This is a genomic window from Stenotrophomonas sp. STEN009, assembly GCF_056760395.1.
In genome coordinates this window covers 1-53,224 of sequence record NZ_JBRRES010000032.1, presented here as the reverse complement: position 1 = coordinate 53,224, position 53,224 = coordinate 1, and the positions used below count along the sequence as shown (strand labels likewise).

The 53,224-nt window shown below is 64.7% G+C and carries 49 protein-coding genes; 20 read left to right on the top strand and 29 right to left on the bottom strand.

Annotated elements, in window-relative coordinates:
• Positions 1-124 precede the first annotated feature (124 nt).
• Together ACVOMM_RS14725 and ACVOMM_RS14720 are read right to left on the bottom strand one after the other, a co-directional pair.
• Positions 125-559, bottom strand: coding sequence for a low molecular weight protein-tyrosine-phosphatase (locus tag ACVOMM_RS14725; RefSeq protein ID WP_053516763.1), 435 nt, complete (start codon positions 557-559; stop codon positions 125-127).
• Positions 560-708: 149 nt separating this feature from the next.
• The gene (locus ACVOMM_RS14720) at positions 709-2,058 is read right to left on the bottom strand and encodes an undecaprenyl-phosphate glucose phosphotransferase (RefSeq protein ID WP_481526443.1); all 1,350 of its coding nucleotides are present in this window, start codon (positions 2,056-2,058) and stop codon (positions 709-711) included.
• A 592-nt stretch (positions 2,059-2,650) separates the two neighbouring features.
• On the opposite strand from ACVOMM_RS14720, the gene amaB reads away from it, so the two are divergent.
• From amaB to ACVOMM_RS14685, 7 genes are all read left to right on the top strand, one after another.
• Positions 2,651-4,183 (top strand): L-piperidine-6-carboxylate dehydrogenase, encoded by a 1,533-nt coding sequence (gene amaB, locus ACVOMM_RS14715; RefSeq protein WP_065175566.1) that lies wholly within the window; start codon positions 2,651-2,653, stop codon positions 4,181-4,183.
• Complete coding sequence (locus ACVOMM_RS14710; RefSeq protein ID WP_481526442.1) at positions 4,183-4,986, top strand: SDR family NAD(P)-dependent oxidoreductase; 804 nt, start codon at positions 4,183-4,185, stop codon at positions 4,984-4,986. The genes amaB and ACVOMM_RS14710 overlap by 1 nt, the downstream gene beginning before the upstream one ends.
• A gap of 76 nt (positions 4,987-5,062) precedes the next feature.
• Complete coding sequence (locus ACVOMM_RS14705; protein WP_053517549.1) at positions 5,063-5,347, top strand: DUF4190 domain-containing protein; 285 nt, start codon at positions 5,063-5,065, stop codon at positions 5,345-5,347.
• A 5-nt stretch (positions 5,348-5,352) separates the two neighbouring features.
• Positions 5,353-6,120, top strand: a complete 768-nt coding sequence (locus ACVOMM_RS14700) for a class I SAM-dependent methyltransferase (protein ID WP_065181374.1) — start codon at positions 5,353-5,355, stop codon at positions 6,118-6,120.
• A gap of 8 nt (positions 6,121-6,128) precedes the next feature.
• Positions 6,129-7,184, top strand: a complete 1,056-nt coding sequence (locus ACVOMM_RS14695) for a quinone-dependent dihydroorotate dehydrogenase (RefSeq protein WP_065181373.1) — start codon at positions 6,129-6,131, stop codon at positions 7,182-7,184.
• Positions 7,185-7,192: 8 nt separating this feature from the next.
• Positions 7,193-8,254, top strand: a complete 1,062-nt coding sequence (murB, locus tag ACVOMM_RS14690) for a UDP-N-acetylmuramate dehydrogenase (RefSeq protein ID WP_065175628.1) — start codon at positions 7,193-7,195, stop codon at positions 8,252-8,254.
• Positions 8,255-8,286: 32 nt separating this feature from the next.
• Positions 8,287-9,174: a DMT family transporter gene (locus ACVOMM_RS14685; protein WP_065175629.1), complete on the top strand. Its 888-nt coding sequence runs from the start codon at positions 8,287-8,289 to the stop codon at positions 9,172-9,174.
• 7 nt (positions 9,175-9,181) lie between these two features.
• Here ACVOMM_RS14685 and ACVOMM_RS14680 read toward each other — a convergent pair whose 3' ends face one another.
• Together ACVOMM_RS14680 and ACVOMM_RS14675 are read right to left on the bottom strand one after the other, a co-directional pair.
• Entirely contained in the window at positions 9,182-10,210 is a 1,029-nt protein-coding gene (locus tag ACVOMM_RS14680) for an aminoglycoside phosphotransferase family protein (RefSeq protein WP_065181372.1), read from the bottom strand.
• Positions 10,211-10,334: 124 nt separating this feature from the next.
• Positions 10,335-10,946, bottom strand: coding sequence for a TetR/AcrR family transcriptional regulator (locus ACVOMM_RS14675; protein WP_065175563.1), 612 nt, complete (start codon positions 10,944-10,946; stop codon positions 10,335-10,337).
• Positions 10,947-11,049: 103 nt separating this feature from the next.
• On the opposite strand from ACVOMM_RS14675, the gene ACVOMM_RS14670 reads away from it, so the two are divergent.
• Positions 11,050-12,129, top strand: coding sequence for an MBL fold metallo-hydrolase (locus tag ACVOMM_RS14670; RefSeq protein WP_065181371.1), 1,080 nt, complete (start codon positions 11,050-11,052; stop codon positions 12,127-12,129).
• A gap of 197 nt (positions 12,130-12,326) precedes the next feature.
• Entirely contained in the window at positions 12,327-15,443 is a 3,117-nt protein-coding gene (locus ACVOMM_RS14665; protein WP_481526441.1) for a galactose-binding domain-containing protein, read from the top strand.
• 59 nt (positions 15,444-15,502) lie between these two features.
• On the opposite strand, the gene ACVOMM_RS14660 is transcribed toward ACVOMM_RS14665, so the two are convergent.
• The 9 genes from ACVOMM_RS14660 to ACVOMM_RS14620 all read right to left on the bottom strand — a co-directional run bounded on the left by ACVOMM_RS14660 (position 15,503) and on the right by ACVOMM_RS14620 (position 26,101).
• The gene (locus ACVOMM_RS14660) at positions 15,503-16,477 is read right to left on the bottom strand and encodes an ABC transporter substrate-binding protein (protein ID WP_481526440.1); all 975 of its coding nucleotides are present in this window, start codon (positions 16,475-16,477) and stop codon (positions 15,503-15,505) included.
• 16 nt (positions 16,478-16,493) lie between these two features.
• On the bottom strand, positions 16,494-18,224 hold the full coding sequence (locus ACVOMM_RS14655) for an amino acid ABC transporter permease/ATP-binding protein (protein ID WP_481526439.1): 1,731 nt from the start codon (positions 18,222-18,224) through the stop codon (positions 16,494-16,496).
• Entirely contained in the window at positions 18,221-18,781 is a 561-nt protein-coding gene (locus ACVOMM_RS14650) for a GNAT family N-acetyltransferase (RefSeq protein WP_065181368.1), read from the bottom strand. Before ACVOMM_RS14650 ends, ACVOMM_RS14655 begins: the two co-directional genes overlap by 4 nt.
• A complete protein-coding gene (locus ACVOMM_RS14645; RefSeq protein WP_180875932.1) occupies positions 18,778-19,992 on the bottom strand; it encodes a M20 aminoacylase family protein in 1,215 nt (404 codons plus the stop codon). Before ACVOMM_RS14645 ends, ACVOMM_RS14650 begins: the two co-directional genes overlap by 4 nt.
• A gap of 4 nt (positions 19,993-19,996) precedes the next feature.
• Complete coding sequence (locus ACVOMM_RS14640; protein ID WP_481526438.1) at positions 19,997-21,340, bottom strand: LLM class flavin-dependent oxidoreductase; 1,344 nt, start codon at positions 21,338-21,340, stop codon at positions 19,997-19,999.
• 18 nt (positions 21,341-21,358) lie between these two features.
• Positions 21,359-22,354 (bottom strand): LLM class flavin-dependent oxidoreductase, encoded by a 996-nt coding sequence (locus ACVOMM_RS14635; protein ID WP_053517564.1) that lies wholly within the window; start codon positions 22,352-22,354, stop codon positions 21,359-21,361.
• A 14-nt stretch (positions 22,355-22,368) separates the two neighbouring features.
• Complete coding sequence (locus ACVOMM_RS14630) at positions 22,369-22,731, bottom strand: DUF3088 family protein (protein WP_053517565.1); 363 nt, start codon at positions 22,729-22,731, stop codon at positions 22,369-22,371.
• 159 nt (positions 22,732-22,890) lie between these two features.
• On the bottom strand, positions 22,891-23,472 hold the full coding sequence (msuE, locus tag ACVOMM_RS14625) for an FMN reductase (RefSeq protein ID WP_481526437.1): 582 nt from the start codon (positions 23,470-23,472) through the stop codon (positions 22,891-22,893).
• A gap of 52 nt (positions 23,473-23,524) precedes the next feature.
• Positions 23,525-26,101, bottom strand: coding sequence for a TonB-dependent receptor plug domain-containing protein (locus tag ACVOMM_RS14620; protein ID WP_180875931.1), 2,577 nt, complete (start codon positions 26,099-26,101; stop codon positions 23,525-23,527).
• Between the two features lie 260 nt (positions 26,102-26,361).
• Here ACVOMM_RS14620 and ACVOMM_RS14615 point away from each other — a divergent pair, with 260 nt between their 5' ends.
• Complete coding sequence (locus ACVOMM_RS14615) at positions 26,362-27,363, top strand: helix-turn-helix domain-containing protein (protein WP_193396294.1); 1,002 nt, start codon at positions 26,362-26,364, stop codon at positions 27,361-27,363.
• 86 nt (positions 27,364-27,449) lie between these two features.
• The gene (locus tag ACVOMM_RS14610; protein WP_481526436.1) at positions 27,450-28,694 is read left to right on the top strand and encodes a hypothetical protein; all 1,245 of its coding nucleotides are present in this window, start codon (positions 27,450-27,452) and stop codon (positions 28,692-28,694) included.
• Positions 28,695-28,718: 24 nt separating this feature from the next.
• On the opposite strand, the gene ACVOMM_RS14605 is transcribed toward ACVOMM_RS14610, so the two are convergent.
• The 3 genes from ACVOMM_RS14605 to ACVOMM_RS14595 all read right to left on the bottom strand — a co-directional run bounded on the left by ACVOMM_RS14605 (position 28,719) and on the right by ACVOMM_RS14595 (position 30,893).
• Positions 28,719-29,204 carry a hypothetical protein gene (locus ACVOMM_RS14605; protein WP_193396292.1) on the bottom strand — a complete coding sequence of 162 codons (486 nt, stop codon included), beginning with the start codon at positions 29,202-29,204 and terminating at the stop codon, positions 28,719-28,721.
• A 96-nt stretch (positions 29,205-29,300) separates the two neighbouring features.
• Positions 29,301-29,885, bottom strand: a complete 585-nt coding sequence (locus ACVOMM_RS14600) for a TetR/AcrR family transcriptional regulator (protein ID WP_065175556.1) — start codon at positions 29,883-29,885, stop codon at positions 29,301-29,303.
• Between the two features lie 54 nt (positions 29,886-29,939).
• Positions 29,940-30,893 carry an AraC family transcriptional regulator gene (locus ACVOMM_RS14595; RefSeq protein ID WP_279942104.1) on the bottom strand — a complete coding sequence of 318 codons (954 nt, stop codon included), beginning with the start codon at positions 30,891-30,893 and terminating at the stop codon, positions 29,940-29,942.
• A 102-nt stretch (positions 30,894-30,995) separates the two neighbouring features.
• On the opposite strand from ACVOMM_RS14595, the gene ACVOMM_RS14590 reads away from it, so the two are divergent.
• From ACVOMM_RS14590 to ACVOMM_RS14565, 6 genes are all read left to right on the top strand, one after another.
• Positions 30,996-31,832, top strand: a complete 837-nt coding sequence (locus tag ACVOMM_RS14590) for an oxidoreductase (RefSeq protein WP_481526435.1) — start codon at positions 30,996-30,998, stop codon at positions 31,830-31,832.
• A 33-nt stretch (positions 31,833-31,865) separates the two neighbouring features.
• Complete coding sequence (locus ACVOMM_RS14585; protein ID WP_053517574.1) at positions 31,866-32,180, top strand: ArsR/SmtB family transcription factor; 315 nt, start codon at positions 31,866-31,868, stop codon at positions 32,178-32,180.
• A gap of 2 nt (positions 32,181-32,182) precedes the next feature.
• Entirely contained in the window at positions 32,183-32,641 is a 459-nt protein-coding gene (locus ACVOMM_RS14580) for an SRPBCC family protein (protein ID WP_111186664.1), read from the top strand.
• Positions 32,642-32,776: 135 nt separating this feature from the next.
• Entirely contained in the window at positions 32,777-33,196 is a 420-nt protein-coding gene (locus ACVOMM_RS14575) for a helix-turn-helix domain-containing protein (protein WP_481526434.1), read from the top strand.
• On the top strand, positions 33,193-34,059 hold the full coding sequence (locus ACVOMM_RS14570; protein ID WP_481526433.1) for an alpha/beta fold hydrolase: 867 nt from the start codon (positions 33,193-33,195) through the stop codon (positions 34,057-34,059). Before ACVOMM_RS14575 ends, ACVOMM_RS14570 begins: the two co-directional genes overlap by 4 nt.
• On the top strand, positions 34,052-34,423 hold the full coding sequence (locus ACVOMM_RS14565) for a DUF4180 domain-containing protein (RefSeq protein WP_322523446.1): 372 nt from the start codon (positions 34,052-34,054) through the stop codon (positions 34,421-34,423). The genes ACVOMM_RS14570 and ACVOMM_RS14565 overlap by 8 nt, the downstream gene beginning before the upstream one ends.
• Here the strand turns inward: ACVOMM_RS14565 and ACVOMM_RS14560 are convergent.
• From ACVOMM_RS14560 to ACVOMM_RS14545, 4 genes are all read right to left on the bottom strand, one after another.
• A complete protein-coding gene (locus ACVOMM_RS14560; protein ID WP_481526432.1) occupies positions 34,420-35,202 on the bottom strand; it encodes a 3-hydroxybutyrate dehydrogenase in 783 nt (260 codons plus the stop codon). The two genes, ACVOMM_RS14565 and ACVOMM_RS14560, sit on opposite strands and share 4 nt — an antisense overlap.
• A gap of 83 nt (positions 35,203-35,285) precedes the next feature.
• Positions 35,286-35,765, bottom strand: coding sequence for a hypothetical protein (locus ACVOMM_RS14555; RefSeq protein ID WP_481526431.1), 480 nt, complete (start codon positions 35,763-35,765; stop codon positions 35,286-35,288).
• Positions 35,766-35,843: 78 nt separating this feature from the next.
• Positions 35,844-36,575 (bottom strand): hypothetical protein, encoded by a 732-nt coding sequence (locus ACVOMM_RS14550; RefSeq protein WP_481526430.1) that lies wholly within the window; start codon positions 36,573-36,575, stop codon positions 35,844-35,846.
• Between the two features lie 98 nt (positions 36,576-36,673).
• Positions 36,674-37,513 (bottom strand): type 1 glutamine amidotransferase domain-containing protein, encoded by an 840-nt coding sequence (locus tag ACVOMM_RS14545; protein WP_481526429.1) that lies wholly within the window; start codon positions 37,511-37,513, stop codon positions 36,674-36,676.
• Positions 37,514-37,610: 97 nt separating this feature from the next.
• Here ACVOMM_RS14545 and ACVOMM_RS14540 point away from each other — a divergent pair, with 97 nt between their 5' ends.
• The 3 genes from ACVOMM_RS14540 (at position 37,611) to ACVOMM_RS14530 (ending at position 39,844) form a co-directional block, all read left to right on the top strand.
• Positions 37,611-38,534 carry a LysR family transcriptional regulator gene (locus ACVOMM_RS14540; protein WP_481526428.1) on the top strand — a complete coding sequence of 308 codons (924 nt, stop codon included), beginning with the start codon at positions 37,611-37,613 and terminating at the stop codon, positions 38,532-38,534.
• 551 nt (positions 38,535-39,085) lie between these two features.
• Positions 39,086-39,442 carry a hypothetical protein gene (locus tag ACVOMM_RS14535; RefSeq protein ID WP_478462530.1) on the top strand — a complete coding sequence of 119 codons (357 nt, stop codon included), beginning with the start codon at positions 39,086-39,088 and terminating at the stop codon, positions 39,440-39,442.
• A gap of 285 nt (positions 39,443-39,727) precedes the next feature.
• The gene (locus ACVOMM_RS14530; protein ID WP_481526427.1) at positions 39,728-39,844 is read left to right on the top strand and encodes a helix-turn-helix domain-containing protein; all 117 of its coding nucleotides are present in this window, start codon (positions 39,728-39,730) and stop codon (positions 39,842-39,844) included.
• Between the two features lie 11 nt (positions 39,845-39,855).
• Here the strand turns inward: ACVOMM_RS14530 and ACVOMM_RS14525 are convergent, their stop codons facing one another.
• From ACVOMM_RS14525 to guaB, 9 genes are all read right to left on the bottom strand, one after another.
• Positions 39,856-42,009 (bottom strand): DEAD/DEAH box helicase, encoded by a 2,154-nt coding sequence (locus tag ACVOMM_RS14525; RefSeq protein WP_481526426.1) that lies wholly within the window; start codon positions 42,007-42,009, stop codon positions 39,856-39,858.
• Positions 42,009-42,863: a HamA C-terminal domain-containing protein gene (locus tag ACVOMM_RS14520; protein ID WP_481526425.1), complete on the bottom strand. Its 855-nt coding sequence runs from the start codon at positions 42,861-42,863 to the stop codon at positions 42,009-42,011. The genes ACVOMM_RS14525 and ACVOMM_RS14520 overlap by 1 nt, the downstream gene beginning before the upstream one ends.
• 13 nt (positions 42,864-42,876) lie before the next feature.
• Positions 42,877-43,236 (bottom strand): M48 metallopeptidase family protein, encoded by a 360-nt coding sequence (locus ACVOMM_RS14515; protein WP_481526424.1) that lies wholly within the window; start codon positions 43,234-43,236, stop codon positions 42,877-42,879.
• On the bottom strand, positions 43,233-46,181 hold the full coding sequence (locus tag ACVOMM_RS14510) for a type I restriction endonuclease subunit R (protein ID WP_481526423.1): 2,949 nt from the start codon (positions 46,179-46,181) through the stop codon (positions 43,233-43,235). Before ACVOMM_RS14510 ends, ACVOMM_RS14515 begins: the two co-directional genes overlap by 4 nt.
• A complete protein-coding gene (locus ACVOMM_RS14505) occupies positions 46,178-47,416 on the bottom strand; it encodes a restriction endonuclease subunit S (RefSeq protein ID WP_481526422.1) in 1,239 nt (412 codons plus the stop codon). The genes ACVOMM_RS14510 and ACVOMM_RS14505 overlap by 4 nt, the downstream gene beginning before the upstream one ends.
• Positions 47,413-49,251: an N-6 DNA methylase gene (locus tag ACVOMM_RS14500; protein ID WP_481526421.1), complete on the bottom strand. Its 1,839-nt coding sequence runs from the start codon at positions 49,249-49,251 to the stop codon at positions 47,413-47,415. Before ACVOMM_RS14500 ends, ACVOMM_RS14505 begins: the two co-directional genes overlap by 4 nt.
• A 145-nt stretch (positions 49,252-49,396) precedes the next feature.
• Positions 49,397-50,962: a glutamine-hydrolyzing GMP synthase gene (guaA, locus tag ACVOMM_RS14495; RefSeq protein WP_049483147.1), complete on the bottom strand. Its 1,566-nt coding sequence runs from the start codon at positions 50,960-50,962 to the stop codon at positions 49,397-49,399.
• Complete coding sequence (locus ACVOMM_RS14490) at positions 50,959-51,438, bottom strand: hypothetical protein (RefSeq protein WP_065181343.1); 480 nt, start codon at positions 51,436-51,438, stop codon at positions 50,959-50,961. Before ACVOMM_RS14490 ends, guaA begins: the two co-directional genes overlap by 4 nt.
• A 107-nt stretch (positions 51,439-51,545) precedes the next feature.
• Entirely contained in the window at positions 51,546-53,003 is a 1,458-nt protein-coding gene (guaB, locus tag ACVOMM_RS14485) for an IMP dehydrogenase (RefSeq protein ID WP_014036909.1), read from the bottom strand.
• Positions 53,004-53,224: the final 221 nt, after the last annotated feature.

The window sequence follows — 53,224 nt, the reverse complement described above, 5'->3', positions numbered from 1 at the left end:
AAACCACCGGGCTATCCGGACGCTCTTTGCTGCTCCCCAAACACCCGCGCCTCCCCCTTTTGCCCTGCGGGGCCCCCGCGGGGCGCCAAAAGGCCGCCCTGCTGCACGTTCACCCGGGGAGGACCTACAGGTATCGGACCCAGCTTTCGATGCCTTCGGCCATCAATCTGTAGACATGCTCGAAAGCAGGACGCTGCTGGCGATAGGGATCAGGGATTTCCCGATCCTGCTGCCACTTGCCCAGCAGGAAGGTCTTGCCCGACGCCTGCGGCGCAATCTCGGTGATGCGGTGAATGTGCTTGCGCTCCATGGCCAGCACCAGATCGGCCGCTCCGAGGATGGCATCATCGATCTGGCGTGCGCGGTGAGCCAGCCCATCCATGCCCTGCTCCACCAGCAGCGCCTGGGCAGTGGCGTCGATGCCATGCCCGACGAGCGCCCCCAGACCTGCGGAAGACACCTGGATGCCTCTGCCCTGGACCGCCCGTCGAAGCATCACTTCAGCCGAGGGACTGCGGCAGATATTGCCGACGCAAACAAAAAGTACGTTATTGAACACTGACCTGGATCCTGTGGCATTCCATGCAGGCCCCGCCGCGAAACGGGCGGAGCGCTGACAGCTGCACAGATTACCTTACAGCGCCGCTGCTGGCGAGAAAATAGCCATGCAACTCATGGAATTACGTCGCAGTTCGCAGTTCTGCAGGCTCAATAAGCCGACTTCTGCCCGAGAACCTTCAGCGCCGTCAACGCAATGATCCGAACATCCAGGGTCGGGCTCCAGCGACGGATGTAGTCGATGTCGTACTGCACGCGCTTCTTCATCGACCGCAGTTCCGGCGTCTCGCCCCGCAGCCCGTGCACCTGCGCCCAGCCGGTGATGCCCGGCTTGACGTAATGGCGGTGCATGTAGCGTTCGATCACCCGTTCATAGTGATTGTTGTGCTGGATCGCATGCGGACGGGGGCCCACCACCGACATGCTGCCGCCCAGCACGTTGAAGAACTGGGGCAGCTCATCCAGGCTGCTGCGCCGCAGGAAGGCACCGAACCGGGTCACCCGCGGGTCGCCCCGGGTCGCCTGCGTAATCTGCCCCGTCCCTTCCTCATGCACGCGCATGGAGCGGAACTTCAGCATCCAGAACTCCTTCCCGCCCAGGCCGTGGCGGCGCTGGCGGAACAGGATCGGGCCAGGTGAACTGAGCTTCACGCCGATCGCCAGCACCACGAACAGCGGCGCCAGCAGGACGACCGCCACGCCGGCCACGAGGATGTCCTCGATGCGCTTGAACAGGCGGAAATTGTGGTCCACCAGGCCCTGGCGCACGCCGATCATCGGCACATCGCCCACCTGGTGCACGCCCGGGTTCAGTGCTCCCAGGCCCGTGGTATCGGGAATCAGGCGAATCGGCACCGGGAACCGCTCGATCTGCTTGAGCATGTCACGGATGGGCGCGGTATCTCCCAGCGGCAGGGACACCCAGACCTGGTCGAACTCCCCCCGGTGCGCATCCAGGTAGCGCGGCACATCATCCAGTGCGCCCAGGCGCTGCGGGGCATCGCCGCCACGCCGGGTGGCAATGTCGCCCTTGCTGGTGAAGTAGCCGATCACTTCCTTGCCCATCTCCGGCTTGCCGCGCAGCAGGCGATGCAGCCTGAGCGCCGGCGCCCGGAGGCCGACCAGCAGGATCCGCTCGTGATCCAGTCCCCGCGAACGCAACCGGTGCAGCTGGACACGCAGCAGTACGCGCAGGCCGACCATCGAGGCCAGACCGCCGATGTACCAGCCCACCAGCCAGCGCGACGGAACGGCATCGGCCAGCCCCACCAGCACGGCATACAGGGAGAACAGGGCGAAGCTTCCGGACCAGGCCAGCAGCAGCAGCCAGAGGTCGGCCAGCAGGCCACGCAGGCGCCAGTTGCGGTAGACCGGCGCGATGGAGAAGCAGACGATGGCGCTGAGAATCACCGCACCGAAGACGATGCGCTGGGACTGGTTGGGCGCCGGCGTGCCGTAGCACACGACGTGGGCCAATGCAGCCATGCCGGGCAGGAGCAACAGGTCTCCGAGGCGAAGCCCCAGTTCCAGGGCCGCCCGGGCTTCGACCCGGCGTCGGCCGGCATCGGCACGCTCTGCGGGGAGGTCATCTACCGATCCATGTAGCACTGCACTTCTCCAAGCTGTTTTCCGATCCAGCACTACAATTGTGATGGCTGTCGCATACCAGGCCTCCCCAAGCCGGTGCGAACAGACGGAATTGCGTCAATAAGTCGAACGTGATTGTGGATGATGTGAAAGGCAATTGGTAGGAAGCGGCAGCCCGTCGCGCGCCCATTCACCCGCCCGACCCACCCTAAGTCATTAGAACTATTCCTATTTTTTAATATTTCAAAATGCGTCAAAATGATTCGCACTACGTCCGACAGCGTCCAGAAATTGACGTTTGATGCACGGAATCATCCCATCACGCCCCGAAGGATCAACCCGATTGGCGCCCCCGGGACGTCCCGTCCCAGCACGTCCGCCAGGCCTGGCACCCTGCACTGCACCAAGGCCGCTCATCGCCCTCTGCTACCATCGGCGGTTCTGTTCATCGCCCCCCACCCGCCCGCGATGACGCCAAACAACGTAACGAAACACAGGAGTCTGCATGTCTTCCGAGCTGCTCAAGTCCCTTGGCCTGGACGCGATCAACGCTGGCACGTACCTGGGCAACGGGGAGTGGTCGAGCGCTGCCAGCGGTGAGCTGATCACCCCGGTCAACCCGACCACGGGCGAGCCGATCGCACAGGTGCGTGCGACCACCGAGACTGAATACGAAACGGTGATCGCCCGCGCCCAGGAAGCGTTCAAGCAGTGGCGCACCACCCCTGCCCCGCGCCGTGGCGAAGCCGTGCGCCTGTGCGGCGAGGCGCTGCGCAGGCACAAGGACGCGCTGGGCTCGCTGGTTGCCCTGGAGATGGGCAAGAGCAAGCCGGAAGGCGATGGCGAGGTGCAGGAGATGATCGACATCGCCGACTTCGCCGTCGGCCAGAGCCGCATGCTGTATGGCTACACGATGCACTCGGAGCGCCCCGGCCACCGCATGTACGAGCAGTACCACCCGCTGGGCCTGGTCGGCATCATTTCAGCCTTCAACTTCCCGGTCGCGGTGTGGAGCTGGAATGCATTCCTGGCGGCGATCTGCGGCGACGTGTGCATCTGGAAGCCGTCCAACAAGACGCCGCTGACCGCCATCGCCTCGATGAAGATCTGCAACGACGCGCTGCGCGAAGCCGGCTTCCCGGACATCTTCTACCTGGTCAACGATGCCGGCACCGCACTGTCGGAAAAGCTGGTTGATGATCGTCGCGTGCCGCTGATCAGCTTCACCGGCTCCACCCAGGTCGGCCGCACCGTCAATGAAAAGGTGGCGCGCCGCCTGGGCCGCTGCCTGCTGGAACTGGGTGGCAACAATGCCATCATCCTCGACGAGACCGCCGACCTGAAGCTGGCTGTGCCGGGGATCGTGTTCGGCGCCGTCGGTACGGCCGGCCAGCGCTGCACCACCACCCGCCGCCTGATCGTGCACCGCTCGATCTACGCCGACGTGCTGGCCACGCTGGTCAAGGCGTACAAGCAGGTGGAAGGCAAGATCGGCGACCCGACCGATGCCGCCAACCTGATGGGTCCGCTGAACAGCGAAGGTGCCGTGCAGCAGTTCCTCGACGCCATTGCCCAGGCCAAGGCCGCCGGCGGCACCATCGAGACCGGCGGCACCCGCATCGACCGCGCCGGCAACTTCGTGCTGCCGGCCATTGTCAGCGGCCTGAAGAACAGTGATGCCGTGGTCCAGCACGAGACCTTCGCGCCAATCCTGTACGTGATGCCCTACGACAGCATCGACGAAGCCATCGACATGCAGAACGGGGTACCGCAGGGCCTGTCCTCGTCGATCTTCACCCAGAATCTGAAGACCGCCGAACGCTTCCTGTCGGCTGCGGGCTCGGATTGCGGCATCGCCAACATCAACATCGGCACCTCCGGTGCGGAGATCGGTGGCGCGTTCGGTGGCGAGAAGGACACCGGTGGTGGCCGCGAGTCGGGCTCGGACGCATGGAAGGTCTACATGCGCCGGCAGACCAACACCATCAACTACTCCGATTCGCTGCCGCTGGCCCAGGGCATCAAGTTCGACCTGTGATGCATCCCGGCCCGGACGTCGCCGAGAGTGGGGCCCCGGCGGGGGCTCCAATCCTCGACTTCAGCGGCCGCCGGGTGCTGGTTGCCGGCGGCAGCAAAGGCATCGGCCGTGAGATGGCCCTGGCCTTCGCTGCGGCCGGCGCCCATGTCTCGGTCTGCGCACGAGGTCAGGCGGGGCTCGACACCCTGCTGGCCGACGCAGCGGCCCAGGGGGCATCACTGCACGCCTTTGCCGCCGACCTGGCCGACCCCGGCCAGATCGACGCCTGGCTGCATGCGGCCGCAGCGTCCCTGGGCGGCATCGACGTGCTGGTCAACAATGCCACCGGTTACGGCATGGCAGACGATGAAGACGGCTGGGCCGCCAGCCTGCAGGTCGACCTGATGGCCGCGGTGCGGGCCTCGCGGCTCGCCCTGCCCTGGCTGCGCGAATCGAGCGACGCCTGCATCCTCAATCTCTCCTCGATCGCCGCGCAGCAACCCCGGCCGGGGGGCGCTCCCTATGCGGCTGCCAAGGCCGCTCTTTCGCACTACACCACGTCGCAGGCGCTGGCACTGGCGCCGGACCGGATCCGGGTCAACGCGATCGCCCCGGGCTCCATCGAGTTTGCCGACGGTCTGTGGGACCGGCGCAAAACCAGCGACCCGGCGCTGTATCACGGCACCCTGGCAAGAATTCCGTTCGGCCGCTTCGGCCAGCCACGCGAGATTGCCGATGCCGCGCTGTTCCTGTGCTCGCCGCTGGCGCGCTGGATCACCGGTCACGTGCTGAACGTCGATGGTGGCCAGGTACTGATGGGCTGAACCGCTCGGGCCGGGCACTGCCCATGGGATTGCCCGGACGGAGGCACTATCATGTGCGTACTGCAAGGAGGACCCGATGAGCGTGGCACCCCGACAGACAAGCGCCCTGGCCGTGGTCAGCCTGGTCATGGGCATTGCCGCCTGGACTGTCCTGCCCTTCGTGGCCAGCATCGTCGCCATCGTCACCGGCCACATGGCCCGCGCCGAGATCCGCCGCCGCCCGCATGAACTCGAAGGCGATGGCCTGGCGGTCACCGGGCTGGTGCTGGGCTGGGTGATGGTGGCAGCCGCCCTGGCGGCAGTCCTGGCCTTCATCCTCTTCTTCGGTGGCCTGGCCTGGCTCGCCGCACTGTCGAACTGACCGCCATGACCTCCTCCGACAGCACCGAACGCTTCAGCAGCCGCGTCGCCGATTATGTCCGTTATCGGCCTGACTACCCGCCGGCGTTGATGGAATGGCTGCATGGACCGATGGGCGTCGGCCACGATGCACGGGTGGCCGACATCGGCGCCGGTACCGGCATTTCCAGCCGTCTGTTCCTCGACACCGGCCATCCTGTGGTCGCGGTCGAGCCCAACGCCGCCATGCGCGCTGCTGCCGAAGGCTGGCTGGCTGCATACCCGTTGTTCCAGGCCGTCGATGGGCGTGCCGAGGCCACCGGCCTGGCAGAGCACAGCGTCGATCTGGTCAGTGCCGCGCAGGCCTTCCACTGGTTCGACACCGACGCCGTCCGTGTTGAATGGCAGCGCATCCTGCGCCCCGGCGGACTGGCGCTGATCTACTGGAACTCACGCCTGCTCGATGCCAGCCCGTTCCTGGTTGGCTATGAGCAGCTGCTGCTCGATTACGGCACGGACTATTCCGCCGTGGCAGAACGCTACCAGGATGACGCCACGATGCAGGCATGGTTTGGTGCCGGGTTGCGCGGCCAGGTGGAACTGCCGAACGTGCAGCATCTGGATCTGGACGCCCTGCGCGGCCGCCTGCTGTCGTCCTCCTATGCGCCACAGCCCGGGCATCCGCGCCATGCGCCGATGCTGGCGGCACTGCAGGATCTGTTCGCGGCCCACGCGGTCAACGGCCAGGTCGCCTTTGAATATCGAACCCGAGCCTTCCTCGGCACGCTGGACTGAACCGACGCATGTATTCGCTTGCCCGCCCCTTCCTGTTCTCGCTCGACGCCGAGCGCGCCCACGGCCTCGGCCTGTCCGCATTGGACGTGGCCTACCGCACCGGCACCACGCCGCTGCTGGCCGCACGCATCGCGCCGCTGCCGAGCACCGTGTTCGGGCTGACATTCCCCAATCCGGTCGGCCTGGCGGCCGGCCTGGACAAGAATGGCGAGCACATCGATGCGCTGTTCGCGCTGGGTTTCGGCTTCGTCGAGATCGGCACGATCACGCCGCGGCCACAGGCGGGCAACCCGACGCCGCGGCTGTTCCGGCTGCCGGCGCACAACGCCATCATCAATCGCATGGGCTTCAACAACGCAGGCGTGGATGCACTGGTGCGCAATGTCGAGCGCGCGCGCAACCGTCGCGGCCTGCTCGGCATCAACATCGGCAAGAACAAGGACACCCCCAACGAGCAGGCCGTCGACGACTATGTGGCCTGCCTCGACAAGGTGTACCCGCTGGCTGACTACATCACCGTCAACATCTCCTCGCCCAACACCGCCGGCCTGCGCGAGCTGCAGGAGGAAACCGCACTGCGCCAGCTGGTCAGCCAGCTGCGTGATCGCCAGGAAGACCTGGCCGCGCGGCACGGCCGGCGCGTACCGATGCTGGTGAAGGTGGCGCCTGACCTCAGCGAGCGCGACATCGACGCTGCTGCGCGCGTGCTCGGCGAGCTGCAGGTGGACGGCGTGATCGCGACCAACACCACGATCGACCACAGCAAGGTGGCCGGCGATCCGCTGGCGAACGAAGCCGGCGGTCTGTCCGGTGCCCCGGTCCTGGAACAGTCCACCCTGGTCCTGCGGCGGCTGCGCTCGCGCCTGCCCGAGTCGGTGCCGCTGGTCGGTGTCGGCGGCATCCTGTCCGGCGCCGACGCAGTGGCCAAGATGGCGGCGGGCGCCTCGCTGGTGCAGTGCTACAGCGGCCTGATCTTCCGCGGGCCGGCGCTGGTATCGGAATGCGTGGAGGCGATCCGCCGCCGCCGCGAAGCGCCCAGCCGTGGCGCGGTGGCGCCGCTGTGAGCGCCCCCATGGATGGACTCGACACCGCCGCGCCGCTGCGCTGGACACTGACCCGGAACGCGCCGCTGCAGGCGCTGAACACCTTCCACGTGCGTGCCAATGCCGCGCAGCTGCTGGAGCTGCATGACGCATCGCTGCTGCCGGAAGTGCTGGCGCTACCGGAGGTTTCCGGCGGACCGCTGCTGGTACTGGGCAGCGGCAGCAATGTGCTGATCGCCGACGATCTGCCTGGCACCGTGCTGGTGTTCGGCAACCGCGACATCAGTTTCCTGGAGCATCGCGCCGATCATGCGGTGATCCGCGCCGGTGCCGGCGTGCCCTGGCACGGCCTGGTGATGTGGTCGCTGCAAGAAGGCCTGTCCGGGTTGGAGAACCTGGCCCTGATTCCAGGCACGGCCGGTGCAGCGCCGATCCAGAACATCGGCGCCTATGGCGCACAGGTCGGCGAGTTCATCCAGGCAGTGGAAGCCTGGGACTGCCACGAGCAGGCCTGGGTGCGGCTGGACAACGAACAGTGTGGCTTCGCCTACCGCGACAGCGTGTTCAAGCAGCAGGCAGACCGCTACCTGATCACCGCCATCGAGCTGAAGCTGCCCTTGCTGCACGACCTGCGCATGGACTATGCCGGCATCCGCGAAGAACTGCAGGCGCAGGGCGTGGAGCTGCCCAGTGCCGTGGACGTGGCCAACGCAGTCATCGCGATCCGCCGCCGCAAGCTGCCCGATCCGGAGGTGCTGGGCAATGCCGGCAGTTTCTTCAAGAATCCGGTCCTGCCCCTGGAGCAGGTCGACGTGCTGCTGCAGCATTTCCCGGACCTGCCGGTGTTCCCGGCCGATCGTGAGGACCGGCGCAAGGTCTCCGCAGCGTGGATGATCGAGGCCTGCGGCTGGAAGGGCTTCCGTGAGGGCGATGCAGGCGTTGCTGCCAGCCATGCGCTGGTCCTGGTCAACCATGGCAACGCCACCGGGGCCGAGTTGCTTGCGCTGGCGCGGCGCATTTCCGCGTCGGTGCTGGAGAAATTCGGCGTACCGATCGAACCGGAGCCCCGCCTGCTCGGCGCACAGTGGTGAACACCCCCGCCCTTTCCGCCGGCGCCACCCCGATGCGGGCGGCACTGCTGATGCTCGGCAGCACCCTGGCGTTCGGCATGATGGCGGTGGCGATCCGTTACGCCACCCGTTACGTACCGACCCAGGAGGTCGCCTTCTTCCGCAACGCGTTCGGCCTGCTGGCACTGCTGCCGATGCTGCTGCGGCCGGGCCATGCGCCGCTGAAGACCCAGCAGCTGCCACGCTATTTCGTGCGTAGCGCGATCGGCCTGGGTTCGATGCTGTGTGCGTTCTGGGCGTTGGGCCATCTGCCACTGGCGCAGGCGGTATCGCTCTCGTACTCCACACCGTTGTTCGTCACCATCGCCGCCGTGCTGTGGTTGGGCGAAACCGTGCGTGTGCGCCGCTGGGCCGCAGTGGTGGTCGGTTTCATCGGTGTGCTGGTGATCGTGCGGCCGGGCACCACCGGCTTCACCGCTGGCAGCCTGGTCGCCGTCGCCGCTGCGGTGCTGAGTTCACTGGTGGCCATCCAGATCAAGCAGCTCACCCGCGTGGACAGCGCCGATACCGTGGTGCTCTATACCTACGTCTTCTGGGTGCCGCTTTCGCTGGTTCCGGCAGTGTTTGTCTGGGTCTGGCCCAGTGGCGTGGCCTGGCTGTGGCTGCTGGTCACCGGCGTGATGGGCACGGTCGGCCAGCTGCTGTGGACGCGCGCGCTGCGCCTGGGAGAAGTGTCGGCGCTGACGCCGATCAGCTTCCTGCAGCTGCCGCTGGTGACCCTGTGCGGGTGGCTGCTGTTCAACGAGACCGTGGACCGCTGGACCATCGTCGGTGCGGGCATCATTCTGGCCGCCAACGCTTACATCGCCCACCGCGAGGCCGTGCTGTCGCGGCGGGCGGCGACGGCGGCGGCGTCAGCGGCGGCCAAGCCCGCCGAATGATCCACCGTCAACGCTGCAGCGGCGACGCATCCAGCGCGCGATACGCGCGTTCGGCTGCGTCGAACACATTGCCCGGCGCGAACTGTTCGCCCAGGTAGTGCAGCGACTGACGGCGCAGCTGCGGCGAGCGCTCCAGCGCGTCGCCCCCCAGCAGCACCTGTTCGAACTCGATCAGGTCCTGCAGGATCCGCCAGTGCCGGTACCAGGCGATCCAGCGTGGGTCCCCCAGGTCCGGGCCATACCCTTCCACGAAACCGAGCGGACGTTCGCGCCCCCAGCGTCCGCCCACCGCCGCGCCGGGAAACATCAGATCACGCTCGCGGGGCGCCAGGGACAGGCCATCCCAATCAATCAGGTGCAGGTTGCCCTCGTTACCCATCAGCAGGTTTCCCGCATGCAGGTCGGTATGGCACAACCGCAGCGGCGGCCGTTCGTCGCGCAGTTCATCGTGCAGTTCCGACGCGCGGCGGTGGACCTCGGCAATGCGTTCGCGGCGCAGCTCCCAGACGGCCAGGAACGCGCTGCCCAACCGATCCTGCGCGACCGGCAAGGCATCGCCCGGCTGCAACCAGCGCCCAACGGTGGTCAACGCATCCGCTTCAAGGCGCAGGGTCGGCAGCGCGCGTTGCAGCGATTCGGGCACCTCAGCGTCATGCAGCCGGCGCAGCACGTTGCCCAGGCGCAGCCACTGCGCATGGCTGAGCGGCGCCTCGAAACCGGACTGGCCCTCGATGTAGGGAAACAGCGTGAACTGCAGGCCCCAGCGCTGGACCGACGCGCCGCCGGTCAATGCCGGCCAGGGCGCCACGATCTCCTCGATGCCCAGGGTGCCCCGCAGCCAATGCAGCGTGTCCCAGACCGCCGGTTGCACCTGGTAGGTGCGGCATTTCAACCACCACTGACCGCGTCGCGCATCGATGCGGTAAACGCTGGCATTGGCGTCTGCGCCAACCGCGCGAGGCACCACGGCGGCGGTGGTGATGCCATAGGACTGTTGCAGGACTTCGCCGATATGGCGCGCCGAAGCGGATGACATGGAAGCAATCGTGCATTGATACCCGACGTCACTATCGCAGATGGCGCATCGACGGCACAGACATGTCCGTCACAGCACTGTGCTTGCGGGCCGGGCGAGCCATGCCGACGCGGTTGCCACGGCGTCAGCGCGCGTAGTGGCCCAGGAACATGGCGACCGCCGATGCCGCCACCCGCGCGCGCTCGTCGGCCCCCAGCGGCGCCTGCCCCATCGTTACCTGCGGCCAGAAGGCGAAACTCTTCACCAGTCCATGCAGCTGATGGGCGGCGAATTCGGGATCGACCGCACGCAGCCGGCCATCGGCGATCGCTGCACGGATCCAGGCGCTTTCCCCACTCTCCTTCTCGCCCATGCGACAGACGATTGCCTGCGCACGTTCGGGTGAATGGATGATCTCCGCCATGGCAACGCGGGCCAGGTCGATGAAATTGGCATCACCCAGCAGTTCCAGCTTCTGCTCCAGCAACGCGAGCAGCTGCGGCTCCAGTGGCTGCTCCGCACGGTAGGGCAGCTCGACGCCGGCCATGCTGCGTTCCCAGAGTTCCTCCAGAATCAGCGAGAACAATTCTTCCTTGCTGGGGAAGTGGTTGTAGACCGTGCGTTTGGATACACCGGCCGCTGCCGCGATCCGGTCCATGCTGGTGGCTTCATAGCCGGCCGTGCGGAATTCCTCCACCGCCGCGCGCACGATGGCCTCGCGTTTGCGGTCGGTCAGGCGCTGCGGCGGACGGGACATGGCGACACCAGATAACTGAACGGATACCCCCATTTTACACCGATGAGTATACTTTTCCGCAGCAGGAAACTACACTGTGCAGTGTACCCTGCGGACGTCACCCATGAAGCGCCTGCTCCTTGTCCTCCTGCTTGGAATCCTCGCCGTGACCGCCTACACCTTCTGCAAGTCCTGGTCCCTCCCCGACTTCCCCGACTCCCCGCAATACCGCGAGGGCAAGTTCCACAACGTACTGCCGCGGCCGGCGATGGGCCTGCGCAACGGGCTGGAGATCTGGTGGACCTTCCTGTTCAACAAGCCGAAGGGGACCGTACCCGCGGGCGCCATACCGGTGCAGGCGCTGGATCGTGCCGCGCTGGAAGCCGCGCCGGATCGCAGCCTGTTCCGGCTGGGGCACTCGACGATCCTGCTGAAGCTGCGCGGCCAGTACTGGTTGACCGACCCGGTCTTCTCCGAACGGGCGTCACCGGTGCAGTGGATGGGCCCTGCGCGCTTCCACGCCCCGCCGATCAGCATCGAACAGCTGCCGCCGATCGCCGGCGTGATCCTCTCGCACAACCATTACGACCACCTGGATCACGCTGCGGTGATGCAGCTGGCGGGCAAGACCACGCGCTTCATCGCGCCGCTGGGTGTGGGTGATCAGTTGATCGCCTGGGGCGTGGACGCGGACAAGGTCGAACAGCTGGACTGGTGGCAATCGACCGAAGCCGATGGCCTGCGCCTGACCGCCACACCCGGCCAGCACTTCTCCGGCCGCGGCCTGGGCGACAGCGACCGCAGCCTGTGGGCCTCGTGGGTCATCCAGGACGGCGACTTCCGCATCTTCTTCAGTGGTGACACCGGCTACTTCGATGGCTTCAAGGCCATCGGCGAGAAGTACGGCCCGTTCGATCTGACCATGATCGAAACCGGCGCATACGATCCGCGCTGGGCATTCGTGCACATGCAGCCGGAGCAGACGCTGCAGGCCCACCTGGACCTGCGCGGCAAGTGGCTGCTGCCGATCCACAACGGCACCTTTGACCTGGCCCTGCATGACTGGCAACAGCCCTTCGAGCGCATCACCGCGCTGGCAGCCGCGCACGATGTGCCGATCGCCACGCCGATGATGGGCGAGGCGCTGGACATGCAGGCGCCGCAGGCAGGCACGCGCTGGTGGGAACAGGTGGCGCTGCGCTGAGCTTGCCTGGGCGCTGCTGTCACGGGGCGCCGGTTCGTGCAGGCAGTGACGTTGCGGACGATGGCTGTCGCGACGCCTTGCAGGGCGTTGCGCCACGCGTCCGCACTCTCCCCTATTGCAGCGCGTCATGTAAACGATTACACCCCCTGCTAGCGTAGCGCCTGCCCGATCCTGGCCGAACCTCCAAGGCTGTCGACATGACGCTGCGTGCTGATCGCTTCCGCCCCTCCTGGGCATGCCTGCGCTACGTCGCGCGCGCTCTGCTGCCGCTGGCCGTGATGGCCTCCGCCGCGCAGGCGCAGACACTGCCACCGCGCAGCCAGTGGCAGGCCAGCAGCTCATCACAGCAGGTCCCGGCGATGGCCATCGGCCGTCTGATCGACAACGACCCGAAGACGGTCACCGGCGGCGCCTTCAGCCCCGGACACTGGTTCCAGATCGATCTGGGCGCACCGGCCCTGCTCGGCGGTGCACGCCTGACCTGGGACGTCTCCAATCCCGAGGGTTACACGCTGCAGACCTCGATGGACGGCCGGCAGTGGCAGCCCGCCTACACCATGGCCGACTCGCTGGGCGATGTGGAGACGCTGTACTTCGAACCGCGCCAGGCGCGCTATCTGAGGCTGGCCAGTCCCCAGCGCACGTCGGACTGGGGGGTCTCCATCTTCGAGATGGAACCCTTGGACGCCACGCTCAGTGCACGCGTGCACGGACTCGACAGCGCACAGGCAGCCGCGTTGTGGCAAGGCGGTAGCGGCGTCGCCCTCCCTACCGATGGCAAGGGCAGCCATGTGCTTGAAATCACCCTGCCGCGCGCTCAGCCGGGCACCGGCCTGGCGGTGGAGTGGGCGGGCCAGCGTGGCGCCGCACGCCTGCAGGCCCAGGATGCGCAGGGGCGCTGGCAGCCGCTGGCGCAGGACACGCAGGCCGCCAGCCATGCCCAGAGTTGGTTGGCCAGCGATACGGTGCACGATGTGCGTGCCCTGCGGCTCATCGTCGACGGGCCCTCGCCACAGGTCACGCGCCTGCGCCTGCTCGGCCCGAAGGCCGTGATGACGCCGATGAAGCAGTACCAGATCGCCGCCAGCGGCGCGCAGCGTGGCTTGTTCCCGGCGTCGTTGCAGATGCAGCAGACGTACTGGACGGCCGTGGGCGTGCATGCCGGACGGCAGAAGTCGATCTTCGACGAATACGGCAACATCGAGGCATTCAAGGGCGCACCGCTGGTGCAGCCGATCTGGCGCAATGCCGATGGGCGTGCCGCCGGTGCCGCGGAACAGGCCGTGCAGCATGCCCTGCGCGACGGCTGGAAGCCGATGCCCTCGGCCGCCTGGTCGCCGCAGCCCGGTCTGGAACTGCGCAGCGAAGCGTTCGCGATCGAGCGCGACGGCCAGCCCGTCACCTTCCTCCGGCATCGACTGCGCAATACCGGTACCACGCCGGTCGAGGGCACGCTGAGCCTGGTGGTGCGGCCGATGCAGATGAACCCGCCGTGGCAGAACGGTGGCCTGTCGCCGATCCGCGACGTGGCCATCGACGGCCAGAGCGTGCGCGTCAATGGTCGTACCCTGCTGCACTCGCTGTCGGCGGTCAGCGCCTCCGGCGCGGCACCGTTCGGCCCGAACGGCGAAACCGAGATCACCTCCGCCATCGCTTCGGGCCGGTTGCCCGGCGCACGCCAGGCTACCGATGCGCGTGGGCTGGCGGCGGCGGCGCTGGACTACCGGATCACACTGGCGCCCGGCGCCAGCCAATCCGTGGTCGTCGCCTTCCCGCTGGGTACGGCGGCGGCCGACGCCAAGGGTGTACTTCCGGAGCCACCGGCACTGGACCTCGCGCGCCTGCCAGGCGATGCCGATGCCGGCTTCGAGACGCTGGCCGCCGAAGCCTCTGCGGACTGGCAGGCACGATTGGGCCAGGTCGGCCTGCGCCTGCCCGATCCGTCGCTGGTCGACATGCTGCGTGCCCAGGCCGCGTACATGCTGATCAACCAGACCGGCCCGGCCATGCAACCCGGCCCACGCAACTACAACCGCTCCTTCATCCGCGACGGCATGGCCACCTCGGCGGTACTGCTGCGGATGGGCGAAGCCAAGGTCGCGCGCGACTACCTTGCGTGGTACAGCGAACACGGGGTACATGCCAACGGCCTGGTGTCGCCGATCCTCAATGACGATGGCAGCGTCAACACCGGCTTCGGATCGGACATCGAGTACGACAGCCAGGGCCAGTACGTCGCGTTGGTGGCCGATGTCGCGCGCCTCGACGGTGGCCCCGAGTCCGTGCGTGCATACCTGCCGAAAGTGAAGGCCGCGCTGCGCTTCCTGCAGGAACTGCGTGAGCGCACGCTGGTACCCGGTTACAAGGCCGATCAACCGGCGCCGGAACGCTTTGCCGGCATCCTGGCACCGTCGATCAGCCACGAGGGCTATCCCTCTCCCACCCACAGCTACTGGGACGACTACTGGGGCCTGAAGGGCTGGCATGACGGCGCATGGCTGGCTGAATCACTCGGCGACCACGCCACCGCCACCTGGGCACGCGGGCAGTACAAGGCGCTGTATGACGCACTGCACGCTTCGATCCGCGCGACGATGGCGTGGAAAGGCATCGATTTCATTCCCTCCTCCGCCGATCTTGGCGATGGCGACCCGACCGGCGTCTCCATCGCGCTGGATCCCACCGGTGCGCAGAGCGTGCTGCCGGCTGATGCGCTGCGCACCACCTTTGCCCGCTATCTTGACGACGTCCGCAAGCGCAACCAGCCCGGTGCGCTGTATGCGTACACCCCTTATGAAATCCGCAACGTCCTGAGCTATGTGCATCTGGGCCAGCCCGCAGCGGCCGACGAGCTGCTGCAGGGCCTGCTGCGCGACCGTCGCCCGCTGCAATGGCAGGTGCTGGCCGAAGTCGTGCACTCACGGCTGCGTTTTCCGCGCTACCTGGGCGACATGCCGCACACCTGGATCGGTGCCGAATACGGCCGCACCCTGTTCGGGATGCTGATGCGCGAGGACGACGATGCCCTGTCACTGCTGCCGGGCACGCCGCCCTCCTGGCTGGCCGGCGATGGCCTTGCGGTGGAGCGCCTGCCGACGGCGTACGGCACGCTGCGGATGCAGGCACAGCAACGCGACGGTACGCTGACCGTGACGCTCGGCGAAGGGCTGCGCAGCGCCACGGCCGTCAAGGTCTGGTGGCCCGCGCGCACGGCACCGAAGCAGGTGCGCGTGGACGGCCATAGCGTTTCCGACTTCGATGCCGAGGGTGTGCGGTTGGCGAAGCCGTTCAGGACGCTGGAGGCACGTTGGTAGAGCAGCCGAGCATGGCTCGGCTCTACAGAAGCAGCCTTGGTGCCGGGGCATGCCCGGCGTCAGAGATCCGGCAAGCCCGGCGGGTTGGTCTGCGACTGCGGCACGGCTTCCTCAGTCACGTTCCAGCGCGCCAGTGCCTGTGCGTAGGTGCCGCTGCCGATCTGGGTATTGAGCGCCTGGGTCACCGCATCGGCCAGGCCGCTGCCCTTCCGCGTGGTGACCGAGATCGCAGCAGCGTTCGGCCAACCGCCCGGAAACAGGCCAACGCGCCGCACCTTGCCATCGCGCGCGGAGTACGCGCCGGTGGCGTTGGGTTCGAACGATACATCGGCTCGGCCGGTGATCACGGCCAGGCGGCCGACCACCGAATCATCGAAGTACTGGTATTGCACCGGCTCCAGCCCGGCCGCGATGTTCTGTGCATCCCACTGCCGCAGGATCTGGTCCTGGTTGGTGCTGGCACCGACCACCACCTTCAGGCCAGCGACATCGGCCGGCTTCTCGATCTTCTGGATGGGCCCGTCGGTGCGCGTATAGATACCGAGCAGGTCATAACGGTAGCTGGAGAAGTCGAACTTCTTCTTGCGCTCTTCGGTCACGGTTACGTTGGACAGCACTGCGTCGTACTTGCCCGACTCCAGTCCCAGCGGCCAGTCGGCCCAGGCGACCGGCACCACCACCAGCTTCAGGCCCAGCGCATCGGCCACCAGCCGTGCGATATCCGGCTCGATGCCGATCACTTCCTTGCTGTCGGCGCCATAGTCGGCCAGCGGCAACTGACCGGGATGCGTCGCGACCGTCAACGTGCCCGGCGTCACGAAGCGGAAGTCCGCCGGAACCAGCGCCTGCGCTTTCGGATCCACGGTCCCCCGCAGCGCTGGCGCGCCGGCACCGGCCAGGCTGCTGGTCGCTGCGGGCACGGCCTCCGGGGCCTGCCGTGCACGGGAATAGACGATGCCGGCAATGCCGATGACCAGCACAGCGCTGACCAGCAGGGTGCTGCGCGACGGACGACGAGACGTTGCAGGACTCATGGGGGTCACATCCGGATCAGAGGGTCTTGGCGAGAAAATCGGCGGTGCGCTGCTGGCGCGGGTGTTCAAATATGGCCTCGGGCGTGCCCTGCTCGATCACCCGGCCCTGGTCCATCATCACCACGTGGTCGGCAACGCGGCGGGCGAAGCCAAGTTCGTGGGTGACGATCACCAGCGTGGTGCCGGAACGGGCGAGCTCTTCGATCACACTGAGCACTTCGGCCACCAGTTCCGGGTCCAGCGCCGACGTCGGCTCATCGAACAGCAGCACCTTCGGCTGCAGGGCCAGTGCACGGGCGATGGCGATGCGCTGCTGCTGGCCACCTGACAGGTGGCGCGGGAACGCATCGGCCCTGTCCGCCAGGCCGACGCGCTCCAGCAGCACGCGCGCCTGCTGTTCGGCCTGCGTACGCGGCACACCGCGCACCGCCATCGGCGCCTCGATGATGTTCTCCAGCGCGGTCAGGTGCGGGAACAGGTTGAAGCCCTGGAACACCATGCCCACCTCGGCACGACGGCGGCGGATCTCGCGCTCCGGCAGCTCGTACAGGGTGTCGCCGTCACGGCGATAGCCGATCAGCTGGCCACCGACGCTGACGAAGCCGGTGTCGGCGCGCTCCAGGTGGTTGATCAGCCGCAGCAGCGTCGACTTGCCGGCACCGGACGGGCCGATCAGCACCGTTACGCTGCCGCCGCGCAGTTCCAAGGTGATGTCCTCCAGTACCGGCTGCCCGTCGAACGCCTTGCCGACACCGTGCAGCGATATCGGCGCTCCCTGTCCGGCCTCGGCCGCGCTCGCGATGCGCGGCCGCACCGCAACCGGCGATGCCGCACGCGGCGCGGGCGAGGATACCCGCGACACGCTGCGCTCACGCTGCAGCTGGCCACGCGCGAAGCGCTGCTCCACGCGCCGCTGCAGCAGCGACAGCACGGTCAGGATCACCAGGTACCAGACCGTGGCCACCATCAGCAGTGGCACCACCTCCAGGTTGCGGCGGTAGATCACCTGCACGGTGTAGAACAGCTCCGGCAACGCCAGCACGTAGACCACCGACGTGCTCTTGGCCAGGCCGATCACATCGTTGAAGGCGGCCGGCAGGATCGAACGCATCGCCTGCGGCAGGATGATGCGCCGCACCTGGCGGCCGCGCGGCAGGCCCAGCGCGGCCGCTGCTTCATACTGGCCGTGATCGACCGAGAGGATGCCACCGCGGATCACCTCGGCCGAGAACGCCGCCTGGTTCAGTGTCAGGCCCAGCACCGCAGCCGTGAACACACCGATCAGCTGGGTGGTGGGATACGAGAACAGGCTGATGCCGGTGAACGGAATGCCCAGTTCGATCGTGCTGTACAGATAACCCAGATTGTTCAGCAGCAGCAACAGCACCAGCAGTGGAATCGAACGGAACAACCAGACGTAGCCCCACGATACCGCCGACAACAACGGCGAGCCGGATACCCGTGCCAGCGCCAGCAGCGTGCCCAGCGCGAAGCCCAGGCCGGTGCCGAGCGCGGTCAGCAACAGCGTGCGACCCAGCCCTTCCAGCACCGGGCGGGCGAAGAACCACTCGGCGAAGGTGCCCCAGCCCCAACGTGGATTGCCGAGTACCGACTGCAGCCCGATCAGGATCAACGCCAGCGCCAGCACCGTGCCGAACACCTGCAGCGGATGCCGCGCCGGCACGATCTTCAATGCCGGTGCCGGACGCGCGGCCAGACCCTCGATCGCGGTGGACGGCGTACTCATGCGTGGACTCCCTGCACGGCGGCAGTGCTTGATGCCGGCGGACGCGCCGGTGCCCGCAGCTGCTTCTCGAACGGCAGATGGGCGATCGATTCCGGGTCGGCAGACAGATCGAACAGTGCGGTGTAGCCATGGCTCAGGTACAGGCCGACCGCCTCAGGCTGGCGGAAGCCGGTGGTCAGGTATACGCGGCGATAGCCCTGGCGTGCGGCCTGGTCTTCAAGCTCCTGCAGCACGCGCCGGGCGATGCCCTGGCGGCGCAGGCCAGGCAGTGTCCAGATGCGCTTGAACTCGGCCGTATCCGGGTCGCGGTGAGGCATGAACGCGCCGCCGGAAATGGCCACGCCCTCACGCAGCAGCAGCACGAACGCTCCCACCGGCGCAGCGAATGCCTGCGCTGGATAGCGTTGCAGCTCCTCGCGCGCACTGCCACCGATGCGTCGCCGCACATCGGCGTAACGACTGTCGTACTCCTGTTCGAGCCCATCGAACAGTGGCCGCGCCAGTGGATCGTCCACCGAGGTGTAGAGGAAGCGCTCCTCGAACGGTGCCGTACTCATGCTGCGTCCTCCACCAGATAGTGTTCGGCCAGCCGCGCCCAGAGGCTGGCGGCGGGAGCGATGACCGCATCGTTGAACACGTAGCGCGGGCTGTGCAGCGATGCACTGTCACCGTTGCCGACGAACACGAAGCTTCCGGGCCGGGCCTGCAGCAGGAAGGCGAAGTCCTCGCTGGCGGTGCGCGGCGCGAAGGCATCCAGCACCTGCCCTGCGCCGAATCCCTGCAGCGCCACCTCACGGATATAGGCGGTCTGCTGCGGATGGTTGATCACGCTCGGGAAGCCACGCGGGAACTCGATCTCGGCGCGCGCCCCGAACGCGGCGGCGGTCTGCTCGGCAAGCTCGGTCACGCGACGGCGCAGCGTGTCGCGAACGTCGGGCAGATAGGCGCGTACGGTCAGGGTCAGCTCCACCACGTCGGGAATCACGTTGGCCGCCTGCCCACCGTGGATCGAACCGACCGTCACCACGCCCATCTGCCGCGGGTCCACATTGCGCGACACCACACTCTGCAGTGCGGTGACGATGTGCGCGGCGGCGAGGATCGGATCCACGCTTCCCTGTGGTTCCGCACCATGCCCGCCCTTGCCGATCACCCTCAACCGTGCCCAGTCCACCGATGCCATCGCCGGTCCGTCGACAAAGCCGAAGTGCCCCACCGGCACACCCGGCCAGTTGTGCAGTCCATAGATCGCATCCACCGGAAAACGCTCGAACAGGCCGTCGGCGAGCATCCTTGACGCACCGGAGCCGGTTTCTTCCGCCGGCTGGAACACCAGTTGCAGGGTGCCATCGATGCGCCCGTGCCGGGCCAGGTAATGCGCCGCCGACAGCAGAATCGCAGTGTGGCCATCATGACCGCAGGCGTGCATCCGTCCTTCGTTCTGGCTCGCATAAGGCAGCCCGGACGCCTCCTGGATCGGCAGCGCATCGATGTCGGCGCGCAGCCCAAGCCTTCGGCTGCCCTGACCCCGCTGCAGCGTTCCGACCACACCGGTTCCACCGACGCCCGTGGTCACCGTATAGCCCCACTGCTGCAGCAGTTCGGCTACGCGTGCGCTGGTGCGATGCTCCTCGAAGGCGAGCTCCGGGTGTCGATGCAGGTCGTGGCGGATGGCGATGGCCTCATCGGCGCGTGCGGCTATTTCAGGCAGCACGCCCGTCGGCCCGGTGGGCGCCACAGTCAAGGATGCCCGGCGCAGTACGTTCATCGCCTCACCCCACCTTCCGCGCCGGTTCGGCGGCCGTCGAATGACGGCTGGCCTTGTACGGCAGGCCCAGGTGGTCGCGCAGCGTCTTCCCTTCCAGCTCGCGCTGCTGATACCCGCGCGCCTGCAGGATCGGCAGTACCAGGGTCACGAAATCGTCCAGCCCCTCGCGCTGCGCCGCAAACCCGAGAATGAAGCCATCGCTGGCGCCCGCCTCGAACCAGCGGATCAACTCGTCGGCCACGTGCTCGGGTGTACCGATGAAGTTGGGCCGCGGGCTCACCGCCTGCAACGCGACCTGGCGCAGGCTCAAGCCCTGCTCGCGGGCATCCTGCTTGATCCGATCGGTGGTGGAGCGGAACGAATTGCTGCCGATCTCGCCCAGCTCGGGGAACGGCGCGTCGGGATCGTACTGGGTGAAATCGTGATGGTCGAAGAAGCGCCCGAGGTAGGCCAGCGCATCGTCCAGGCCCGCGAGTGCGGCAATCGCCTGGTACTTGGCTTCGGCCTCCTCGGCGGTGTGGCCGACAATCGGCCCGATGCCCGGAAAGATCTTAACGTCATTGCCGCTGCGCCCGTGGGCGATGGCCGAGTTCTTCACCTTCTGGGTGAAGGCACGGGTTTCTTCCAGCGAGGGCGAGTGGGTGAATACCGCATCGGCATACTTGCCGGCCAGCGCGATGCCGTCGTCGGACGAGCCCGCCTGGAAGATCACCGGCTGCCCCTGCGCGGAGCGCTGGATGTTCAGTGGGCCTTCGACCTGGAAGAAGCGGCCCTTGTGGTCGAGGCGGCGGAACTTGTCGGTGGCGAAGAAGGTGCCCTGTTCGCGGTCGCGGATGAAGGCATCGTCGTCCCATGAATCCCACAGGCCCTGCACCACCTCCAGGTATTCGTCGGCGATCTGGTAGCGCAGCGCATGTTCCGGATGCGGGCGGCCGTAATTGCGGCCCGATCCTTCCAGCGGCGAGGTCACCACGTTCCAGCCGGCGCGCCCACCGCTGATCAGGTCCAGCGAGGCGAACTGCCGGGCCACGGTGAACGGATCGCTGTAGGAGGTGGACAGCGTGCCGGCCAGGCCGATCTTCTTCGTCGCCGTGGCCAGCGCGGACAACAGCGAGATCGGCTCGAAGCGGTTGAGGAAGTGCGGGATCGATTTCTCGTTGATGTACAGCCCATCGGCAACGAAGCCGAAGGCGATGCCGTTGTCTTCGGCCGTGCGCGCGATGTCGATGTAGAAGTCCAGGTTCACGCTGGCATCGGCCGGGTTGGACGGATGCTTCCACGCATGCATGTGGCTGCCCGGTCCCTGCAGCATGATGCCGAACGGGATGGTGCGCGGTGTCTTGCTCATGGGTATCGCTCCTGCAGGTCAGGCCACCGCCGCGCGTGGCGCGGGCGACAGCAGTTCAAGGGATGCCAGGCGTGCGTCGAGGTCGGCCACCGGCGCATCGAGGATGAATTCGCCCACGCCGAAGCGGCGGTGCAGTGCGTCCAGTTCCCCGCGCACCTGCTGCGCGTCGCCCGACAGCACGCTGGGCCGCGTCTCTTCGATACGGAAGTCGGTCACGCCCACCTGGCGGGCATACTCGGCCGCGGCGTCCGGGCTGGGCAGGTTCACCGTCTGCCCCGGGCCGAGGTGCAGCTTGTAGACACGCAATGCGCCGACATGGCGCGCCGCCGCTTCGCTGGTGGGCGCCGCGAAAGCGACGGTGGCCAGCAACGGCGGCTGCGTGGATACGGCGCGATAGGCCTCGAACGCCGCCTCGATGTGCTTCGGGTCGCCGTCGAAATGGGCGGCATAGACGAAGCGCCAGCCCAGCTCCGCCGCCTGCCGTGCGCTCTGCGGGCTGGCGCCCAGCAGGAAACGCTCGGCCGCCACCTGCGGCACCGGCCGCGCCTGCGCATTGGCATGCGCATGATCTTCGGCCAGCGAGCCGGACAGGAATCCTTCCAGATCGCGCAGCTGCTGATCGAAATCGGCGAAGGCCGGTCGCCCCGCGGCCAGCGCTGCGGTGGACGCCGGCAGGCCACCGGGTGCCTTGCCCACCCCCAGGTCGACGCGTCCGGGCGCCAGCGCCGCCAGCAGGTTGAAGTTCTCGGCCACCTTGTACGGCGCATAGTGGCGCAGCATCACGCCACCGCTGCCGATGCGGATGCGCCGGGTCTGTGCCAGCACCCATGCTGCCAGCACCTCCGGCGCCGGACTGGCCAGGGTCGGTGCGGCGTGATGCTCGGCAAACCAGTAGCGGTGGTAGCCCAGCTGTTCGGCACGCTGGGCCAGCTGCAGGCTGTTGCGCAGCGCCTGCTCGGCGCCTGCGCCTTCGGCCACCGGGCTCTTGTCCAGCACGCTGATGAGGTAGCTCATGTCCGCGTCCTCGCTCAGGGGTGGGCCACAGGAATGCCAAGCAGGCCATTGAGTGCGGCCAGGATCGGCTCGGCACCGGTCACGTACTGCCGGTCCTGGTAGGCACCGTTGGCGTGTTCGCTGCGCACGCCCTGCGGCAACACCAGCTTCGGCAGCGACTGGTCCTGCTCGCCCACCGCCGCGATCACCTCGCGGCGTGGCCGCGCGAAGCCGATGCGGCGCACGTCCAGCTGTGCATCCAGGCCGTCGATGCTGGACAGCGCGCCTTCCAGCAGCAGGCTGTGCCGGCAGAAGAAGCGCTGGCCCGGCAACTGGCCGTCGACGAACTCGCGATCAAGCAGGAACAGGATGGGTTTGGGGGAGGCAGCTGCAGCCACGGGTTCGTCCTCGTCTGGGCCGGCAATGAAGTGCCGTTTCGCTATCGATGCTAGAGAAGCTGTGCGCCGCGCCCGTACCTGCTGGCGACAATCGCCGGTCGGATCCGGCCACGCAGATGCAGGTTGGCAATAAGCAGACTGCTGGCCGTTATGGGCAGCTCAGGCGATGCGGCGCAGGGGCGCCGGCCCGCTGGCGGCATGCGGCAGCAGATGCCCGGCAGCGCGCTCGGCAGCCAACTGGATGCGCGCCTGCAACGCCGCGCTGTTGATCTGCTCGCCATCGAAATCGGCTGGTGTGGCATACACGCCGATGGGCAACGTATGCGCCTGCAGGAAGCTGAACAACGGTCGCAGCTGATGGTCGATCACCAGCGCATGCCGCTCGCTGCCCCCGGTGGCCGCCAGCAGCACAGGGGTGTCCACCAGCGCCTCGAGGTCGATGAAGTCCACCAGGTGCTTGAACAACCCCGGGTACGAGCCACGATGGACCGGTGCGGCCACCACCAGCAGCTCGGCGTCCTCGAGGGTGGCCAGCGCCTGCTCCACCACGGGCTCGGCCTCGCTGCGCGACAGCGTCTGCCCCAGCGCGCGCGCTATCGGCGCCAGCTCCACCAGTGTCACGCTGGCATGCAGGCGCTGCTGCAGCGCCTCCAGCAGGTGCCGTACCAGCAACAGCGTGCGCGAATTCACCGATGCCGTTGGCGAACCGATCAACGCAACAATCTTCAACCCAGATGACATGCCACTCTCCTCGGTAACGCCGGACGCTGGCCGGCGACGCCATGCCTGAACCTCAGAACCGGTAATTGACCCGCCCGTACCAGAACGCGCCGATCCTGCTGAGCACGTCACCGCTGTCCCAGGTGGTCTCGATGCTGGCCACGTCGGTGGCGCTGCGCGCGTACTCCGGCACCTTGCGGGTGCGCTTGTCGAACACGTTGTTGATGCCCAGCGCCGCACTCCAGCCCGCGCCCAGCTCCACACCGCCGGACAGGTTGGTCACCAGCACCGGTGGCTGCCTGTACTCCACGCCGTTGTTGAGGCGCTTGATCGACCCGTAGTAGGTAACGTCCACATTCGAGCGCCAGCGTCCGTTCTGCCAGCCCAGTCCGGCCACCTGGGTGTAGCTGGGCGTACGGAAGCGCAATGCGTACTCGCCGGACTTCGTCAGCAGGTTGATGTTGGGCAGCCCCTGCAGCGCCGCAGGAATGGCGCTGACGCTGCGGATCGTGGTGCGTCCGACGTTGGCGGCATAGCTCCAGCGCAGCTTGCCCCACGATGTGTCCTGGTTCGCCTCCAGCGTCAGCTCCACGCCGCGCGTGCGGGTGTCGCCCACGTTGGTGAAGTAGCTGGCATAGAACGCGTCGCCCGGCAGGATGCTGATGCCGGCCGAACCCAGCAGCGCATCGATCGTGTTCTTCTGCGCGGAGGTCAATACGGTGCCGCTGTTGTCGGTGATGCGCGCCGGATCCTGCGCGTTGTAGCCGATCTGGCTGGACTGGCCGAGCTGGCCGCGGATGTCGATCTGGTAGGCATCCACGGCCAGGTGGAAGGCCGGGCTCGGGTCCCAGGTCACGCCGATGCTGTAGTTGGTGGCCTTCTCCGGTTTCAGCGGGGTGGCACCCAGTGCCACCGCAGCGGGCGAGGACACCTGCGCCACCAGCGTCGTACCGCACGGGCAGCTGCCCGTGGCCTGGTAGAACTGCGCGCCTAGGCTTGGCGCGTGGAAGCCGTTGCTGACCGTCGCACGCACGCCCAGTGCGTCGGTGATGTCGAAGCGGCTGGTCAAGCGTCCGGTCGAGACGCTGCCGAAGTCCGAATGGTCTTCCCAGCGCGCGGCCGCATCCAGGTACCAGCGCGAGGTGACGTTGGTCGCCGCCCCCACGTACACCGCCTTGCTGTTGCGCGTGGCTTTCACCGCGTCGGCGGTGGAGTAGCCGACAAACGCAGCGGCACCGAATCCGGTGTACGACTCCCACTGCCCTGCCCCGCGCTCGTAGCGCTCGTGCTGGTACTCGGCACCGGCACTCACTTCCAGGGGTGAGGCAAAGGCCGCCACCTCAAAGCCCCGGCGCAGGTCCAGGTTGGCAATGCCCTGCTGGTAATCCAGCTTGCCGTCATAGAAGTCGGTGGGCGAGCCCGGGTACGGCAGCGAGTAGTTCACCGAGTTGCGGGTATAGGTGCGCACCGTGCTGCGGTTGCCGGTCAGGCTGGCGTCGTAGTCCCAGCCGGCCAGCTGCCCCTTCACGCCGGCGGTGCCGGTGTACTGCTTCTCCTTGGTCTCCAGCACCGGCAGGAAGCCGTCGGGAAACACGCTCAGCACCCCCGGTGTCCGGTACGTGGTGAAGATCGTGGCCGGCAGGCGGAAGTTCTGGATCGCCTGCGCGGTGCGGTCACTGGCAGTGGCGTTGGCGTAGAACTGCGCGCTCTCACCCAGGCCATGGCCCACGTTCACCGCAAACGCCTTCAGCGCGTACGACGGTGAGCTGAGGATGGTGTTGGCTTCGGCATCGCGCGTGGCCTCGGCAGGGTCCGGCGTCGCACCGGCCGGCAGGCGGTTGTTCGGCCGCAGCGCGACCCGGTTGCCATTGGCATCGATCGCCGGATAGCTCAGATAGCCATCGATGTAGCGTCGCGTCCGGATCGCGTGGTGCTGGCGCGTGGTCTCGCCCGAGAGATTGACGAAGCCGTCCTCGCCCCAGGGCAGGCCGACGTTGGCGCGCACGCTGGTACGCGTACCGTCGCCATCGATGCTCTGCCCGCTCTCCACCGACACCTCACCGCCCTGTGCCTGCGATTTCAGGATGACGTTGACCACACCGGTGATCGCGTCCGAGCCGTAGATGGCGGAGGCACCGTCGCGCAGCACTTCCACGTGGTCGATGGCCGACACCGGAATCAGCGCCAGATCCGCCCAGGCGTGGCCAGGAAAGCCGCCGCCGTTGGCACCGCTCACATACGCACTGGCGTTGCGGCGCTTGCCGTTGACCAGCACCAGCGTGTAGCCCGGTGAAAGATTGCGCAGCTGATAGCCGCGGATCAGGCTCTCCTGGTCGCTCTGGTAGCCACCGATCTGGCTCAGCGACGGCAGGCTGCGCTGCAGCGCTTCGAGCAGGTTGGCCTGCCCGGTCGCAGCAAGATCCTCGGCGGAGATCACGTCGATGGGCGTGGAGCTGTTCTTGACCGTGCGCGTGCTGGTGCGCGAGCCGGTCACCACCACTGCGTCCAGGGTGGATGCAGCGACGTTGGCGGCAGCCGCTGTGGTTGCCGGCTGCGCATCGGCGTCTGCCGCATGCACGGGGGCCGCAACCAGGGCGGCGGCGATCAACACAGCAAGAGGACTCAGGACAGGGGCGTAGGCGGCAGGCATGGGGGCTCGTGGGGTGGGCCGGAAACACGCTTCCATTCAAGGGTCTGTTCACCCGCCACGACAGGCGTGATCGCGTCACCCAGCCGTAACATCCGGCCACCCACATGACCGCTGGTAATGACGTTAGGCAGCGCGCTTGCATGGGGACGGATCCCTTTCGAAGGAAACGGATCCGACCACAGCCGCCATATATCCCGCAGGCATCACCTCATGACCGCATGCCACGCGGCGGCATGCGCCATCACCGGTAGCATCAGGCCATGCCCATCCACGCTGCCGATCCCACCGCGCCGACCGTCGCCATCGTGGCCTGCCACGGCCAGGGCCTGTTCGAGTTCGGTTGTGCGGTGGGCCTGTTCGCACCGGTGCGTCCGGAACTGGGCGTGGCGTGGTACCGCACGCAGCTGTGCGCGGGCGAACCCGGTGCACTGCGCATGCTCGGCAATACGCAGGTGCAGTTGCCGCATGATCTCAACGCGGTGGACGATGCGGACATCATCGTCATTCCCGGTTGGCGCGAACCCAGTGAACGCCCGCCGCAGGCGTTGCTTGATGCGCTCGTCCGCGCCCACGCGCGCGGCGCCCGCATCGCCTCGATCTGCTCGGGCGCCTTCGTGCTGGCCTGGGCCGGCCTGCTCGATGGCCGCCAGGCCACCACCCACTGGCGGCTCACCGAAACGCTTGCGCAGCAGTTCCCCCGCATCGGCGTGCGCGACGACGTGCTCTACGTCGACGCCGGCAGCATCATCACCTCGGCCGGTTCGGCCACCGGCATGGACATGATGCTGCACATGGTGCGCAAGGATTACGGCGCGCGCGTGGCCAACCTCGTTGCCGAGCGCCTGGTGCTGGCGCCCTGGCGTGATGCCGGGCGCAGCCAGCGCGTCAGCCGCGCCATTCCCAGCGGCGAGCCGACACGCCTGGCCAAGCTGATGGAGTGGATGCGGCGCAACCTGCGCGAACCGCACTCGCTGGGCAGCCTCGCCGAACAGGCCGCGTTGAGCCAACGCACCCTGCAACGGCAGTTCCTCGACGCCACCGGCCTGTCACCCATCGACTGGCTGATCCGCGAGCGGGTGGCTTTCGCCCGCGAGCTGCTGGAAACCACCGACCGCCCCCTGCACTGGGTCGCCGACCAGGCCGGGTTCGGGTCGCAGGAATCGTTCCGCCGCCATTTCCGCGGGCTGGTCGATGCCAGCCCCACCGAGTACCGCAGCCTGCATCGGCAGGGCATCGAAGCCGATCGACTGGTCGGCTGCTGAGGGTAGGCCTGCGGCAACGTCCGCCTTTCCACGCCGCCATCGGACCGGCAAGATATCGCAATGTCCCGCAGGCCGATGGAACGGTGATGACTGACCGCCCTTACAGGAACTACCGCTTCGGGATAGGCGTGTCGCTGGTGCTGGCGGCGATCATCGCCACCCTTTCGCTCATCGCCGTGGTCACCCCCAATCTGGGTTGGGGCGTTGTGGCGCTGGCCACCCTGGCGATCTGGGTGGGCGTACCGTTGCTGCTGGTGCTTGTGCTGGCGTGGCTGCGCTACATGGTACGGGACCGTGGCCAGGTGCCCGGCCGCGTGCACGCCGTGATGTTCGTGCCCACCGCCGCAGCCATGCTCATCGTTCCGCTGTGGCAGTCCCTGCAGAACACCTGGGACAGCCTCGCCGGCGGCTCGCGTGCCGCCATCGCGGAACTGCACGTCAATCTCAGCGGGCAACCGCTGTGGCTGGACACCTCGCCGTATGCATCCACCGGCTCCGGCGCTGGCCCGGACCTGCCCATGCAGGGCGACACGCCCGAACGTTTCATCACCTTCCACCGCTACCCCAACGCGCAGTCCGATGCAGACAGGGCATTCCCGTATGAAGACGGGCGCCTGAAGCGCTCGGTGGACCACTACCGCTACGCCACGCCCTCCGGAGATCGTGCCGTCACCGACGTGCCCCTGCTGCGCCGCCCCTATCCGGACCTTGCGCCCTTCAACGCGTCATGGAGGCGCCCGGGCACGCCGGAACTGGTGCACCTCTATTACCACTACCGCGATCATGTGGAGGTCGCGCCCGCGCTCGCACGCCTCAGCGGCACTACCGCAGATGATCTGGAGCGCAGCCGCTTCGAAGGCCTGGTGCTGTTCAAGGTCCACAACTACGGCGGCGCGCCCATCGTGCGGATGGAGGTCAATGGCATCGCACTGGACATCGGAGACGGCGCCATCGCCAGCATCCGGACGCCGCCCGCGGACTGCACCGCGTACGGCTACCCGGACGGCGCCGCGCTGCTTCCGCTCGATCAGCCCCTGCAGGTCCGCTGGCAGACCAGCAGCGAGCCGATGCGCTGGCACAGCGCCCGCGTGCAGGTACCGGCGTTCCGCACGCCGCAGCCCATGGAGGGCCAGTCAACCCTGCAGCGCGTGCTGCTGTATGTGCTGCCTGATGACGCGCTGGCCGCCGAACGCTACGCGGAAATATTCGACCGCGATACGCGGCGCGGCATCCGCGCTACTGGCCTGCCCGCGGCGGCCGCTACGGTGGCCACCTGCGGCAGCGCCTACGCCACCTATGGCGAAGACGCGCCGCCGCCGCTGGCAGACTGAGCAGCGTCGCCGCGGCGCCTGTTCTCAGCGGCGGCCACGCATCCGCCAGCACTGTGCGATGAAACCGAGCACGAACACCACGAAACACCCCAGCAAGGTCTGCAGCACGACCGGAGCCATCGGCGCGGCCGCAATCGGATGTGCCACCGGGATGCGGGTCAGCGTTTCATTCACGCCCGGCACCAGCGACAGCAGGAAGCTGAACGACAGCGCGAAGGTGGACAGATACCGCGCCGCCCGCCCCAGGAAGCGCAGGCGCGCGGCTAGCACCCCGCCGAAAGCAACCAGCAGCACGATCACGCCAAAGGCGTGGCCGGGATTGAGTCCGCCCGTGCTGGACACGGTGAACGAGGTTGCCACCGACAACACCAGGCCCAGCAGGTAGAGCTTGCCGGCACGCGTGGCCGGATCGATGGCGCGGTGGCGGACCAAGCCATAGAGACCGGCCACGATGGGAAGCAGGCTGACGGCAGTGTGGATGACGCCGAGGGCGGACAGCGGGTGTGGCATGGGAGTGCTCCGTTGGGATTAAACAAACCTACTAGTAGGTAGGCATGGTGGACAAAAAGAAGACCCGCGTTGCCGCAGGCCTTCCGCATACAGTTCTCAGGAGGCGCTCACCCGCGCGATCGCCAGCCGCGCCAGGGCCGCGAAGGTGGCCGCATCGCCAAACCCCCGCGCCGCCAGCATCGCACCATGCACGGACGCCATGAACGCCTTGGCTTCGTCGTCCGCCGGGCCCTGCAGGCGCAGCTGCCCCTGCGCAGCGCCCTTCTGCAGGGTGCGGGTCAGCCACTCGGTCAGGTCCTCGAAGTGGCCGCGCACCTCCTCGGCAATCTCCACCGGGATCATCGGTGCTTCCGCGGCCAGCATCGCGCAGATGCAGAACGACGCCGTTCCGCCGGCAATGCAGCTGGACCAGTAATCGACATAGGCGTTGAGCTCCAGCAGCGGATCACCCAGCTGCCGGTCCAGCAGTGCCAGTCCCTCGCGCGCCTCGGCCCGGTACAGCACCACCACCGTGCGCACCAGATCGGCCTTGCTGGGGAAGTGGTGATGGATGCTGGCCTTGCTGATGTTCACCCGCGCGGACACGTCCGCGTAGCTGAAACCGTTGTAACCACCGGCTTCCAGCAGGGAACGGGCCTGCGCCAGAATCTCCAGCGCCTTCGGGGACAGCGACTCTTTCATGGCGCAAACCTACTAGTAGGTAGATAGGCCTGTCAACGGGCCGACCCGCGCCGTTCAGTGGGAAGACACATACAGCGCACCGGCTGGCGCGGGCGGCACCGCGAAGCTGCGCCGCATCCGCGCCACTTCCGCCGCCGGCGGCAGGCCGAACAGACGCTTGAACTCCCGGTTGAACTGCGACGGGCTGGCATACCCCACCGCCAGCGACGCCGCTTCGGCGGTCATCCCCTGGCGCAGCATCAGCAACCGCGCCTGGTGCAGGCGCGTGGACTTCACGTACTGCATGGGCGAAGTGCCGGTGACGTCACGGAAGTGATCGTGGAAGGTCGCCACGCTCATCCCCGCCTCCGCCGCCAGGTGTGCCACGTCCAGCGCCGTGGCATAGGCCGCATGGATCTGCCGCAACGCCCGGCCGATGCTGCCGAAACGGCCGCGCATGGCCAGCGCCTCGCGCATCGCAGCGCCCTGCGCGCCGGTCAGCACGCGGAAGTACACCTCGCGCACCAGCGCCGGGCCCAGCACTGCCGCTTCCCGCGTGTCGCCCAGCGCATGCAGCAGCCGTATCACCGTGGCCTGCATCGGCGGGTCCATCGGGCTGGCCATCATGCTGCGCGCGTGTGTCTGCCCCGGCGCCTCATGCGCGTCCAGCGCAAGCAACAGCTCCGCCGCCAGTTGCAGGTCCAGGTGCAGGTAGATCGCCAGCAACGGCGCCTCCGCCGACGCGTCGGTTTCCATGGTGAACGGCACCGGCACCGACACCGCCAGGTAGTGCTGCGCGTCGTACTGGTAGACCTGCCCGCCCAGGTAGCCGCGCTTGACGCCCTGGCAGACGATCACGATGCCCGGGTCGTACAGCACCGGCGTGCGCGCCAGCGGCCGGTTCGAGCGCAGCAGGCGTACGCCCGGCACGGCGGTGAGCGTGTAGCCCTCCTCCGGCGCCAACGCCTGCAGCAGCCCCACCATGCGCGCCTGCGCATCCTGCTGCACCGGATCATCGCCAGACCGCACCGCACACCTCAGAGGAATAGGCAAGATCGGCCGAAGCTTAGGCCTGTATGGCATCCCCCACAAGCACTACTGTGCAAGCCCGCTTTCCATGAGGCCATCACCATGTCCCCCTCCCGTCTGCTGCTCATCACCGGCGTCAGCAGCGGCTTCGGCCGCGCCCTCGCCGAACAGGCCCTGCAGGCCGGCCACCGCGTGGTCGGTACCGTGCGCAACGAACCGGCCCGCCAGGCGTTTGAATCCCTCGCCCCCGGCCGCGCGTTCGGCCGCCTGCTGGACGTCACCGACCACGCCTCCATCGACGCGCTGGTCGATGCCATCGAAAACGGCATCGGCGCCATCGACGTGCTGGTCAACAACGCCGGCTATGGCCACGAAGGCATCCTCGAGGAATCCACGCTGGACGAACTGCGCCACCAGTTCGAGGTCAACGTGTTCGGCCCCGCCGCGCTCATCAAGGCCGTGCTGCCGCATATGCGCGCGCGCCGCCGTGGCCACATCCTCAACATCACCTCGATGGGCGGCTTCATCACCCTGCCCGGCATCGCCTGGTACTGCGGCAGCAAGTTCGCACTGGAGGGCATCAGCGAGGTGCTGGGCCAGGAAGTGGCCGCGTTCGGCATCCACGTCACGGCCGTCGCGCCGGGATCGTTCCGCACCGACTGGGCCGGCCGTTCGATGGTGCGTGCACCGCGCAGCATTGAAGATTACGACGCCTTGTTCGACCCCATCCGCAGTACGCGCGAGGCCAAGAGCGGTCATCAGCTGGGCGATCCGGAAAAGGCGGCGCAGGCCATGCTGAAGATCATCAACAGCGACGCACCGCCCAGCCACCTGCTGCTGGGCAGCGACGCCGTGCAACGTGTGCGTGACAAGCTGCAGGCCATGTCCAGCCGCATCGACCAGTGGGAGGCCATAAGCCGATCCACCGACGGCGGTTGACATGCAGGTATTTACCTGCCTATTCTGTCCGCCATGGATGCAGACAAGGTGTTCAAGGCCCTGGCCGACCCCACGCGCAGGACGTTGCTGGACCTGCTCTGCGCCGACAACGGCCAGACGTTGGGCCAGCTGTGCGAACACCTGGACATGGCCCGGCAATCGGTCACCCAGCACCTGGGCCTGCTGGAAGACGCCAACCTCATCAGCACGGTGCGCCGTGGCCGCGAGAAGCTGCACTTCATCAACCCGGTGCCGCTGCATGACGTCTACGAGCGCTGGGTACGCAAGTTCGAGCAGCAGCGCCTGAGCCTGCTGCATGACCTGAAACGAGAACTGGAAGGAGAATGACGATGTCCGCAGCGTCCACCCGCTTCATCCACGTGATCTACATCGCCTCCACGCCACAGAAGGTGTTCGAGGCCATCACCCGGCCCGAGATCGCCCGCCGCTACTGGGGCCACGAGAACGTCTCGGACTGGAAACCCGGCTCGCGCTGGCAGCACGTGCGCGCCAACGACACGCGCTCGGTCGAGCTGGTCGGCGAAGTGGTGGAAAGCACCCCACCCTCGCGACTGGTCATCACCTGGGCCGCGGCCTCGCAGGCCGACAACCCGGACAGCTACAGCCGCGTCACCTTCGAGATCGTGCCCTACCAGGACATGGTGCGGCTGACCGTCACCCACGACGATCTGGAACCCGGCAGCGGCATGGATACCGGCATCCGCCAGGGCTGGCCGATCGTGCTGTCCAGCCTGAAATCGCTGCTGGAGACCGGCAAGGGCTTGGATGTGTTTGCGAAGCCAGCGTAGTCGTCGGGATGGCTGCCCGCGCAGGCGGCACCAGGAAGATGCCCCCCCCTGTCGCCGCCTCGGCAAAACTCCCAATCGATCCCAACAATTGCATTATATGGAACAATAGGGAGCACATGGTTCTCGAGTTCCGATATGTCCCCCGCGTTGCTAACCGTCGAACAGGCTGCCCAGGAGCTCAGCCTGCATCCCAAAACCGTCCTTCGGCATATCCGTAGCGGCCAACTGCGCGCGACCCGCATCGGCAAGTCCTATCGCATCACCGCTGAAGACCTCGACGTGTTCACCGGCACCGTGCGTGAGCCCTCCGCTGCGCGCCCACAGCTGACCACGGTGGTGGATATTCCCGGATGCGGTGCGGCACGTGCCGCCGACTTGGTCCGTGCCCTGCATGCACGCGTCACCGGCCGCGAGGCCGACGATGAGCCGCTGCGCATGGAGACGATCTATTCGCCCGAGCACGATGTGCTCAAGCTGATCGTGATCGGTGGCCTGGCAGGTTCCGCGGCGCTGCTGGTCAGCCTGCAGCGTCTGCTGCAGGACCACAGCGCATGAAGCGGCGCCGCCCCGGCATTCCCACGCAGCGCGTACTTGCCGCCTACCGCCAGGTGCTTTCGGACTGGCCGGTACCACACGAATCGCACCATCTCGCCACCCGCGCCGGTTCGACATTTGTGGTCAGCTGCGGCCCCGAACACGGCCCTGCCCTGGTGCTGCTGCATGGCACCCTCAGCAATGCCGCCAGCTGGATGTTCGATGCCGCACGTTGGAGCGAGTACTACCGCGTGCATGTCGTCGACATCATTGGCGAACCGGGTCTCAGCGAAGGCACGCAACCTGCGCTGGACAGCGATGCGCATGCGCAATGGCTGGATGATGTCCTCGACGCACTCGGCGTGGAAAGCGCTGCATTCGTGGGCCTGTCGTTCGGCGGATTCCTGGCAATGGATTACGCGTTGCGAAGGCCTGCCCGGGTTAACGCACTGGTTCTGGTCAGCCCCTCGGGTATCGGGCGCCAGCGTGCATTCCTGCTCAAGGCGCTCCCACTGTTGCTGCTTGGCCGATGGGGGCGCGAGCGCTTGCGCCGTGCGGTCATGGGCCCCGAGCCACTGCATGCACCTGCACGTGCGCAGCCGCTGCTCGACCTGTTGGCATTGATCCGTGCCGAGGTCCGGCCACGTCCGCTGCGCATTCCCCGCATCAGCGACGAGCGCTTGGCTACGTTGCATCCACCGGCAGCCCTTGTCATGGGCGCGCGTGATGCCCTCATCGACACCCCTGCCGCCGCCGAACGCATGAAACGGCTCGTCCCGACGGCGGACGTCACCCTGCTGGCAGACGCCTACCACTACATCCCCGGCCTGCGCGAAGACATCCTCGCCCGGCTGCGTCGACTGCAGAGCCTCCAGCATGAATGATTCCATTGAGTACATCGGCACCATCCGTCTCCTGCGCATCGAGCCGCAGGGCCCGACACTCGATGCCAACGGCCTGCGCGACCTGGTCGGCGACGCCCTTGGGCATCAGGCCGAGTGGATCGCCATTCCGGTGCAACGCCTCTCTCCGGATTTCTTCGAGCTGCGCTCCGGCATGGCCGGGCAGTGGCTGCAGATGCTGGTGAACTACCGCCTGCACTTCGCCGTACTGGGCGATGTCAGCACCTACCGCGCACAGAGCGAATCGCTGGACGCGTGGATCACCGAATGCAATCGCGGCCACGAGGGCTGTTTCGTGGCCGACTGGGACGCGCTGCGGGCGCGGCTTGCGGCGCCGGCCCGCTAGCGCGCGGTCCAGCCCCCGTCCACCGGCAGCGCCGTGCCGGTCATCTGCGCCGCGGCGTCCGAAGCCAGAAAGACCACGGTCTGCCCCAGCTGCTCGGGGGTGACGAACTGCAACGAGGGCTGCTTTTCGGCCAGCAGCGCACGCGCGGCGGACTCCTGATCGATGCCCTCGCGCTCGGCCAACGCGGTGATCTGCTGCTCGACCAGCGCCGTGCGCACCCACCCCGGGCAGATGGCATTGGCGGTGATGCCGGTGCCGGCATTCTCCAGCGCGGTCACCTTGGTGAACCCCACCACGCCGTGCTTGGCCGCCACATAGGCCGACTTGTTCACCGAGCCCACCAGCCCATGCGCCGAGGCGATGTTGATGATGCGACCGGCGCCCTGCTGCTTCATATGGGGCAAGGCCGCCGCCGTTGCATGGAACACCGCCGAGAGATTCAGCGCCAGGATCGCATCCCACTTGTCGATCGGGAATTCCTCGATCGACGCGGTGTGCTGGATGCCCGCGTTGTTCACCAGGATGTCGATGCGCCCCATCGTTGCAACGGCGCGGTCGATCATTCCTCGCACCGCCTCGCCCCGCGACAGGTCAGCACCGTCATACGCCACCCGTGCGCTGAACTCGGTTTCCAACCGGGAACGAATTCGTTCGATCTCCGCCGCATCGCCGAAGCCATTCAACACGATGTCCGCGCCCTGCCGCGCCAGTGCCGTGGCAATGCCAAGACCGATACCGCTGGTGGAGCCGGTGACCACCGCAACCTTTCCAGAGAACATGGGCGAGCTTCCATTGGGCACAGGCAACCAGTGTAGCTCCGCGGGCCGCCCCCGTTTAACTGGCGCCCCATGTCGGCCCACAGCTAGAAGCAGATGCCCGCCCGATCAACGGTCGCCAGCGGATTGGCCTTCCCCACGGCCTCAAGGAACAGCAGGAAATCCCGATTGAACAGGGTCAGGTTGTTGGTGAACGTCACGCACTTTCTGCCCGATGCTTTGCTGAAACAAACCTGCCAGACATAGCGCCCGTAGATCCTGTCGGACGTTCGTGTGACTGAGGTGATCTGCGAGAGCGGAACCACCGTAGGCACCGGCCCACGCCGCAGGTAAAAGGACTCCGCATCAAAGAAGTAGTGCTCCCGATCCTCTTTCCCATCCACCATCACCAAGGTCATGGACGTGCCGGAGATCCGGCGAGGGGCATGCAAACGCAGCCCCGACTTCACGGACGAGCGAGCAGTTGCTGACATTCGCCGAAGGGTGAACCAGAGGATCACCAACGGAAGTGCCGAAAGGACAATGAAGCCTACGGTCTTCAAAACAGTTTCCAGCGTGCTGGGCACACAGATCTCCAGGATGAATTTTCAGGCGATACCCAAGTAGATCCACGTCACGCGTGGATGCTCTCCCTCAGCGCCCCCTCACTTCCAGTGATCCGGCCCCAGAAACGGCAGGCTCAACACAAACACCGGAACCGCCACGGGAATCAAAGCGGCACCCAGCACCTTGCCCGCCGCTGACCCCGCGCCCGGCGTGTCCTCCCTCTCCGGCAGGATGCGCTCGGCGCGCGCATTGATCGGCTGTGCCAACTTCCCCTTCTCCGCCAGCGCCGCAGCGTGCGGCAACTGCACGCGTTCGCCATCGCCCTCGAACAAGGCGCTGTAATAGCTGCCACCCTTCTTTGAAAGGTCGCAGGCGCTATCAAAGGCCAGCGAGTAACGGCTCCGCTCCAGCGGCAGGTAGTAACGCGCGCGCTCATCGACCACTTTGGCTTCGCGCGGTGTGACGTCAATCCGTTCCAGCCTGAACTGCGCTGCGTGTTGCGGCGTCACCTGCTCCGGCCGCAGCAGCAGCGCGTAGCTGCCATGCACCTTGGCCTTGTTGGCCGGGTCGCGCCAATCCTCGTGGAAGTACATCTGCGCGCACACCACCGCCTCGCGCAGCGGGCTGTCCATCAGGGCGCGGTAGTCACGGAACGGCGCGGCATCGAAGCGCATCGGTTCGTCGTAGCGCGGCAGCAGATACAGCTGCCCATCGTCGGCCACGAAGGCGCCGGTGATTTCGCGGATCGAGGTGTGCTGCTCCGGGCCGCTGGCGCACCCGGACAACAGGCCCAGGCACAGGGCGGAGAGAATGAAGAAGGACGTTTGCATGTCGTGTCGAGGGCTTCCCTGGCAAAGGGCCTCGCCAGAACGCGCGAGGCCAATCCGCCATGGTGCCACGCCGGCCATCACACGCCCAATCAACCGGCTTACTTCAGCCGTTCAAGCAGCCGCTGCCCCACTTCCAGCGCCGAGGCCGGGTTCTGCCCGGTAATCAGCTCGCGGTCCACCACTACATGGCCGGTCCACGGCGTGATGTTGCTGCTGAACTTCGCACCCGCCCGCTGCAATGCGGTCTGCGGGTAGAACTTCATCTCACCGCCGCCCAGCAGCGGTTTGGCCTGTTCTTCTTCCTGGTTGCTGATCACCGTCATCTGGTAGCCGCTGTAGATCCACTTCGGCGTGGCCGGCATCGCGCCCGCGTCCAGCTTCGCGACGAAACCTTCTGCATCCGGCAGCGTGGACAGCAGCGCGATCGGCCCGTGGCAGACCAGCGCGGTGGTCTTGCTGCGCTGGTGGAAGTCGGCCAGCAGCCGGCCCAGCGCCGGGCTCTTCAGCAGGTCCTGCATCGGCGCGTGGCCACCGGGAATGTAGACCGCATCGAAGCGCGCGTAGCCCTGCTGCTCCACACGCGCCAGGCTGACCACCGGCGAGGCGGTCGGCGAGGTCAGCGCCAGTTTCTCCAGCAGGTCCTTGTGCAGCGTCAACTGCGCGGCATCGTTGCCGAAGTACGCCGCCGTCACCGAGGACGCATCCACCGTCGGCGCCCGCCCCTGCGGCGTGGCGAAGGTCACCTCGTGGCCGGCGTCCAGCAGCAGCTTGACCGGCTGCATCAGCTCGTTGAGATAGAAGCCGGTGGACAGCACCTTGCCGTCCTTCAGGTCCAGGTGGTTTTCGTCGGACAGCACCACCAGCACGTTGGCGGCCTGCGCGCCGCTGGCGGCCAGGGTCAGGGCCAGCGCTGCGGCCAGCCGGGTCATCAGGTTCATGGGGAGCTCCTGTTCGGGGAATGGCGGCCACTTTATTCATCGCCCCAGCGGCGATAAATTGGCCCCATCGCAAAACATCTGTTCCCCGGAGAGCCAAATGAGCCGCAAGTTCGACTATCTGGGCGATGTGGAGCTGTTCCTGGCGGTGGTGGAGCACGGCTCGTTCACGGCGGGCGCAGTGGCGCTGTCCACCACGCCGTCGGTACTGAGCCGCGCGGTCACGCGCCTGGAAGCGCGGCTGGGCCGCCAGCTGCTGCAGCGGACCACCCGCCGCGTGGGCCTGACCGACGCCGGGCGGCTCTATCGGGAACAGGTGCGCACGGCCTTTGGCCTGCTGGACGACGCCGAGCGCGACGTACTGGCCCAGGACGGTGCGCTGGCTGGTCGCGTGCGCCTGAGCGTGCCCACCACCTATGGCCACTACCGGCTGCCGCCCGTGCTGGCGCGCTTTGCGCAGCAGTACCCGCAGGTGCAGGTGGAACTGAACATCACCAACCGCAACGTGGACTTGGTGGCCGAAGGCTTCGACCTGGCCATCCGCCTGGGCCAGCTGCCGGACAGCGGGCTGGTGGCACGCAAGCTGGAAGACGCGCCGCTGCTGCTGGTGGCTGCTCCGGACTATCTGCAACGCCATGGCACGCCGCAGACGCTGGACGACCTGCAGCAGCACCTGTGCCTGCCCTTCGTGATGCCGCGTACCGGGCGGCTGGCGCCGTGGATCTTCCGAGACGACGGGCACGACGTGGACTGGCTGCCGCGTTCGTCCATCGAGACCTCCGACGATGTGCTGGGCGTGGTGTCGCTGGCCGAACAGGGCATTGGCATCTGCCAGAGCTATGAGTTCATCGTGCGCGAGCGGTTGCGGCGCGGGCAGCTGGTGGAAGTGCTGCCGCAGCTGCGCGGGAGATCGCGGCCGTTCTCGGTGATCTATGCGCCGCATCGGCGGCAGTCCGCGGCGGCGCGGGCGATGATTGAGTTGTTGGTGGGGAATGCGGCGGAAGCTGAGGACGGCGTTGGTTGACGGTGCGATGCCTGCTGGCGGTGTCGTGATTGAACCGCTTTTTGAGGTGGGCGGGTGATCGGGCAGCGTCGCCAGCGGATTTTGAGCCGAAAGGGGTGTTAAGAAGGCTGTCGCGCTATTCGCTTGTGGCGTGGGCGATTGCGCCAGTTTTATTCGCAATCAGCAGGGTGACTGCGCGAATGCGTCTGGCGATGTCGCGTGCTGCACGAATGGTGCGTGCCACAATAGTTCTTCGCTCTCGATTCCTGCGAATTCTTCGGGAATTTCTATTGGCATTCGGAGCGACGGCGTAAACACCATGGCGCGCCACCGACAACGGGTGGCCGGGTCTGCAAACCCGAAGAATGCGACGTCTGTTGTTTGCGCTTGCCCGTCGGCACCGGCCTTAGTCGGTGCCGGCGGGCAATCCGTCGGCCCTTATGGCGGGCGGTGCGTGGGGGTCTTCGGGCCCGCCGGTCTATGACGTCGCTTCATCCGGTTTGCAGCCACGCATCGTCCGCCACCCCGCCTACGCGGTGGCGCTGTCAAGCACAGCCAGGGAAACCGACGCCATGAACGATTCCGAGAACTTCTCCTCGTACACCACCGTTGAGCCCATCAACGACGACACCCCGCCGCCCGACCTCAACTCCCTCATTGGCATCCTCAAACGCATCCGCCGCTGCGAAGGCGCTGATGGGCTGCCTTGGCCGGAGAACGATGTGTCGCCTGGACGGCGAGTCAGCCTCGCCAGGAGTGAGCGCGCGATGGTGGGAGCGCTGACGGTGCTGGAGGTGCTGCATGCCGCGGATCGCTGCCGGGTGGCGGCGGACCCGGAGCGGCATTTGGATGAGGGGGTGGTGGATGGGTTGTTTCTGGCTTGCCGGGGGTTGCTTGAGTGGGCTTGTCGGGAGGTTAGGCCGGAGTGATCACGAAGCTCCCGCCCAACCCAGACACCGCTACCAGCTCACTTCTCACCTACCGCCCGCCCATAGGTGATAGTCCGCGCAATCTTTCACTTCGACCTAATGGACGTGAGCCCTCCAGCACTGCTTATCAATGAAATGCTTGAGAATATCCCAACGGCAAGCATGCACCATCAGAAATCACCGACCTACTGACAAGCATCGAGAAGGGTTTGAGAAAGTTGCAATCAGTGAACGCGATTTTTCTGGAATTGACGCCGCAACCTAGCCGGCACTGAGCGCTGGCACATGGGCAAGATCGAGCGTGGCGAGCATGCGCCAAGCCTAGCGATCATCTTCAAGATCGCCAAGGCCCTGGAATCCAGCGCAGCGGTACTGATAGCCGAAATGGAAAGTCAGTTATAGACTCAGCATAGTCAGATAGATTGCTGCACGTCTTCAATCAAGCTTTTCTCGAAAGAAGTTAACGGCAATTTGTTGACTTGCAGCCGCGACAAATTGCTCAATGCCTTGTCCAACAGCCCATCGGAGTTCAGAACAGTCTCCAGCTTTTTTGCTATTGGAAATGGAAGACCATACTCATCTAAGGCAATCAATGCAGCATCGGAAAAAAGACTTTCCACCTTCCCGCTAAAGAAGCTGTATTCGGACTTCAAAGTAGGTTTACCAAGACGCTCAACGAGGGAATTTTGAATTCTGCAGACGCCCATTGCCAACCTTGGAAACCGGTACTGTGGCCACTGCCTGATGAACTCCAAGGAAGCCTCAACCGCGTCATCTGGGTCTGTGCCCTTATCAATTTCTTGCGAAATAACAGACCTCAATGACGCATTCCGCATTTGGTTGATCTTAAACGCGAGCTGCTTTCCCGAGCTAATTCCCCCAACGCGCCCAGTTTCATTTATGAAAAATCCCCATATTCTCTCGCAGAGATTAAGCAATTGCTCCCAGTCAGGGTAGCCACTCCAGGATAGCTTTCGAAGCTCTGTTGGATTTTCCATTAAATAGCGAGCCAATGCGATCTGATCCCGCGGCTCAATACCGGTATTTTGACGAATTACGTCGATACCAAGAATCTGCTGTTGGTAATATGGCTCTAGCCGTTTTCGTGAATTTCCGCGCAGGTCTGATTCGTCGAGTTGAATAAGCAAGCTTTCGCTCGTATTTTGGGAGTCTTGGGAAAAAACAGGAACTTCCACTAATGGAAGCTCTTGCTGGGGCGGCTCATGGAAAACATAGACGTTACCAATAAAATGTTTAAACATTCTCCCGGAGCGGCCACGAATGTTATTGAAAGTGAAGAAGTCATATTTTTGTTTGGCAATTTTGTTGTCAAAAATAATTACATTTTTTGCTTTTGTATTTACACCTTCGATAAGGGTTGATGTGCAAACAAGAATTGGTAGCCTGCCCTCGTTGAACCCTTTGACACAAAGCTGTGCAAGTGCTCGAGGCATACGGCCATGATGCATGCCTACACCATTCCGAAGGCCTTTAACTAAAGTCCATTCGGGATGATAGTTTTCTCCCGCCCATTGGGCAGCATCTTCCATGCCTGCATTCGGCCTATCTAATTTTTCAGACAGCATTTCCACAATCTTACGTGCTTTGTTTGGAGATGCACAAAAAATTAGCGTAGGGCCATCCATTTCGTTGCAAAGGCTAAGTAGTTTCTCCATGTCCTGTCCCTTCTTAGGCCGGACCGGAATCAACTCTGTCACCACAGTGGCAAAGTCTGTTCTAATGAACTGACATTTAAATTTTTCAGGGAATCCGTCTGGGATGCTCTGTATATTTGGGCCAAGAAGATAAAACTGACGAGATCTTTTTGTGAGTTTATAGAAAGCATGGTTGAGTGTCATTGCCCGACTGGAATCCTCACGAGGATCAAGCTTATAAAACTCATCAAGCACAAAAAGATCAATCTCGGGCAGATTTGGAAAATCTACCGCACGCTCTTGCGTTAAAACGAAGACATTTTTTTCGGTAATCTCTTGTGATGCGTGAGTAATTACTTTGTGGTTTTCTTTAAGCCCAGAAAGGCGACGCCTTGTTTCGTCAATAAGTGCAATCGTGGGCACTACAATCACGACATTGTCAAATCGACCACTTTCTATCAATGCATCAACCAGCGCGCTTTTTCCAAAACTCGTTGGCGCGCTCAGCACAATACTCTCGCCGTCGATGATGCGCCTAAAAACCTCCGCCTGAACTCTATGAAACACCAGCCCTTCATTCTCGCCAAGCTTCTCTATATCCTGATCTACTGACGCAGTGATGAGACTTGGGCGATGAAACTCTCTCGCCAGTGCATCCTTGATTGACAGCGATTCGGCATGCAGATATGGATAAAGACCATAGTGGCGTATCAAGCCATTTAGGATTTCACTAAATTCTTCAAACTGCTCGCGCTTATCCAGTACGCGCAAAATCAATGACTGGACAACCCCATCGCTGTGACCTTGAGATCGACTAGCAAGCGAACAGATGGATTGAAGGATTTCAAACGCACTGGAGTTGCTAATCTGATTGCTCTTCAAGAGCTTTTCGATTTCATCAGGTTTTAGCATTATTGAAGCCCCTTCAAACTTCCGTCCAAACACTCAATGAGTGCCTTCTTTGCATTCAGTGGAATCAGGAATAAATGCACTTTTACCGGTAGAGATAGCCCAGAAAGCTTCTTTTCAAGACTATCCCTGACAGCCATAACTTCTTCTACAAGCGCCTGGCTGTACTGCGGCGTCACCTTGGTGTGCCTCTTCAAAGCATCGCTGTCGTAAGTAATCAGCACTGGAATGCAGGCTGCGTCAAAGACCTCGTCCAATGAAGTATTCGCATCAAGAAGCCTGGCAAGCTTGGAGTAATGGGGAGAGCTTCTATCTAACTTATTTGCGATCAGGGCCACTTCATTTTTCATGTAGTCGATTTGCGTGTGATCCTGAATCTCTTTCACAACATCTCGTATTGCTCGGCTTACGTCATCGTAAAATTTCACCTCCCCAAGCCACAGCTGCAATTTGTCGTCAACTTCGACCACATGTACGGCGTCATAACCTTTGACAGTGTTATTTATTGAATCCTTCCAGTAAATTTTGCTAATGGCCGGAATAGATCTGTGAACTTGGCGCAGCGCGATATGCAGGAATAGCTCGCCAAACTCCCCCCGCAGCTTGTATTTGTCGGTTTGATAGACCAATCTTGCTGCTTTCCTGAGAAGCTTCACGGCTGTCCCGGGCCTGAAATCCTCCAGTTCTTCTGCTGACAAGCAAAATTCAGGAAGCCATTCCATAGCATGCTCAGCCAATGCCTCTGCGCGCCACTTCCCCCCTTCGTAACCTGCACACAAGGCACAAACGGCAGGAGTTTGGGATATGTCATGTACCTTGACGGATAAGAATGGTGCTGGCGGATCGGGAAACGGCATTAACTGACCCCTTTTACGATTGGAGAGAAGAGAAATTCTTTGCCTTTCGCCTCAAGCCACCGCGAGTATTGCTAGGACTTGCCACATCGAATTGACGCCAATCCGGCACATGGGCACTCATCAATGCCTTAAAGACCTTCCCATGTGTTGAGTAGCGAAGATGCAACAGCTCATGGACAATGACGTAGTCTTGAAAGCACTCGTCTCGATCAAGCAGGTCGATGGCTAAAGTAATGGTTCCTGACGATGAGCATGATCCCCATTTCTTACGCATATCTTGGACACGTACAACACGAGGGTTCACCTTCAACTTGATCGCCCATGTCATCGCACGACGCTTCAGATCCTGCGCTGGATAGCCTGAGGGCGTCATTTATCACCCTCCATAAGCAGTATCTGGATGACGAGATCAACAACGCGCGCCCGTTCATTCGCAGCCAAAGCCAGAAACGGCTTATACATTGCCGCCCGCAGCCGCCGCTGCTCATCAGCATTAACCTGTGCATTCGGGAATCGGCCAAGTAAATCCTCAGCCTCCTTGGCCAGAAGCATAGGATCTAGGGCTTGCGCCTTGACGGAAGTGTCGTCACGCAGAACCCAGGCAACAGCAAAAGCTCGAGCTGACAAACCGCTGTCACGGGCTGCCTTCATGGCCGCTTCCTTTTCCGTGGCCAGTGCCGCCAACTGATCCATTGCTGCCAGACCGGTGGTTTTTCGCTCCTCCAAATCCTTTAAAATGCGTTCGGCTCGGTCTTTCAGCGGTTGAAGCACGGGCGCAGCGGCAGGGTCTACGTCAATTTCCTGCTGCAAGCCGCGCACGAGGTTGAACACTTTACCCTCATCGCTGCCCTTGTCGCCGCGTAAGGATTGCAGCGTGGCTACATCGAAGGTGACGCTCTTGGTGAGCCGCCCCAAGCCTTGCTGTTCGGCGCTTTCTTCGATCAGTCGGCGTGTTTTGTAGGCTAGGTCGGCGATGAAGCCGACCTTCTCTGCATAGGCATTGCGCACCGCTGCATACAGTTGGCTCAACTGCTTGTAGTTGGCGATGTGGTCGCGTAGCTCTGGCGAGGGCGAGAGGATTTCCCACAACGCCTCGATTTCCTTGTATTGGTCGAAGAAGGCCTTACGTGCTTCCGGTTCAAGGAAGCGCCCGAATACCAACTTTTCCAGTCGTTCGTCCGGCGCGCCCTCTACATTGGCATCGAGGTATTCCTGCTTGGCCTGCGCGATGCGCTGCAGAAAATCCTGTAAGAGCACATCCAGGTCCTCAATCACGCCGCCCACGTCGCTGGAATCAAATTTCAGCGCCTTCTTCAACTCACGTAGGACACCGACGAAATCCACCACCAGCCCCACGCGCTTCTGCACGCCATTGGCATCCACATAAGGCCGGTTCACGCGCGCGATGGATTGCAGCAGCACGTGGTCGCGCATAGGCTTGTCGAGATAGAGGCAGTACAGCGGCGGTGCGTCGTAGCCGGTGAGCAGCTTGTCGGTGACAATCAGAATCTTCGGGTTTTCGGCGGGCTTTTTGAATAGCAGGCGCGCCTGCTCTTCAGCCTCGTCAGAAAGCTGCAACTTCGCCACCAGCGGGCGGTCAATCGCATCTGCTGCGTTCTGGGTGTAGACCGGCGCACTCCATTCCGGCGGCAGCAGCTTATCCAGAGCTTGTTTGTACTTGGCGCAGGCTTCCCTGTTCACAGCCACCACGAACGCTTTGTAGCCCAGCGGCAGCACGTTTTCCTTGAAGTGCTCTGCAACGAAGGCCGCTACCTTTTCGATGCGGTCGTCAGCGGTCAGAAAGGTGCGCAGGCCCACGGCGCGGTCAAGCACCTTGTTTAGCTCCTCCACATCCGACACGCCTTCGCTTTCGGCCAGTGCAAAAAACTCCTTGTCCAGCCGTTCGGCGGGCACGGTCATTTCGCTGGGGGCCATTACATGCTTGATCGGCAGCGTGGTTTCGTCGGCGATGGATTCGGCAATCGAGTACTTGTCCAGATAGCCGGCTTCATCCTGGGTGCCGAAAATCTTGAACGTACCTTCACCCTGAGCACTGCGCGCAATCGGCGTGCCGGTGAAACCGATGATGGTAGACATCGGCAGAGCAGCCATTAGGTAAGTGCCCAAGTCCTTCGCCACCGAGCGGTGCGCCTCGTCGATGAAGACATAGACGTTGTCGCGGGCACAACTATCTTTCTTGATTTCATCGAATTTATGGATCATCGAGATGATGAGGCCACGAAAATCTGCATCCAGCAGTTGCTGCAACTTCGCCTTGGTGTTGGCACGCTCCACCGCGATGTCCTGTGCCTGCATCTCACCCAGTAGCCGTTCCACCCAGCCCTTCAACTGGCCTTCCAGTTCAGTGCGATCCACGACCAGTAGAACGGTAGCATTTTGGAAGCGCGCCTTGTCCTCCAGAATTTGCCGAGCTGCCGTCAGCAGCGTGAAGGTCTTGCCCGAACCTTGCGTGTGCCAGACCAGCCCGCGCGTTTTGGCCGGGTCTGCACAGCGCTCAAGGATGGCGTCAATAGCACGACGTTGGTGCTGGCGCAGTACGGATTTTCGGGTTTCGCCGTCCTGCACGTAGAACAGAATCCAGTGCTGCAAAGTGCGCAGGAACTCGCTAGGTTCGAAGAACGCGTGCACCGCGAAGCGGTAGCTTTCCTCCGGCGCCTGCTTCCATCGCGCCATGTCGCGGCGGTTGGCGTTCCACGTCACGCCATACCAGTAGTCGAGCAAGTGCGTCACATTGAACAACTGCGTGGTCGCCAGCAGTTCCGGTGTTTCCAGTTCGTAGCGGCGCAGCTGCTTGATGGCGCGCTCGATGGCACCGCCGTCCTTAGGGTTCTTGTGCTCGACGATGACCACCGGCACGCCGTTGACCACGAACATGACATCGGCGCGGTTGCCCTTGGGACGAGCAGGCGACTTGATCTTCCATTCCCACGTGACGTGAAAGACGTTTTCTGCGGTATGGTCAAAGTCGATCAACGTCACCGCTCGGTGCCGCTTTTCGGCTTCGTCGTACCAAGCGTGTTCGCCGCGCAACCACGACAGCAGCTCCCGATTGCCGTCGATGCTGGCAGGCAGCGCGTCCAGCGTTTCGACGATGGCACGCACGGCGTCCGCCGTCAGCCAAGGATTGAAGGTGGTGAGCTTGCTCTCCAACACGTCGCGGAAGAAAGTGCCCGCATCGCCGCCCCGCATGGCACGAGCATCATCAGGCGTGACGGTCGTCCAGCCAATTTCTGCTGCGTGACGAACCATCGGGAACTGCACGGTGCCCGCTTCGCTGATTTTCAGCGGCTTGTTCATGCCATGGCTTCCAGGGTTTGTGCCGGAGCCACAGGCAGCGCCGACAGGTCAAGGTCGGCGACGCGGATTTCGCCGGTCATGAGCTTGTGCAGCAGGGACTGGAACAGTTCTTCTAGCACGGCGCGTTTTTTGCGGTGCAAGTCGATCTTACGGTCGAGGGTGTCGAGGATGGCAACGATTTCGCGTTGCTCGTCGGTGTCAGCAGGAACCGGGATCAGTAACGGGTCGAGGTGTTTCTTGTTGAGTTGCGGCGTGGGGCCAGGCTCCGTGATGGTCTTGAGGTCGAAAGACTGAAACCAGTGAAACAAGAAGCCTGCATTGATTGATGCACCCGGAACTACGCCGATGACATTGGGATCGAACACACTCCAAGTAGTCGTAAGCCGCTTCTTGTTGGTTGCAATCGCTGCGCCTCGCTTAGGGAAAACAATCGTCCCCGTCGGCGCGCAGCGGTATTCGGCCAGCTTTGCGTCGAGCGCTTTTTCTAATCCCGCCCACGCAAGCACGGTTTCATTGCCCTCGCGGTTCATGTCCGAGACCTTGATGCCGATGACGCGAACGCCGTTCTCTTGGGCTGCTTCCGCAGCCTCAAGCTCCGAGTAGGCCATACGCGTGCTGACGACCTGCGCAATGCTGTCCAGCCGTTCCACACCCCACGTTTCCGGCACCAGCCCGATTTCGGTTTCCTTCAGCGCTTCGCCGCGCAGGCCACGCGTGAACAGACGGGTCATAGCGGCGCGCTTAATTTCTTGCAGCGTATCCAGTAGCGCCAACTGCTGCACCAGAGCCGATTCGGTTTGACGCAGCGCGGCGGCAATCGCCTTCTGCTCGTCATCGCCAGGCGGATAGGAAAGCTCCTTTTCTTTAAGGACGGTGAAGTGCCGGTTGTAGCCACGCGCAGGCAAGTCAATCGCGCGGCAGGCGTAGAAGAAGAACAGCGGGTCAATGCTCGGCTTCGGTCGCAACAGTTGCGTGCCGTCCGCGCCACGCGCGAATGGCACATCCAAGAACTTGAACGCGCGCGTGTGGTCGCCGAACACCACCAACGGAAGCGGCGTTTCAATGACGGCGCTTTCGTCGTCCGTCCAGCCCGCAATCCGTTCCTGCCCTTGGTCTATGACAGGGAAGCGCCCCGACGACTTGTAGTCCCGCGATTGAATCTTGGTCTTGCCCGCGACGGAAACAGGGACAATGCAATCAGCCACAGATTCGGTAGCCCACGATTCAAATGTCATGCGCCCTCCGTCTTTGCCAGCGGACGCAAGAGTTGCAGCAGGTTGGATGTGAGACTAACTTCTTGTTCGTTGAGTTGTTCGAGTGCGAGTAAGAGATGCGGAATCGAGCCGACCTCTGCGTTGCCGTTCTGTCCAACCCACCGGCTTGGGCTCAGGTTGTAGTCCGCTTCCTCCGCCTGCTGCGTGGTGATGATCGCCAGTTCGCCCTCGATAGGCTCGCCCTTCAGATACGTCGCTGCGAGCGGGCGGATGTCCTCATCCGGCAGGTAGTTCTTCGGCTTGCCCTTGCGGGAATGCCGACTGGCGTTGAGAAGGTGGATCTTGCCCTTGCGGGCCGCAGGCTTGCGCTTGTTAAGCACCACGATCACGCCCGCGGCCGTGGTGTTGTAGAACAGGTTTTCCGGTAGCAGGATCACGCCGTCGATCAGGTCGTGGTCCACGAACCACTTGCGGATGTTGCGCTCTTTGTCCTCGTTCTTACTGCCGCTGCCACGCGTCACCGCGCCGGTATCCAGCACCACGCAGGCGCGGCCATCGTCTTCCATCGCGGACAAGGTGTGCTGCAACCAGGCCCAATCACCCTTGCCGCTGGTGATGCCGCCGGTCGTCTGGAAGCGTTCGAACGGATCATTCTTGAATAGGTCGGGCGCGAAGGGCTGGTTCCACATCGGGTTGGCGACCAGAATGTCGTGGCTGCGAATCTTGCCCGCTGCGTCGCGGAACTTGGGATTGATCATGGTGTCGCCACGCGCCAGCTCCACCTCCATATCGTGGATGATGGCGTTCATGCGCGCCACCGCATAGCTTTCGGCCTGCAATTCTTGACCACTCAACTTCACAGGCACACGACTAGTAGGGTCGAGTTCGCGAGCAACGAGCTGCATCTTGATCAAAAGGCCTGCCGAGCCGCAGGCGTAGTCGTGGCAGGTTTCGCCGGGACGCGGGCGCAGGATGTGCGCCATCAGGAAGCCCACCTCGGTTGGCGTGAAGAACTCGCCCGCGCTTTGGCCGGAGCCTTCGGCGAACTTGCGCAGCAGGTATTCGTAGGCGCGCCCCAGAAAGTCGGGCTGCACGTCTGCCAGGCCAAGGCGATAGCGTGGATCGGAGAAAGTCTCGACCACGCCGCGTAGTTTGGCGGGGTTGATGTCACGCTCACCGTTGCGCTCGGCAGCGAAATCCACCACGTCCAGCACACCGGAAAGGTCAGGGTTGTGCTTCACAACGGCACGCACGGCGCGGGTGAGGTGTTCACCGATGTCGCGCGGAGCGGTGCTGCGGCCTTTGTCGTCCACCGGCCAGTCATAGGCTTCGCGCCCGCTGAGGATGGCCCAGCGTGCTTCGGGCGGCAAGTAAAAGCGCAGCAACGAATGATCGGCTTCGGTGATTTCCAGCGCGGTGGCGCGGTCGCCATAGTCCTCGGTCAGACGCGCGATCTCGTCGTCGAACACATCCGAGAGGCGCTTGAGGAACAGCAACGGCAGCAGATAGTCCTTGAACTTGGCGGCATCCTTTTCGCCCCGAATGGAGCAGGCTGCGTCCCACAGCATTTGCTCCATCGGCTTGGTGGTGGGGGCAGCAGCCCGCCGCCCCCGGCGAGGCCTTGAAGAAACGGATTCCTGCCCTTGACCTGCGGCGGATGCCTCCGAAACACCAGCTTCAAGCGCAAGAGCCGCAATTGCCTCCTGCGCCGCACGCTGTGGCTTGCTATTGCCCCCCTCCCAGCGGTTGACGGTGGCAAATGAAACCCCGAGACGCTGAGCCAGCTGTTCTTGAGTGAGGTTGAGTTGCGTCCGGAGGCCCCGGAGCACGGTTGGATAGGATGGAATGCTTGTCATATTTGCTATATATGCAATATAGCAAAATAATGTCAAGAGACCATATCGACTACATGCCTGTATCCGCAGTCAGCTACAACGAGCTTTCGTGCGTATGTCGAACAAGACAAACAAGGGCGCCTCTCGGCGCCCTCGTTCTTTCAACTCATTCCCACTCAATAGTCGCCGGCGGCTTCCCCGAGATGTCATAAACCACCCGCGACACCCCCCGCAACTCATTGATGATCCGGTTGCTCACCGTCCCCAGGAACTCGTACGGCAGATGCGCCCAATGCGCCGTCATGAAGTCGATCGTCTCCACGGCCCGCAGCGCAATCACCCACTCGTAAGCGCGCGCATCACCCACCACGCCCACCGACTTCACCGGCAGGAACACGGCAAACGCCTGGCTGGTCTTGTCGTACAGGTCCGCTTTGCGCAGCTCATCAATGAAGATGGCATCGGCCTTGGCCAGCAGTTCGGCGTACTCCGGCTTCACCTCACCCAGAATGCGCACGCCCAGGCCCGGGCCCGGGAACGGATGGCGGTAGACCATGGTGCGCGGCAGGCCCAGCTCAACGCCCAGGCGGCGCACTTCGTCCTTGAACAGCTCGCGCAGCGGCTCAACCAGGCCCAGCTTCATGTGCTCCGGCAGGCCACCCACGTTGTGGTGGCTCTTGATCACATGCGCCTTGCCGGTCTTGCTGCCGGCCGACTCGATCACGTCCGGATAGATGGTGCCCTGCGCCAGCCACTTGGCGTTGCTCAGCTTGTTCGACTCTTCGTCGAAGATCTCAACGAACAGGTTGCCGATGATCTTGCGCTTGGCTTCCGGGTCGCTCACGCCTTCCAGCGCCTTGAAGTAGCGGTCGGCGGCGTTCACGCGCACCACCTTCACGCCCATGTGCTCGGCGAACATCGCCATCACCTGGTCGCCTTCCTGCCAACGCAGCAGGCCGGTATCCACGAACACGCAGGTCAGCTTTTCGCCGATGGCCTTGTGCAGCAGCGCGGCCACCACGGACGAATCGACGCCGCCGGACAGGCCCAGGATCACTTCGTCATCGCCCACCTGTTCGCGCACGCGGGCGATCTGGTCGTCGATGATGTTGGCGGCGGTCCACAGGGTCTGGCAGCCGCACACGTCCACCACGAAGCGGCGCAGCAGCGTCTGGCCCTGCAGGGTGTGGGTCACCTCCGGGTGGAACTGCACGCCGTACCAGCGCTTTTCTTCGTTGGCCATGGCGGCCACCGGAATGCGGTCGGTGGTGGCAGTGATGGTGAAGCCCGGCGGCGCAACCGAGACGTGGTCGCCGTGGCTCATCCAGACATTCAGCTTCGGCTCGCCGCCGTGGTCGCTCAGCCCCTTGAACAGCGCATCAGGGTTGATGACATTCACTTCGGCGTGGCCGAACTCGCGCTGGTCAGCGGCTTCGGTGGCACCGCCCAGCTGGGCTGCCAGGGTCTGCATGCCGTAGCAGATGCCGAAGATCGGCAGGCCGCTGTCGAACACTTCCTGCGGTGCAGCCGGGGCACCCGGCAGCGTGGTCGATTCCGGTCCACCGGACAGGATGATGCCCTTGGCGCCGAAGCCGGCGATCTCGGCCGGGTTGTGGTCCCACGCCCAGATTTCGCAGTAGACACCCAGCTCGCGGATGCGGCGGGCGATCAGCTGCGTGTACTGCGCGCCGAAATCGAGGATGAGGATCTTGTCGTTATGGATGTTGGTCATGGTGCCGTTCCAGTGGTGTTTTTCGCAGCGCCCGGCGCTTCAAGGCTCTGCGTCAGCGTGGCGATGAACGCCTCGCGTTGTTGAATATGTGAGGGGTCTTCCTCGTCCCAGCGCAGCATCAGCAGGCCGTGCGGTGCGGTGGGGTTGGCGCGGTCGGCGCGCGGCAGTTCGGCGATTTCCTGCACTTCGGTGCCGGGCACGATGCGCCGTTGAAAGGCGTGCATCGGGTAACCGGAATCCACGGCGTTGCCCCAGAACGCGGACTGCACGCTCATCCGTTTCGGCTCCAGCGGCCCCAGCTCGGCGGTGACCACAGGATCTTCAAGCCTGTCACCCAGATCGGTAACGCACCGCAGGATGACCTGCAACGGGCGCTCGCCGGTGCCTTTCAGCAACCAGCGCTGTTCGCCGGCGGCCTGCACCTGCCAGCCCTTCGGCAGCGAGAACGCGTTCTGGCACGCCTGCACGTGCTGCAATTGCGAAACCGCCGCGCCCTGAGACCCGGAGCGCGGCGGCGGTTCGGACAACGAACAGCCTGCCATCAGCAGGCTGCCCGTAATCGCAAGAGCAGTTCGCAAGCGCATCAGGCGCGGTAGTTCGGCGGCTCTTTGGTGATGGTCACGTCGTGGACGTGGCTCTCACGCTGGCCGGCGCCGCTGATCTTCACGAACTTGGGCTTGCTGCGCATCTCGTCGATGGTGGCGCAGCCCACGTAACCCATGGTGGCGCGCAGGCCGCCCATCAGCTGGTGGATGATGCCGCCCACCGGGCCGCGGTACGGCACGCGGCCTTCGATGCCTTCCGGCACCAGCTTGTCGGCGGTGGCGGCGTCCTGGAAGTAGCGGTCCTTGGACCCCTTCTCCATGGCAGCCAGCGAACCCATGCCGCGGTAGCTCTTGTACGAACGGCCCTGGTACAGCTCGGTCTCGCCCGGCGATTCCTCGGTACCGGCCAGCAGGCCGCCGACCATGATGGTCGAGGCACCGGCGGCCAGCGCCTTGCCGATGTCGCCCGAGTAGCGGATGCCACCGTCGGCGATCAGCGGGATGCGGTCCTGCAGCGCTTCGGCCACCAGATCGATGGCGGTGACCTGCGGCACGCCGACGCCGGCAACCACGCGGGTGGTGCAGATCGAGCCTGGGCCGATGCCGACCTTGACCGCGTCCGCGCCGCTGTCCAGCAACGCCAGTGCGGCTTCGCCGGTGCAGATGTTGCCGCCGATGACCTGCACGTTCGGGAAGTTCTTCTTGACCCAGCTGACGCGGTCCAGCACGCCCTGCGAGTGGCCGTGCGCGGTATCGACCACGATCACGTCCACGCCGGCAGCGACCAGCGCTTCCACGCGGCGGTCAGTATCGCCACCCACGCCGACAGCGGCGCCGACCAGCAGGCGGGTCGACAGATCCTTGGCGGCGTTTGGGAAGTCGGTGTTCTTCTGGATGTCCTTGACGGTGATCAGGCCACGCAGTTCGAACGAGTCATTGACCACCAGCACCTTTTCGATGCGGTTGCGGTGCAGCAGCTGCAGCACTTCGTCGGACGCGGCGCCTTCCTTGACCGTGATCAGGCGATCCTTCTTGGTCATGATGTGGCGGACCGGATCGTCCAGCTCGGTCTCGAAGCGCATGTCGCGGTGGGTCACGATGCCGGCCAGCAGGCCGTCGCTGCCCACCACCGGCACGCCGGAGATGTTGTGTGCCTGGGTCAGGGCCAGCACGTCACGGATGGTGGTTTCCGGGCCGACGGTGATCGGGTCGCGGATGACACCGGCCTCGAACTTCTTCACCTTGGCCACTTCCGCAGCCTGCTGTTCCAGGCTGAGATTCTTGTGGATGATGCCCATGCCGCCGAGCTGGGCCATGGCGATGGCCAGGCGGGCTTCGGTGACGGTGTCCATCGCGGCGGACAGGATCGGAAGCTTGAGCTTCAGGTCTCGGGTCAACCGCGTTTCGAGGTTGACGTCCTTGGGCAGGATGGTCGAGTGGGCGGGGACGAGCGAGACGTCGTCGTAAGTGAGTGCTTCAGCCTGGATGCGCAGCATCGGCATACCCGAGATGTGGGGAAGCGCGACATTTTACCTTGTTTTCGCGCCGCGTGGCAGGGGGTGGATGCGACGCAGTGTCGCGCGGGCGAAGCCGCGTTCAGCCGGTAGCGCAAGGCCCCAGGCCACCCCACCGGTAGGGGGGGGCGCCGAATACCGGGGCGCGCCCCCGCGACCAAACCACCCCCCCGGAGAGCCCGCCCGCCCGGACACGGAGTGGG

Excerpts from the sequence above, each read along its gene's own strand:
- ACVOMM_RS14530 (WP_481526427.1), top strand. The coding sequence starts at position 39,728 with ATGGGCAAGATCGAGCGTGGCGAGCATGCGCCAAGCCTAGCGATCATC.
- ACVOMM_RS14565 (WP_322523446.1), top strand. The coding sequence starts at position 34,052 with ATGAATGATTCCATTGAGTACATCGGCACCATCCGTCTCCTGCGCATC.
- amaB (WP_065175566.1), top strand. The coding sequence starts at position 2,651 with ATGTCTTCCGAGCTGCTCAAGTCCCTTGGCCTGGACGCGATCAACGCT.
- ACVOMM_RS14700 (WP_065181374.1), top strand. The coding sequence starts at position 5,353 with ATGACCTCCTCCGACAGCACCGAACGCTTCAGCAGCCGCGTCGCCGAT.
- ACVOMM_RS14600 (WP_065175556.1), bottom strand. The coding sequence starts at position 29,885 with ATGAAAGAGTCGCTGTCCCCGAAGGCGCTGGAGATTCTGGCGCAGGCC.
- ACVOMM_RS14580 (WP_111186664.1), top strand. The coding sequence starts at position 32,183 with ATGTCCGCAGCGTCCACCCGCTTCATCCACGTGATCTACATCGCCTCC.
- ACVOMM_RS14590 (WP_481526435.1), top strand. The coding sequence starts at position 30,996 with ATGTCCCCCTCCCGTCTGCTGCTCATCACCGGCGTCAGCAGCGGCTTC.
- ACVOMM_RS14525 (WP_481526426.1), bottom strand. The coding sequence starts at position 42,009 with ATGCTAAAACCTGATGAAATCGAAAAGCTCTTGAAGAGCAATCAGATT.
- ACVOMM_RS14570 (WP_481526433.1), top strand. The coding sequence starts at position 33,193 with ATGAAGCGGCGCCGCCCCGGCATTCCCACGCAGCGCGTACTTGCCGCC.
- ACVOMM_RS14680 (WP_065181372.1), bottom strand. The coding sequence starts at position 10,210 with ATGTCATCCGCTTCGGCGCGCCATATCGGCGAAGTCCTGCAACAGTCC.
- ACVOMM_RS14615 (WP_193396294.1), top strand. The coding sequence starts at position 26,362 with ATGCCCATCCACGCTGCCGATCCCACCGCGCCGACCGTCGCCATCGTG.
- ACVOMM_RS14585 (WP_053517574.1), top strand. The coding sequence starts at position 31,866 with ATGGATGCAGACAAGGTGTTCAAGGCCCTGGCCGACCCCACGCGCAGG.
- ACVOMM_RS14660 (WP_481526440.1), bottom strand. The coding sequence starts at position 16,477 with ATGAGTCCTGCAACGTCTCGTCGTCCGTCGCGCAGCACCCTGCTGGTC.
- ACVOMM_RS14710 (WP_481526442.1), top strand. The coding sequence starts at position 4,183 with ATGCATCCCGGCCCGGACGTCGCCGAGAGTGGGGCCCCGGCGGGGGCT.
- ACVOMM_RS14550 (WP_481526430.1), bottom strand. The coding sequence starts at position 36,575 with ATGCAAACGTCCTTCTTCATTCTCTCCGCCCTGTGCCTGGGCCTGTTG.
- ACVOMM_RS14575 (WP_481526434.1), top strand. The coding sequence starts at position 32,777 with ATGTCCCCCGCGTTGCTAACCGTCGAACAGGCTGCCCAGGAGCTCAGC.
- guaB (WP_014036909.1), bottom strand. The coding sequence starts at position 53,003 with ATGCTGCGCATCCAGGCTGAAGCACTCACTTACGACGACGTCTCGCTC.
- ACVOMM_RS14500 (WP_481526421.1), bottom strand. The coding sequence starts at position 49,251 with ATGACAAGCATTCCATCCTATCCAACCGTGCTCCGGGGCCTCCGGACG.
- ACVOMM_RS14655 (WP_481526439.1), bottom strand. The coding sequence starts at position 18,224 with ATGAGTACGCCGTCCACCGCGATCGAGGGTCTGGCCGCGCGTCCGGCA.
- guaA (WP_049483147.1), bottom strand. The coding sequence starts at position 50,962 with ATGACCAACATCCATAACGACAAGATCCTCATCCTCGATTTCGGCGCG.
- ACVOMM_RS14620 (WP_180875931.1), bottom strand. The coding sequence starts at position 26,101 with ATGCCTGCCGCCTACGCCCCTGTCCTGAGTCCTCTTGCTGTGTTGATC.
- ACVOMM_RS14650 (WP_065181368.1), bottom strand. The coding sequence starts at position 18,781 with ATGAGTACGGCACCGTTCGAGGAGCGCTTCCTCTACACCTCGGTGGAC.
- ACVOMM_RS14645 (WP_180875932.1), bottom strand. The coding sequence starts at position 19,992 with ATGAACGTACTGCGCCGGGCATCCTTGACTGTGGCGCCCACCGGGCCG.
- ACVOMM_RS14545 (WP_481526429.1), bottom strand. The coding sequence starts at position 37,513 with ATGAACCTGATGACCCGGCTGGCCGCAGCGCTGGCCCTGACCCTGGCC.
- ACVOMM_RS14560 (WP_481526432.1), bottom strand. The coding sequence starts at position 35,202 with ATGTTCTCTGGAAAGGTTGCGGTGGTCACCGGCTCCACCAGCGGTATC.
- msuE (WP_481526437.1), bottom strand. The coding sequence starts at position 23,472 with ATGTCATCTGGGTTGAAGATTGTTGCGTTGATCGGTTCGCCAACGGCA.
- ACVOMM_RS14540 (WP_481526428.1), top strand. The coding sequence starts at position 37,611 with ATGAGCCGCAAGTTCGACTATCTGGGCGATGTGGAGCTGTTCCTGGCG.
- ACVOMM_RS14505 (WP_481526422.1), bottom strand. The coding sequence starts at position 47,416 with ATGACATTTGAATCGTGGGCTACCGAATCTGTGGCTGATTGCATTGTC.
- ACVOMM_RS14515 (WP_481526424.1), bottom strand. The coding sequence starts at position 43,236 with ATGACGCCCTCAGGCTATCCAGCGCAGGATCTGAAGCGTCGTGCGATG.
- ACVOMM_RS14670 (WP_065181371.1), top strand. The coding sequence starts at position 11,050 with ATGAAGCGCCTGCTCCTTGTCCTCCTGCTTGGAATCCTCGCCGTGACC.
- ACVOMM_RS14635 (WP_053517564.1), bottom strand. The coding sequence starts at position 22,354 with ATGAGCTACCTCATCAGCGTGCTGGACAAGAGCCCGGTGGCCGAAGGC.
- ACVOMM_RS14535 (WP_478462530.1), top strand. The coding sequence starts at position 39,086 with ATGAACGATTCCGAGAACTTCTCCTCGTACACCACCGTTGAGCCCATC.
- murB (WP_065175628.1), top strand. The coding sequence starts at position 7,193 with ATGGATGGACTCGACACCGCCGCGCCGCTGCGCTGGACACTGACCCGG.
- ACVOMM_RS14665 (WP_481526441.1), top strand. The coding sequence starts at position 12,327 with ATGACGCTGCGTGCTGATCGCTTCCGCCCCTCCTGGGCATGCCTGCGC.
- ACVOMM_RS14605 (WP_193396292.1), bottom strand. The coding sequence starts at position 29,204 with ATGCCACACCCGCTGTCCGCCCTCGGCGTCATCCACACTGCCGTCAGC.
- ACVOMM_RS14705 (WP_053517549.1), top strand. The coding sequence starts at position 5,063 with ATGAGCGTGGCACCCCGACAGACAAGCGCCCTGGCCGTGGTCAGCCTG.
- ACVOMM_RS14695 (WP_065181373.1), top strand. The coding sequence starts at position 6,129 with ATGTATTCGCTTGCCCGCCCCTTCCTGTTCTCGCTCGACGCCGAGCGC.
- ACVOMM_RS14610 (WP_481526436.1), top strand. The coding sequence starts at position 27,450 with ATGACTGACCGCCCTTACAGGAACTACCGCTTCGGGATAGGCGTGTCG.
- ACVOMM_RS14640 (WP_481526438.1), bottom strand. The coding sequence starts at position 21,340 with ATGAGCAAGACACCGCGCACCATCCCGTTCGGCATCATGCTGCAGGGA.
- ACVOMM_RS14520 (WP_481526425.1), bottom strand. The coding sequence starts at position 42,863 with ATGCCGTTTCCCGATCCGCCAGCACCATTCTTATCCGTCAAGGTACAT.
- ACVOMM_RS14685 (WP_065175629.1), top strand. The coding sequence starts at position 8,287 with ATGCGGGCGGCACTGCTGATGCTCGGCAGCACCCTGGCGTTCGGCATG.
- ACVOMM_RS14675 (WP_065175563.1), bottom strand. The coding sequence starts at position 10,946 with ATGTCCCGTCCGCCGCAGCGCCTGACCGACCGCAAACGCGAGGCCATC.
- ACVOMM_RS14510 (WP_481526423.1), bottom strand. The coding sequence starts at position 46,181 with ATGAACAAGCCGCTGAAAATCAGCGAAGCGGGCACCGTGCAGTTCCCG.